Origin of the sequence: Klebsiella sp. K5-204 (genome assembly GCF_030128585.1) — a bacterium.
GTDB lineage: Bacteria > Pseudomonadota > Gammaproteobacteria > Enterobacterales > Enterobacteriaceae > Klebsiella > Klebsiella quasipneumoniae.
Window position 1 is genome coordinate 1 of the sequence record NZ_JAKUZS010000003.1, and the last position, 56,019, is coordinate 56,019.

Consider the following 56,019-nt stretch of genomic DNA (forward strand, 5'->3'; position numbering starts at 1 on the left):
GCCTGAAATACGGCGGCGAGCTGTACGTCGTCGGCAACCGTCATCTCGACTACTTCCGTAAGCTGAAGCGCGCTTTTGGTAACTGCACGACGATTGCGACGAACAATAAGTTTGTCATTTTGAAAGCAACGAAGGTGCGTAAACAGCGCTGATGCATGTCGCTGCTTCTCCCGGCTTGCGGCTGTCGCCTTAGCCGGGCTACCGACTGTCGCCTTAGCCGGGCTACCGACTGTCGCCTTAGCCGGGCTACCGACTGGCAGATGTTTAACGACGCCCGCCGCAGCCTGAAATACGGCGGCGAGCTGTACGTCGTCGGCAACCGTCATCTCGACTACTTCCGTAAGCTGAAGCGCGCTTTTGGTAACTGCACGACGATTGCGACGAACAATAAGTTTGTCATTTTGAAAGCGACGAAGGTGCGTAAGCAGCGCTGATCCGTGTGGCTATTTCCCCGGCTTGCGGCTGTCGCCTTAGCCGGGCTACCGACTGTCGCCTTAGCCGGGCTACCGACTGTCGCTTTAGCCGGGCTACCGTTCGGGATTATCGTGGTAGCCCGGGGAAGGCGCATCGCGCCGCCCCCGGGACACGGCTAAATCGCCAGCGCCAGCTTCGTGCCCTGGGCAATCGCCCGGCGCGCATCCAGCTCCGCCGCCACGTCGCAGCCGCCGATCAAATGCACCGTTTTTCCCGCCGCGCGCAGCGGATCCGCCAGTTCACGGCGCGGCTCCTGACCGGCGCAGATCACGACATGATCCACCGCCAGCAGCTGGCGCTCGCCGCCGATCGTCACGTGTAATCCCTCATCATCGATCTTCTCATAGCTGACCGCCGGGATCATTTTCACGCCGCGCGCCAGCAGCGTGGCGCGGTGGATCCAGCCGGTGGTTTTGCCGAGCCCGTCGCCCGGTTTGCTCGCCTTGCGCTGCAGCATCACAATCTGTCGCGGGCTTTGACTCAGCTGCGGGCCTTCAGGACGCAGCCCGCCCGCCGTCCGCAGGCTGGTATCGATACCCCATTCGCGACAGAACTCGCCGATATCCTGGCTGGTGGCCACCCCCGACTGGCTTAAATACATCGCGGTGTCGAAGCCGATGCCGCCGCAGCCGATAATCGCCACCTTCGCGCCAACCGGCGCTTTATCGCGTAAGACATCCAGGTAGCTGAGCACCTTGGGATGATCGATCCCGACGATCGCCGGCAGGCGCGGGGCAATGCCGGTGGCGAGGATCGTCTCATCGAACGCCAGCAGATCGTCTGCCGTGACGCGGGTGTTCAGACGTAGATCGACGCCGTTAAGATCGAGCATTCTACGGTAGTAGCGTAGGGTTTCATGAAACTCCTCTTTGCCGGGGATCTGTTTGGCGATATTAAACTGGCCGCCGATCTCCGGGAGGGCATCGAACAACGTGACGTGATGACCGCGGGCGGCGGCGTTAACCGCGAAGGCCAGACCGGCAGGCCCGGCGCCGACCACCGCCAGCCGCTTAGGGGCGTTGGCAGGCAGGACCGGCATCAGGGTTTCATGGCAGGCGCGCGGGTTGACCAGACAGGAGGTGACTTTGCCGACGAAGATCCGATCGAGACACGCCTGGTTGCAGCCGATGCAGGTGTTGATCTCATCGGCGCGATCGCTCTGCGCTTTCGACATAAATTCGGCATCGGCAAGGAACGGGCGGGCCATTGAGACCATGTCGGCATCGCCGCGGGCGAGGATCGCCTCCGCGACCTGCGGATCGTTGATGCGGTTGGTGGTGATCAGCGGGATCGACACCGCGCCCTTCAGTTTGCGGGTGACCCAGCTAAAGGCGCCGCGCGGTACCGGAGTGGCGATGGTCGGAATGCGCGCTTCGTGCCAGCCGATGCCGGTGTTGATGATCGTCGCCCCCGCCGCCTCGATGGCTTTGGCCAGCGCGGTGACTTCCGCCAGCGTGCTGCCGTCGTTAACCAGATCGAGCATCGACAGACGGTAGATGATAATGAAATCGTGACCGGCGCGCTGGCGCACGGCCTTGACTACTTCAACGGCGAAACGCATCCGGCGCGCGTAATCGCCGCCCCATTGATCGTTGCGCTGGTTAGTGCGCGCGGCGAGGAATTCGTTAATCAGATAGCCCTCAGAGCCCATCACCTCCACGCCGTCATAGCCTGCTTCCCGCGCCAGCTGGGCGCAGTGGGCAAAATCATCGATCAGCGTGAGGATCTCGTCGTGGCTCAGCTCATGAGGGGTGAACCGGTTAATCGGCGCCTGCAGAGGAGAGGGGGCGACCAGCGCGGGCTGGTAGCTGTAGCGCCCGGTGTGCAGGATCTGCAGGGCGATTTTACCGCCTTCCTGATGTACCGCGTCGGTGATCTGGCGATGATGCGCCAGATGGCTGACATCGTTGAGTACCGCGCCGCCGGCCATGGTCACCCCGGACGGGGCGGGCGCGATGCCGCCGGTGACGATCAGCGCCGCGCCGTGTCGCGCGCGCTCGGCGTAAAAGGCCGCTAACCGTTGCGCGCCGTCGGGCAGTTCTTCCAGACCGGTATGCATGGAGCCCATCAACACGCGGTTTTTGAGGGTGGTGAAGCCCAGCTCAAGCGGGGCGAAAAGCGACGGATAGCGGCTCATAATGGCTTCCAATGTAAAATTATTGTTATGTGGTCGGATGAGTTACTAATTTAGCCGTCGTGAAGAAAAAGGGAAAAGGGGAGTGCGGTGATTGTGATGGGATTCAAAGAACGGCGAAGCGTTGCCTCTCTCCCAAAGGGAGAGGGGCAAGCGGGCACTGAAAATCAGGCTTCGCGCTGAACGGTTCCCTCTCCCGCCGGGAGAGGATTAGGGTGAGGAGGAAGACACAGCGCGCTGGCGGCGTTCGAGGCCCGGCGCCTGCCACATCGACGTTGTCAGCCCGCTATCGACAAGACCAAGCTGATCGGCATAGACCGACTGCCATTTACTCATCATCTCCTGATACAGCTCGCGATGCTGCGGATTAGGGGTGAACTCGCGGTGCCAGCTCACTAACTTTTCTCCGGCGCTGGCCATGTCGCCGTACAGCCCGGCGCCAGCGCCGGCGGCGATGGCGCAGCCGAGGGCGGTGGCTTCGCGGACCACCGGCACCCGCACCGGCAGGCCGGTGACGTCGCTGAGGATCTGGCTCCACAGCGCTCCCTTCGAGCCGCCGCCGGCAAACACCAGGCTATCGAAAGTCACCCCGGAAAACTGCGATATCTGCGCCAGGTTGCAGGCGGAGACAATCGCCGCGTTCTCCTCCAGGGCGCGGAACAGAGTGGCTTTATTGCACTTCTCCGGATCGATGGAGAGGTTAATAAACGACGGCGCGGCGTGGTACCACTGCTTAAAGTGCATGGCGTCGGAAAAAATAGGCATCACGCCGTGGGAACCGGCGGGTACGCGGCTGGCCATCTCCTCCAGCAGCGAATAGGCATCGACGCCGAGGCGCTCGGCAATCAGCTTTTCTTCAGCGCAGAAGGCGTCGCGGAACCAGCGCATGGTCAGGCCGGTAAAAAAGCTGATGGACTCCGCCTGCGCCATGCCGGGAATGACGTGAGGGTTAACGCGAATATTCATCTGCGGGTCGGTGCGCACCTGCGGTAGATTCACCACCTGCTGCCAGAAGGTGCCGCCGAGCACTGCGCTTTGTCCGGCGCGCACCACCCCGAGCCCCAGGCAGCCGAGCTGCACGTCGCCGCCGCCCATCACCACCGGCGTCCCGGCGCGCAGGCCGCTCTGCTGGGCTGCCGCTTCGGTGACGGCGCCCAGCAGCGTGCCGGTCTCTTTCACCGGCGACAGCATATCGGCGCGTAGCCCGGCCATATCCAGCAGCGCCGGACGCCAGTCGCGGCTGAACAGATCGAGCATGCCGGTGGTGCCCGCGTTTGACGGGTCGACCGCCAGCTCGCCGGAAAGCTTCGCCGCCAGCCAGTCGCTGATCATGGTGATGGTCGCCGCCTTGCGGTAGATATCGGGTCGATGGTGCGCCAGCCACAGCAGGCGCGGCATCGCGCTAAGCGCCAGCGTTTGCCCGGAGACCTCGTACACCTCGGATTCAAAACGATAGTCGTGGATCTCTTTAAGCTCCGCGACTTCGCGGCTGGCGCGGGCATCAACGTTGGCGCAGGCCCAGATGGCCTCGCCGTTGCGGTCATAGAGGACGATCCCTTCGCGCATCGAACAGCAGGCGACGGACTGAATATCGGCGGGAGAGAGCCGGGCGGCGTCGAGCGCCTGGCGAATGCACTGGCAGGCCAGCTGCCAGTTGGTGGTAAGGTCGAACTCCATCGAGCCGGGGACGTTATCGACGCTCAGGTGTTTCCATTCGGCCTGGCCCACCGCCAGCTGGCGGCCATTGAGATCGAAAATGACCGCCCGAATGCTGCCGGTCCCGGCATCTAACGCTAACAGGTAACTCATGACATGCGCCTCGCTGTTGTCGCGCGGCGCCGGGCCTTCAGGAGGCCAGTGCGAGCACCGCGCGTGCTGTTGTCTCTTCCGTTACCAGGCCATTAATCCGCTTGCCAATCAGAGCGGCATGAATCGCCTGCGCTTTTTGTTCTCCTCCGGCGACGCCGACGATGGTCGGCAGCTGCGCCAGCTCATCCAGGGTCACGCCGAGCAGTTCCCGATGGATCTCCAGCCCCTCTACCGGCCGGCCGTCGGCCTGCAGGAAATAACCTAAAATGTCGCCGACCGCCCCTTTGCGGGCGTACATCAGCTGTTCGCCCTCGCTGATATAGCCGGAGCGCAGAATGGTCGCGTCGCGCCGCTGATCGATAGCGCCAATGCCAACCACCGCCGCGTCCGCCGCCGTCGCCGCCAGCATCACATCGCGCACGCTGGATTCGCGGCGCAGGATTTCGGCGACCTCCGCCGACGAGACCCGCAGCGGCGCCGGAATAATGCTCACGCTGCAGGCGGCATCCAGCTGACCGATGCCGGTCATATAGGGGCCGACGCCGCCGGAGAGGGTCACCAGCCGCACCTGCTGCGAGCCGATAAAGCCGCTGAGATGCTGCAGGCAGCTCATGGTGGCTTCGCCGAAGCCGACCGCCAGCAGCTGTCCCGGTTGCAGAATCCCCATCAGCGACTGCGCCGCGCCTATCCCCAGCCGGGTATTCATCGGCGGGGTGTTGAGCGCCGGCAGCACGCGAGCAATCTTGAGGCCAAAGCGCTGCTGGAGTTCGCTTTCCAGCGCCAGACACCCTTCATAGCGCGAGTTGATCTGCACGCGGATCACCCCGGACTGGCGACCTTTCTCCAGCAGGCGGGAAATCTTCAGCCGCGGCAGCCCCAAACGCTCGCCGATGTCGTTTTGCGTCAGGCCGTCGTGGTAGTAACACCACGCCACCCGCGCCACCAGCTCTTCCTCGGCTAACGCCAGCCCGGCGTAGCGATGGTCTTCCGTAATGCGTTTTTCGCTCATAAATTGAACTCTTATAAAAATTTAGATCATATGTTCGCTATTGCGCGGCCGGAAAGTGTGAGCCGACTGGCAAAACGGATCTTTCCTCTCTGGCCCCTTTTTTCCGGACGATCTAAAGCGCCAAACTGTGATCTTCGCACGGTTGTAAATATAGTTCACCGTCTACGCTTTTGAACATTATTAAATTTAAAAATCATTTGTTCAAACGAGGCGCGACGATGAAGCCACTGCTTGAAGCTCGCCAGATCCGCAAACAGTTCTCCGGCGTTGCCGTGCTGAAGGGCATCGACTTTACGCTATGCGCGGGCCAGGTGCATGCGCTGATGGGGGGCAACGGCGCGGGTAAATCGACGCTGATGAAGATCATCGCCGGCGTCGAAACCCCGGATAGCGGTGAACTGACGATCGGCGAACGCGCGTTTGCGCGCCTTAACCCGGCGCTGGCCCACCAGCTGGGCATCTATCTGGTGCCGCAGGAGCCGATGCTGTTTCCCAACCTCAGCGTGCGCGAGAACATTCTCTTTCGTCTGCCGAAGCGGGCGGATACCGCCGCGCGGCTGCAGGAAAAACTGCAGCAGCTGAACTGCCAGATCAACCTGGACGCCAGCGCCAGCACGCTTGAGGTAGCCGATCAACAGATGGTCGAGATCCTGCGCGGCCTGATGCGCGAGGCGCGGATCCTGATCCTTGATGAACCCACCGCCTCTTTAACGCCGGGCGAAACGGAAAGGCTGTTTCAGCAGATCCGGGCGTTGCAGGGGCTCGGCGTGGGGATCGTCTTTATCTCGCACAAACTGCCGGAAATCCGCCAGCTTGCCAGCCATGTGTCGGTGATGCGCGATGGGGCGGTAGTGCTCAGCGGCGAAACGGCGGGCTACGGCGACCAACAGCTTATCAGCGCCATGACGCCGGCCAGCCGCGACCATGCGCTGAGCGACACGCAAAAGCTGTGGCTGGCGCTGCCGGGCAACCGGCGCACCCAGGCGCAGGATTTTCCCGTTTTGCGGGTGGAGGATCTCACCGGCGAAGGTTTTATCGATCTCAGTCTGGAGATCCGCGCCGGGGAGATCGTCGGCCTCGCCGGGCTGGTGGGATCCGGGCGCACCGAATTTGCCGAAACCTTATACGGTCTGCGTCCGCCGCGCGCCGGGCGGATCTGGCTGGAGAACCGCGAGATTACTCAGGAGAGCACCCGCGCCAGGCTGGCCAGCGGGCTGGTCTATCTGCCCGAAGACCGCCAGGTCTCCGGGCTGTTTCTCGATGCGCCGGTGCGCTGGAACACGGTGATGTTCAATCAGCCGTCGTGGTGGCAGCAGGGGAAACGGGAGGCGGCGGTGGTCGAACGCTATCACCGGGCGCTGGGGATCAAGCTGGCCGATGGCGATCAGCCGGTGCGTACCCTCTCCGGCGGCAACCAGCAGAAGGTGCTGCTGGCGCGCTGTCTGGAGGCTAACCCGCTGCTGTTGATCGTCGATGAACCGACGCGCGGCGTGGATGTCTCCGCCCGCGCCGATATCTATCAGTTACTGAAAAGCGTTGCCGCGCAAAATGTGGCGGTGCTGATGATCTCCAGCGATCTGGATGAGTTCGTTGGCCTGGCCGACCGGGTGTTGGTGATGCATCAGGGCCGCTACAGCGGCGAGCTGGCGCGGCAGGCGGTGACCGTCGATCGCATGATGACCCTGGCCTTTGGAGGGCAGGCATGAAAACGTTACTCAAGAATCGCGAACTGAGCGCCTTCTTCGCCATCGTGGCGCTGTTTGCCGTGCTGGTGGCGCTCAATCCGGACTATTTCAGCCTGCAGACGCTGGCGATGATTTTCGCCAGCTCGCAAATCCTGTGCCTGCTGGCGCTGGGGGCAACGCTGGTGATGCTGACCCGCAATATCGACGTGTCGGTGGGCTCCACCGTTGGCCTGAGCGCCATCGCCGTTGGGGTGGCGCTGAACAACGGCTACGGGCTGGCGACAGCGATCGCCTTCGCGCTGGCGATTGGCGCGCTGGCCGGGGCTTTTAACGGCCTGCTGGTGGTGGGGCTGCGCATTCCGGCGATCGTCGCCACCCTCGGCACGCTGGGGTTGTATCGCGGGGTGATGTTGCTGTGGACCGGCGGGAAATGGATCGAAGGCTTGCCCGATAGCCTGAAATCGCTCTCGGAGCCGCTGTTTATCGGCGTCTCGCCGCTGGGCTGGCTGGTGCTGGCGCTGCTGCTGGCGGGCGCATGGCTGCTGTCGCGCACCGCCTCTGGGCGTGATTTCTATGCCGTTGGCGATAACCTCGCCGCTGCCCGCCAGCTGGGCGTGGCGGTCAACCGCACGCGGATGCTGGCCTTTACCCTCAACGGTATGCTGGCGGCCTGCGCCGGGATCGTCTTCGCCGCGCAGATTGGCTTTGTGCCCAATCAGACCGGCAGCGGCCTGGAGATGAAAGCCATCGCCGCCTGCGTGCTGGGCGGGATTTCGCTGCTCGGCGGCACCGGCACCCTGCTCGGCGCGTTTCTCGGCGCCTTCTTCCTCACCCAAATCGACACCGTGCTGGTGCTGTTCCGCCTTCCCGCCTGGTGGAATGATTTTATCGCCGGCCTGGTCCTGCTCGGGGTGCTGGTCCTTGATGGCCGCCTGCGCCAGGCGCTGACCCGCCATCAGCGGGCGCTGAAGTACAGCCGTTTCCAGCCCGGCAACAAAGGGGGCAAACAGGTTGCCCGCTTTCCCGAACGCAAAAGCAAAGAGGTGGCGTAAATGAAGCTGAAGCTTAACTGGGAAAGCGCGCTGCTGGCGTTGTTAGTCGTGGAAATCCTGCTGTTCGGCGCGCTGAATCCGCGCATGCTGGATCTCAATATGCTGCTCTTTAGCACCAGCGACTTTATCTGCATCGGCATCGTCGCGCTGCCGCTGACGCTGGTGATCATCAGCGGCGGGATCGATATTTCGCTGGGCTCGACCATCGGCCTGTGCGCCATCGCCCTCGGGGTGATGACCCAGGCGGGCTGGCCGCTGTGGCTGGCGGTGTCGCTGACGTTGCTGCTGGGGCTGCTGTGCGGGTTAATCAACGCCGCGCTGATCCACTACACCGGCATCAGCCCGCTGGTGATCACCCTCGGGACGCTGTATCTGTACGGCGGCGGCGCGCTGCTGCTTTCCGGCATGGCCGGCGCCACCGGTTATGAGGGGATCGGCGGCTTTCCCGACAGCTTCACCGCCTTCGCCAATTTAACCCTGGGCGGGCTGCCGCTGCCGCTGGTGCTGTTCGCGGGTATCACCTTTCTCTTCTGGCTGCTGGCCCATCGCGGGCGCTTTGGGCGGCACCTTTTTCTGCTTGGCCAGAACCCGCGCGCCGCGCGCTACGCCGCGCTTTCCGTTAACGGGATGCCCTACGCGCTGTATGGCCTGGTGGGCGTGGCGTCGGCGGTGGCGGCGCTGGTGATGGTCTCCTATTTCGGCTCGGCGCGCTCGGACTTAGGCCGCGACCTGCTGATGCCGGCGCTGACCGCGGCGGTGCTCGGCGGGGCCAATATTTACGGCGGCTCGGGATCGATACTGGGTACCGCGCTGGCGGCATTGCTGGTGGGGTATCTGCAACAGGGTTTACAGATGGTCGGCATCCCCAACCAGGTGTCGAGCGCGCTGTCAGGGGCGCTGTTGGTGGTGGTGGTGATGGGGCGTTCACTGAGCCTGCACCGTGAATGGGTGCGCGCGACCTGGCGGCGTCTTTTCTCGCGTAAAACAATCGGAGCATAAACATACGATGAAAACCAAACGAATCCTCCAGACGAGCGTCCTGGCGCTGGCGTTAAGCATGGCAACCGCCCAGGCGGCGGACCGCATCGCCTTTATACCTAAGCTGGTCGGGGTGGGCTTCTTTACCAGCGGCGGCAACGGCGCGAAAGAGGCGGGGAAAGCGCTGGGCGTGGATGTCACCTATGACGGCCCCACCGAGCCCAGCGTCTCCGGCCAGGTGCAGCTGATCAACAACTTCGTCAACCAGGGCTACAACGCGATTATCGTCTCCGCCGTCTCGCCGGACGGCCTGTGTCCGGCGCTGAAGCGGGCGATGCAGCGCGGGGTGAAGGTCCTGACCTGGGATTCCGATACCAAACCGGAGTGCCGCAGCATCTATATCAATCAGGGCACGCCGCAGCAGCTCGGCGGCCTGCTGGTGGAGATGGCGGAAAAGCAGGTGACCAGGCCCGCTGCCAAAGTGGCTTTTTTCTACTCCAGCCCGACGGTGACCGACCAGAACCAGTGGGTGAAGGAAGCCAAAGCCAAAATCGAAAAAGAACATCCGCAGTGGCAAATCGTCACCACCCAGTTCGGCTATAACGATGCCACCAAATCGTTGCAAACCGCCGAGGGGATCTTAAAAGCGTATCCCGATCTTGACGCCATTATCGCGCCGGATGCCAATGCCCTGCCGGCGGCGGCGCAGGCGGCGGAGAACCTCAAGCGTCAGGGCGTGGCGATCGTCGGCTTTAGTACCCCCAACGTGATGCGCCCCTACGTGGAGCGCGGCACGGTGAAAGCCTTTGGCCTGTGGGATGTGGTTCAGCAGGGCAAAATTGCGGTTAACGTCGCCGATCGATTACTGAAAAAGGGCGATCTTAACGTCGGCGATAGCGTTGAGGTGAAAGATATCGGCTCGCTGAAGGTCGAACCGAACAGCGTGCAGGGCTACCAGTATGAGGCGAAGGGCAACGGTATCGTGCTGCTGCCGGAGCGCGTGGTGTTCAGCAAAGAGAACATCAATAACTACGACTTCTGACGGAGGATGAGATGGCTGATTTAGACGATATCAAAGAGGGCAAGGACTTCGGCCTCGACCGCCCGCAGCAGAACACGCTGTATACCCTGAAAGGCTGCGGCTCGCTGGACTGGGGCATGCAGTCGCGGCTGGCGCGCATTTTTAATCCGCACAGCAACCGCACGGTCATGCTGGCCTTCGATCATGGTTACTTCCAGGGACCCACCACCGGGCTGGAGCGCATCGATCTGTCGATTGCGCCGCTGTTCGAGGAAACCGACGTGCTGATGTGCACCCGCGGCGTACTGCGCAGTCAGGTGCCGGCCGCGACCAACAAACCGGTGGTGCTGCGCGCCTCCGGCGGCAACTCGATCCTCAGCGAACTTTCCAACGAGTGCGTGGCGGTGGCGATGGAAGATGCGCTGCGCCTGAACGTCTGCGCAGTGGCGGCGCAGGTCTATATCGGCAGCCAATACGAACATCAGTCGATCAACAACATCATCAAACTGGTGGACGCCGGCAACCGCTACGGTATGCCGGTACTGGCGGTGACCGGCGTCGGCAAAGAGATGACCCGCGATGCGCGCTACTTCTCGCTGGCCAGCCGGATTGCCGCCGAAATGGGGGCGCAGTTTGTGAAGACCTATTTCGTTGAAGAAGGCTTTGAAAAAGTGACCGCCAGCTGCCCGGTGCCGATCGTCATCGCTGGGGGGAAAAAGCTGCCGGAGCATGAGGCGCTGGAGATGTGCTGGCGGGCGATCGACCAGGGGGCGTCCGGGGTGGATATGGGGCGCAATATCTTCCAGTCCAGCGCCCCGCGCGCAATGCTGAAGGCGGTGAAAAAGGTGGTGCATGAGAATCTGAACGCGCGCGAAGCGTACCAGTTCTGGCAGGAAGAGAAACAGGGAGAGCGGAAATGAATGTGACGCTGGTGGAGATCAATATCAAACCCGAGCGGGTGGATGAGTTTCTCGAGGTGTTCCGCGCCAACCACGAAGGGGCGCTGCGGGAGCCGGGCAACCTGCGCTTTGATGTTCTGCAGGATCCGGAGGTGAAGACCCGCTTTTTTATCTACGAAGCCTATAAAGACGATGAAGCGGTGCTGGCGCACAAGAAGACCCCGCACTATTTAGCCTGCGTCGAAAAGCTGGAAGAGATGATGTCGCAGCCGCGGCAGAAGCGCAGCTTTATCGGCCTGCTACCGCAGGTGTGAGGGAAATCCAGAGCAGAAGATAACCCCGGTCCTCTTCCATTGGGAGAGGACCGGGGGGAGGGGCAGTTTATTACGCCTCTTCAACCGAGACGCGCAGGGCCGCCAGCGCCTTACGCGCCGCCTTCAGCACCTGCTCGCACTGCTCAAGGGTGAGCGTCAGCGGCGGTTCAACGCGGATCGTCTTGGCGTTATTTAACGTCCCGGCGACCAGCACCCGCTGTCTGAACATCTCGCTGGCAAAGTCGTAGCCAATCTCGTTATCGACAAACTCGATGGCCATCAGCATGCCTTTCCCGCGCACTTCATTCACCAGGTCCGGATACTCCTGCGCCAGCAGGCGGAAACCGTCCAGCAGCATATCGCCTTTCTGCGCCGCCTGCGCCGGCAGGTTTTGCGTCAACAGCACGTTGATGGTCGCCAGCGCCGCCGCACAGGCCAGCGGGTTGCCGCCGAAGGTCGTGGTGTGCAGGAACGGGTTGTCGAACAGCACCGAGAAGACCTCTTCCGTCGCCACCGTCGCGCCGATCGGCATCACGCCGCCGCCGAGCGCTTTCGCCAGACACAGAATGTCGGGCTGAACGTTCTCATGCTCGCAGGCGAACATCTTGCCAGTGCGGCCCATGCCGGTCTGCACTTCGTCGAGGATCAGCAGGGCGCCAAACTCGTCGCACAGCTTACGCACCGCCGGCAAATACCCCGTCGGCGGCAGGATCACGCCCCCTTCGCCCTGAATCGGCTCAAGGATCACCGCCGCGACGTCGTCGCCGGTTTTCTTGCACTCGCTCAGCATGGTGCGCATGGCGTTGATATCGCCGAACGGCACATGGCGGAAGCCCGGCAGCAGCGGCATAAACGGTTTGCGGAAAGTCGACTTGGCGGTGGCCGACAGCGCGCCCAGCGATTTGCCGTGGAAGGCGCCGCTGGTGGCGATGAAGGTGAATTTACCGCGCGGCGACTGATAGGCTTTCGCCAGCTTGATGGCCGCCTCTACCGATTCGGTACCGCTGTTGCAGAAGAAGCTGTACTTCAGTTTGCCGGGCGTTAAGGCCGCCAGGGTTTTCGCCAGCATCGCGCGTAGCGGATCCAGCAGTTCCTGACTGTGAAGCGGTTGTTTCGCGAGTTGATTCTCGACGGCGGATACCACAACTGGATTACGGTGCCCTACATTGAAGATGCCAAACCCGCCAAGGCAGTCGATAAACTCCTGTCCCTGGGTGTCGACAAGCGTATTTAACCCTCCCGCTTGCCACTCTACGGCTCCGTAATCCCCGCCGGCTGTGACCGATTTTCGATACTCTAAAAACCCCGGATTCACATGCTCTTTAAAGTATTCTCTGACCTCCTGGTTAAGTGCTTTCATTTCCTCATGGTCAAGCGTGCGCTTTTCAATGAGATTCAGTGCGTGTGCGCTGCAGGCCAGAGCCGATGCGCTGGAAGGTAACCTGTTCAAAATGTGCTCCTGGGGCGGACGTATCACACGATACTGGATTAAGTATTGCAGGGATTACGCCAGTTCGGCAGAAGCGGTGAAAATCGGGATAAATGCAAAGTAAAAGACGAAATGTGTAAAATTTAATCTCATGGCGCCATTATTGGCACGTTTTATTCCTGAGCTGACGAGATTTTCTGCCTTGCGGCGTTGAGCGGCACGATCCGTCGTGGTGCGGGCTGCCCCAGCGCGGGGCAGCCGATGGTGAGAAAAGAGGCTTAGTCGAGCTGGGAGATCTCCATCGCCGCCCGGTCGATAATGCCGATGATCTGCTTGAGCTGGGCGGCGCTGCTGGCCTGCTGGTTCACTTTCAGGTCGAGGACCGCTTTGAAATTCTCCAGCGCGCGCTTCATCTGCGGATCGCGGCGCAGCTCGCAGCCGACCATCCGCGCCTGCAGACGCTCCTGGATATGGGCCAGATGCTCCTGGTTCTCCGCGTGCAGCTGTTTCCCCTCTTCGCTGATGACGATTTTTTTGCGTCCGTTGTCATCTTCCACGCTGATGAGACCCTGGTCCTGGAGCAGATCCAGCGTCGGGTAGATCACCCCCGGGCTGGGACTGTAGTTCCCCTGGGTGAGGGTTTCGATCTCTTTGATCAGCTCATAGCCGTGGCTGGCGCTGCGGCTGAGGATGTCCAGAATAATCAGCCGCAGTTCGCCGTGGCCAAAGAAACGCTGGCGACGTCCGCCGCCGCGACGGCCATGGTCGCCGTGTTCGCTGGGGTCACCGTGGCGCCCGCGCGGCCCACGCCCGTCTTCATGATGATGTCGCATGGTTACCTCCTGCTATGTTTTGATATATCTAATTTATATCTAAAAAATGAATTCTCGCAATGCTGGTTGTAAATTATTTTTTAATTTGTTGATATTTATCTATTTGTTTTTGATGGTGGTATTTTAATGCGGTTTGTTTTGACTATATCAAAAAAAGACTTGCATTCTTTTTAGATGGCAATCATTATCATTTGCATCGAGTTTAGATATATCTATTTACTGTTCACGAAGGCGATCGATGATGACAAAAACCAAAGCAGACAAGTACCCGCAGCGTGTCCGCAATGAGCTGCGTTTCCGTGAGCTGACGGTGCTGCGCGTGGAGCGCGCAGGCGCGGCTTTCCAGCGCATCGTGCTGGGAGGCGAGGCGCTGGAAGGTTTCGTTTCCCGCGGCTTTGACGACCACACCAAGCTTTTCTTCCCGGAGCCGGGCGCGGCGTTTGCCCCGCCGCAGGTGACCGAGGAGGGGATTGACTGGGGCGAGGGCGTGCGGCCTGCTACCCGAGACTATACGCCGCTGTACGATGCCGAACGCCATGAGCTGGCGTACGACTTCTTTATCCACGACGGCGGAATCGCCAGCCGCTGGGCGCTGGAGGCAAAAGCGGGCGATAAGCTGGTGATCGGCGGTCCGCGCGGCTCGCTGATGGTGCCGGAGGATTACGCCTGGCAACTGTATGTCTGCGATGAGTCCGGTATGCCGGCGCTGCGTCGTCGTCTGCTGGGTTTGCGTCAGCTGGCGGTGACGCCGCAGGTGACGGCCATCGTCACTATCGCCGATGCGTCATATAAAGATTATCTGGCGGACCTCGACGGCTTTAACATCGAGTGGGTGGTGGGCCACCATCCGGCGTTCGTCGCCGAGCGTCTGGCGCAGGTGAAGGTGCCGGCGGAGGATTATTTCATCTGGCTGACCGGCGAAGGCGCGGTGGTGAAATCGCTGCTGGCGCGCTTTGAGGATGAGAGCATCGATCAGCAGCTGGTGCGCTCGCAGGCGTACTGGCACAGCAAGTAAAAAGCCATCGTGGTCAAACCCGGATAGCGGCGCGTAGCGCCTTATCCGGGCTACGGTTGGCGCCGATTTGTAGCCCCGGTAAGCACAGCGCCACCGGGGGAAGTTTATCGTTCCGCCAGCGCTTTAAACACCATCGCCACCGCGTGGGCTCCGGGGTCCATGTTGCCGAGCAGGCTGTCGCTGTTGAGATAGGACGCTCGTCCGGCGCCGGCTTTGCCCGACTGGCAAGTGCGATCCGCGCCGGCCTGCGCCGCGGCAAAAGCGGCCTGCAGGTTCTCCGGTTCGGCGAGCAGCGCCGCCAGCGCTGGCTGCAGCGCGTCGATCATTGTCCGGTCGCCTTCCTCGGCGCCGCCGTAAAATTTCATCTGCTCCAGACCGGCGTTCAGCGCCTCGGCCACGCTGGCGCCTTGCCCCAGCTTCTGCCCGGCAGCGGTGAAGAAGATCGACATCAATACCCCGCTGGAGCCGCCCATCACCACCGTCAGGCGTTCGCCCGTGAGCGCGAACAGCGTGGGCAGATCGTTCAGCGGCAGCTGCTGGCGCTGCAGCAGGTCGGCAATCTCACGCGCCCCGGCGGCGAAGGTGGAGCCGGTATCGCCATCGCCCACTTTAGCATCCAGCGCGTTGAGATGGTCTTCAAGCCCGACGAGGGTGCCGGTCACCTGGGCCACGTAATCGCCCACCTGCGGGTTGGCCGAAGGCGTAAAGTCGACGCGCGGGCTGGCGAGAGTGGACGGCATGATGTTAACCGTCCGCGGCTGCACCGGCCGCGGCCAGCCGGCGGTTTCCACATCCGCTAGCAGCGCTTTCTCAATACTCTCTTCCAACACGATGGCGCTCAGCGAGAAACCCTTCATATCCAGGGCCGTCACCAGCGAGGCCGGGCCAATCAACCAGTCAACGCGCGCCTGAAGCGGCGTGTTGGCCAGTTCGCGGGTCAGGATCGCCATTTCGGCCACCGACACGCCGCCGAGATTATTGAGCATCACCGCCAGACGGCCGGTTTCCGGCAGGGCAGCGGTCAGTTTTTCCACCATCAGGTTGACGATTTCCGCACTGTTTTGCGTGGCGATGGTGGAGGCGCCAGGTTCGCCGTGGATGCCCATTCCCAGCTCGGCGTGGCCGGCCTGATGGCGCGGCGCGCTGTCCGCCTCCTGCGGCAGATGGCAGCTGGCCAGCGCCACCCCGATGCTGGCGGTGTGGTTGGCGGCGTACTGCGCTTCGCGCAGTACGGTGGCGAGATTGTAGCCGCGCTCGGCAAAATAGCCCGCCACCTTATGGACGAACAGCGTACCGGCGATGCCGCGCGGCTGTTTGTTTTCCGGCAGCGAAATGTCGTCGCCGACGATCAGCATTTCCACGTTGTAGCCGAGACGGCGCGCTTTCTCCGCCGCGAGGCCGAAGTTCAGCCGGTCGCCGGTATAGTTTTTTACGATCAGCAGGCAGCCCGCCTCGCCGGTCACCGCCTGAATGGCGGTAAGCACCGCGTCGACGCTCGGCGAGGCGAACAGATCGCCACAAACCGCGGCGGTCAGCATGCCTTTACCAATAAAGCCGACGTGCGCCGGTTCGTGGCCGGCGCCGCCGCCGGCGATCACTGCCACGTTGTTTTTATTCAGGTCGCGACGGACCACCACCCGGATCGCCGGATCGCTCTCCAGCCGGGCGAGGTTGTTCCACGGACTGGCGATGATGGTTCCCTCAATCACATCGTTGACGAGGCTGGCGCGCTGGTTAAAAAAGAATTGAGACATAGTGGTTCCTGAAGAGTAAGCGAAAACTCACCCTCCGGAGGCAGGCCTCCGGAGCGGTAACGGACAAAGTGGATTTAGTGACGGATAAGGCGCTGGCGGCGCATATCGAGCGCGATGGGCTCGCCGGGCTGCACGCTGTTCAGCGCCTCGCCCTGCTGACATAGCCAGGCGATCCCCGCCGCGCGGGCGATAATCGCGCCGTGGGCCTGTTCGCTGCCGTCGCGCAGGCACAGGCCTTTCACGCGGCTGGCATCCAGTTGCAGGACGGCTGACGGGAACATGTTGTCGGCGATAATAATGGTCGGCTCGCCGGGCGTCGGCAGCGTTTCCTGCACATCCTGCAGATGGCGCAGGGTGCGCTGCAGAATATCTTCGATATCGATATAGCGCGCCTGGAGATAGGGGTCATCCAGCTGGCGATACTGCTGGCTGAGCTCCATCAGCACCTGATGCCACGCCCATTCCGCCGAGCACGGCTCGGTGAGCAGACGATCGTTGGCGGCATCAAACAGATCCTCATCGTCGAGCAGGGTGTGGTGCCCGGCGAAAATCGCCGCGATATCGGCGTTAAATTTATTCTCCGCCAGCTCGGTCAGGGCAGTGAGATCCGCCAGCGTCTGGTCGATAGCCCGGCGCAGCCGCTGCTGCTCGCGGGCGACATCGGCGGCGGCCGGGCGGACCGGCTGGATCAGGGCCAGCGGATAGCGCAGCGCGATGCCTTCGACGCGCTCGGGGGCGGCCGGGGCCGCTGCCGGTTGCGCCGCAGGCGATTCGCCGAAGTTATCGGCGGCCAGCGCCTGAAACGCCGCCAGCGCCGCATCGGCCTCTGGCCCGCGGGCCAGCAGGCGCAGCTTATCGTTGCGCCGCACCTGCAGCAGGGCGATTTGGTTGAGGCTGTCCGGTTTGACGCACTTCCCGTTTTTCTCCAGCAGCAGATCGGCGTTAAAGCCCGCCAGCGCGGCGACCAGCTTCGACGCCGGACGCACGTGCAGGCCGTTGTGGTTCTGTATGACGACCGCAAGCGACTTGCTGTCGCCATCGTCGGCAAGCGTCGGCGCCGGGGCGGCGTCAGGGGTTGGCGAAGGTAAACCCAGCTGGATCCGTTTGGCCTCCAGGGCGTTCATGGCGTCGGCGATCACTTTGTCGATCCCGGCGCCGGAGGCGGCGCTGACGGTGGCCGCCAGCGTCCCCTCCACCAGCGGCGCGGCGCACAGCCGCACCTTCGCGGCAATCGCCGGATCGAGCAGGTCGAGGGCGGTCTCGGCGCTGAGCAACGCGCTGCCGATATCCATCATCACCAGCACGTGGTCGGTATCGGCGACGGATTCGATCGCTTCCATGACCTTGATCGGATCGGTGCCGATCGGGCTGTCGGGATCGTCGATCCCGGCGGCGATCGCCAGCTTGCAGCCGTCGTTGATTAACATCTGCCGGGCCAGTTCTCCGACACCTTCGCCCAGCCGGGCGCTATGAGAAACAATAACCAGGTTTACCATCGCGATTTCCTTACTCTTTGGCCGCGGCGGCCAGCATCTGCATCATAAACATCACTGACGTGGCGCCCGGATCCTGATGGCCGATGCTGCGTTCGCCAAGGTAGCTGGCGCGGCCTTTGCGCGCCTGCATGGTGATGGTGCTGTGGGCGCCGGCCTCCGCTGCTTTGCAGGCGGCATCCAGCGCGGCGGCGATCGACAGATGCTGCTCGCTGGACTGGCGCAGGGAGTCCACCACCGGCAGCCAGACGTCGCACATGGTTTTATCCCCTGGCTCCGCTTTACCGCGGTTGACGACGCCGTCCGCGCCTTCGCGGATCATCAGGTACAGTTCGTCGAGGGTCAGGCTCTGGTGGGCCTGAGTGACCTGCGCGGCGCGAATGAAGAAGGTGCCGAACAGCGGGCCGCTGGCGCCGCCGACGTTGGAGAGCAGCGTCATGCCGGTGTTTTTGAGGATAAAGCCAATATCTTTATCGGCAATCGACGGCAGCTTTTCCACCACCTTGCTGAACCCGCGGTGCATATTCAGGCCGTGGTCGGCATCGCCGATCTCTTTATCGAGGCCGGTGAGAAAATCGCTCTCTTTGGTGAAGATATCGCCGCAGCGGTACAGCCAGTCGACGATTTGCGTTCTGTTCAGTGACATGTCGTGCTCCTTAGTTTCCCCAGTTCAGCGCCGGGGTATGAACCGGGGCGTCCCATAGCGCCAGCGTCTCATCATCCGCTTTCAGCAGGGTGATGGAGAAGCCCGCCATATCCAGCGAGGTGCAGTAGCTGCCGACGAGGTTACGTTCGATGATGATGCCGGACGCTTCACAGCGCTGGGCGAGCCGGTGATAGACGCCGTACAGTTCGGACAGCGGCGTGGCGCCGAGGTTATTGACCATGGCGATGACCCGGTCGCCGTTTTGTAACGCGGTTTTGCTCTGCTTCACTTCCTGCCACGCGCCCTTAACGGTATCCCACTGGCGCAGCGTGCGGCTGTAGGCGCCATTCTCCAGCAGGGTATCGAACATCTCATCGACGGTTTGGTCCAGTGAGCTGAAGCGACGGCGGTCGATGCCCGGCTCGCCGTGAATGCCGACGCCGAACTCCATTTCATCGTCCTGCAGGGTAAAGGAGGGTTGTCCGGCGGCCGGTACGGTGCAGGCGCCGAGGGCGATGCCAATGGAGTGGCCGAGATTATTCAGGCGGCGCCCCAGTTCAGCGCAGTCCTCCAGCGAATCGCCGCGCTCGGCGGCGGCGCCGACCAGTTTTTCGATCAGAACGGTATTGGCGACGCCGCGGCGGCCTGCGGTATAGAGACTGTCTTTCACCGCCACGTCGTCGTCGACCACCACGGTGGTGACTTTAATGCCGCTCTCATGCAGCAGCTCGGTGGCGGTTTCGAAGTTCAGGATGTCGCCGGTGTAGTTTTTGATAATCAGCAGGACGCCTTCGCCGCCGTCAATCTGCATCGCGCATTCGAACATTTTATCCGGTGTCGGCGAGGTGAAGATTTCCCCCGGGCAGGCGCCAGAGAGCATCCCCTGGCCGATATAGCCGCAGTGCATCGGCTCATGGCCGCTGCCGCCGCCGGAGAGGAGGGCGACCTTGCCGGCCACCGGCGCGTCGGCGCGGGTGACGTACAGCGGGTCCTGGTGCAGGGTCAGCTGCGGGTGGGCTTTAGCCAGCCCCTGTAATTGTTCATTCAGTACATCTTCAACACGGTTAATCAGCTTTTTCATTATTCAGTGCTCCGTTGGAGAAGGTTCGATGCGGCCTCTCTGCTGGCGGAGGCGGTCATCGCGTAGGGGTATCGTCTGACGGTGCAGCGTGCCTGGCGATATGATGATTCTGGCTGAGCGGACGAAAAAAAGAATGCCCCGGCGATCGGGTTTCATTACGAAACATCACCTGCTGATTTTGTTTCTTTATGGAACGTTTTTGCTGAGGAAACGGTGAAAATGCGAGCTGGCGCGCTTTTTTTCCTCTGCCTTAAGCGCCGGTCATCGCGGCTGGCGCAGCGGGCTGAAAAAAATTTTTTGCTAAATTTCCCCCGGCTGTGGGGAAAAAGCCTGCCGCTAAAGGGGGATAGTAAGGGAATTATGCGGCAGAGGAGCGGATCGGGATCGCAATCCTGACGAAGACTAGGGTTTTTTGTTCCAATATGGAACGTAAAAATTTAACCTGTGTTTCAAATCAGAACAAAAAGGCGAAAGATTTTTTTGTTCCGTGCCGGCCCTACAGTGATCGCACTGCTCCGGTACATTCCGTTGAGGCCGCGCTTTACCGGCCGGCGCGGATAACGCCAGGGCTCATCATGTCTACATGCGCACTTATTTGAGGGTGAAAGGAATGCTAAAAGTTATTCAATCTCCAGCCAAATATCTTCAGGGTCCTGATGCTGCTGTCCTGTTCGGTCAATATGCCAAAAACCTGGCGGAGAGCTTCTTCGTCATCGCTGACGACTTCGTGATGAAGCTGGCGGGGGAGAAAGTGGTGAATGGCCTGCAGAGTCACGATATTCGCTGCCATGCGGAACGGTTTAACGGCGAATGCAGCCATGCGGAAATTAACCGCCTGATGGCGATTTTGCAAAAACAGGGCTGCCGCGGCGTGGTTGGCATCGGCGGCGGTAAAACCCTCGATACCGCGAAGGCGATCGGTTACTACCAGAAGCTGCCGGTGGTGGTGATCCCGACCATCGCTTCGACCGATGCGCCGACCAGCGCGCTGTCGGTGATCTACACCGAAGCGGGCGAGTTTGAAGAGTATCTGATCTATCCGAAAAACCCGGATATGGTGGTGATGGACACGGCGATTATCGCCAAAGCGCCGGTACGCCTGCTGGTCTCCGGCATGGGCGATGCGCTCTCCACCTGGTTTGAGGCCAAAGCCTGCTACGATGCGCGCGCCACCAGCATGGCCGGGGGGCAGTCCACCGAGGCGGCGCTGAGCCTGGCCCGCCTGTGCTATGATACGCTGCTGGCGGAGGGCGAAAAGGCCCGTCTGGCGGCGCAGGCCGGGGTGGTGACCGAAGCGCTGGAGCGCATCATCGAAGCGAACACCTACCTCAGCGGCATTGGCTTTGAAAGCAGCGGCCTGGCCGCCGCCCACGCGATCCACAACGGTTTCACCATTCTGGAAGAGTGCCATCACCTGTATCACGGCGAGAAAGTGGCCTTCGGCACCCTGGCGCAGCTGGTGCTGCAGAACAGCCCGATGGACGAGATTGAAACCGTGCTGGGCTTCTGCCAGCGCGTCGGCCTGCCGGTGACCCTCGCGCAGATGGGCGTCAAAGAGGGGATCGACGCGAAAATCGCCGCGGTGGCGAAAGCCACCTGCGCGGAAGGGGAAACCATCCACAATATGCCGTTTGCGGTGACCCCGGAGAGCGTGCACGCCGCTATCCTCACCGCCGATCTGTTAGGCCAGCAGTGGCTGGCGCGTTAATTCGCGGTGGCTAAACCGCTGGCGCCGGTCGGCGGTCTTTCTTTCTCCCCTCTGGCAGCGGCTGCCGGAGGGGTTCTCTATGGTAAAACGCGGAAAACAGTATGACTGTTCAGACTCAGGATACCGGGAAGGCGGTCTCTTCCGTCATCGCCCAGTCATGGCATCGCTGCAGCAAGTTTATGCAGCGCGAAACCTGGCAAAAACCGCACCAGGCCCAGGGCCTGACCTTTGACTCGATCTGTCGGCGTAAAACCGCGCTGCTGACCATCGGTCAGGCGGCGCTGGAGGACGCCTGGGAGTTTATGGACGGTCGCCCCTGCGCGCTGTTTATCCTTGATGAGACCGCCTGTATTCTGAGCCGCTGCGGCGAACCGCAAACGCTGGCGCAGCTGGCTGACCTGGGGTTTCGCGACGGCAGCTACTGCGCGGAGAGCATTATCGGCACCTGCGCGCTGTCGCTGGCCGCGATGCAGGGGCAGCCGATCAACACCGCCGGCGATCGGCATTTTAAGCAGGCCCTGCAGCCATGGAGCTTTTGTTCGACGCCGGTGTTCGATAACCACGGGCGGCTGTTCGGCTCTATCTCGCTTTGCTGTCTGGTGGAGCACCAGTCCAGCGCCGACCTCTCCCTGACGCTGGCCATCGCCCGCGAGGTGGGCAATTCCCTGCTCACAGACAGCCTGCTGGCGGAATCCAACCGCCACCTCAATCAAATGTACGGCCTGCTGGAGAGCATGGACGACGGGGTGATGGCGTGGAACGAACAGGGGGTACTGCAATTTCTCAATGTTCAGGCGGCGAGACTGCTGCATCTTGATGCCCAGGCCAGCCAGGGAAAAAATATCGCCGATCTGGTGACCCTGCCGGCGCTGCTGCGCCGCGCCATCAAACACGCCCGCGGCCTGAATCACGTTGAAGTCACCTTTGAAAGCCAGCACCAGTTTATCGACGCAGTGATCACCTTAAAACCGATTGTCGAGTCGCAAGGCAACAGCTTTATTCTGCTGCTGCACCCGGTGGAGCAGATGCGGCAGCTGATGACCAGCCAGCTGGGCAAAGTCAGCCACACCTTTGAGCAGATGTCAGCCGACGATCCGGAAACCCGGCGGCTGATCCACTTTGGCCGCCAGGCGGCGCGCGGCGGCTTTCCGGTACTGCTGTGCGGTGAAGAGGGGGTGGGGAAAGAGCTGCTGAGCCAGGCCATCCACAATGAAAGCGAGCGGGCGGGCGGCCCCTACATCGCCGTCAACTGCCAGCTGTATGCCGACAGCGTGCTGGGCCAGGACTTTATGGGGAGCGCCCCCACCGATGATGAAAATGGCCGCCTGAGCCGCCTTGAGCTGGCCAACGGCGGCACTCTGTTTCTGGAAAAAATTGAGTATCTGGCGCCGGAGCTGCAGTCCGCCCTGCTGCAGGTGATTAAGCAGGGAGTGCTTACCCGCCTCGACGCCCGCCGCCTGATCCCGGTGGATGTGAAGGTGATCGCCACCACCACCGTCGATCTGGCCAACCTGGTGGAACAGAACCGCTTTAGCCGCCAGCTGTACTATGCGCTGCACTCTTTCGAGATCGTCATTCCGCCGCTGCGCGCCCGGCGCAACAGTATCCCGTCGCTGGTGCATAACCGGCTGAAAAGCCTGGAAAAGCGTTTCTCTTCCCGGCTGAAAGTGGACGATGACGCGCTGGCCCAGCTGGTGGCCTACTCGTGGCCGGGAAATGATTTTGAGCTTAACAGCGTGATAGAGAACATCGCCATCAGCAGCGATAACGGCCACATTCGCCTGAGCAACCTGCCGGAATATCTCTTTTCCGATCGGCCGGGGGCCGATAGCGGCTCATCGCTGCTGCCGGCCAGCCTGACCTTTAGCGCCATCGAAAAAGAGGCCATCATCCACGCCGCCCGGGTGACCAGCGGGCGGGTGCAGGAGATGTCGCAGCTGCTGAATATCGGCCGCACCACCCTGTGGCGCAAAATGAAGCAGTACGATATCGACGCCAGCCAGTTCAAGCGCAAGCATCAGGCCTAGTCTCCTCGATACGCGCCATGGAGAACAGGGCGTCCGACAGACGATTGCTGTAGCGTTTGAGCGCGTCGCGCAGAGGGTGCGAGCGGTCCATGGCCGTCAGCAGACGTTCCAGCCGACGGGCCAGGGTGCGCGCCACGTGCAGCTGGGCGGAGGCGAGATTCTTCCCCGGGATCACAAACTGTTTCAGGGGGCCGCTTTCGGCCATATTGCGGTCGATAAGTCGCTCCAGGGCGGTGATCTCCTCCTCGCCGATCGTCTGGCTCAGGCGGACCAGGCCCCGCGCATCGCTGGCCAGTTCGGCCCCCAGCGCGAACAGCGTCTCCTGAATCTGATGCAGACTTGCCCGCAGCCCGGCGTCGCGGGTGGTGGCGTAGCAGACGCCCAGCTGGGATATCAGTTCATCGACGGTGCCGTAGGCCTCGACGCGAATATGGTCTTTCTCGATGCGGCTGCCGCCGTACAGGGCGGTGGTGCCTTTATCTCCGGTGCGGGTATAGATACGGTACATTCAGCTTCTCTCACTTAACGGCAGGACTTTCACCAGCTGCCCGGCGTTGGCGCCGAGCGTACGCAGATGATCGCGGCTATCGGTGACGTGCCCGGTCGCCAGCGGCGCGTCCGCCGGCAGCTGGGCATGGGTTAGCGCGATCTCGCCGGCTGCGCTGAGCCCAATGCCCACCCGCAGCGTCGAGCTTCTGGCCGCCAGGGCGCTCAGCGTATCGGCGTCACCGCCTTCGTCGCAGGATACGGTCTGGCAGGGGACCCCCTGCTCCTCCAGCCCCCAGCACAGCTCATTGATGGCGCAGGCATGGTGCCCGCGCGGATCGTAAAACAGGCGTACGCCCGGCGGTGAAAGCGACATGACGGTCCCCTCGTTAACACTCAGAATGCCTGGCGGAAAATCGCGGCAATCTCCTGCTCGTTGCCCTTACGCGGGTTCGAGAACGCGTTGCCGTCTTTCAGGGCCATCTCCGCCATGTACGGGAAGTCGGTCTCTTTCACCCCCAGATCGCGCAGATGCTGCGGAATTCCGATATCCATCGACAGACGCGCGATGGCGGCGATAGCTTTTTCCGCCGCGTCGAGGGTCGACAGTCCGGCGATATTTTCGCCCATCAGTTCGGCGATATCGGCGAATTTTTCCGGGTTGGCGATCAGGTTATAGCGAGCCACGTGCGGCAGCAGGACGGCGTTGGCCACGCCGTGCGGCATGTCGTACAGCCCGCCCAGCTGATGCGCCATGGCGTGCACATAACCGAGGTTGGCGTTATTGAAGGCCATCCCGGCCAGCAGAGAGGCGTAGGCCATGTTTTCCCGCGCCTGAAGATTGCTGCCGAGGGCGACGGCCTGGCGCAGGTTGCGGGCGATGAGGCGGATCGCCTGCATGGCGGCGGCGTCAGTCACCGGGTTGGCGTCTTTAGAGATATAGGCCTCTACGGCGTGGGTCAGGGCATCCATCCCGGTCGCCGCGGTCAGGGCGGCCGGTTTGCCGATCATCAGCAGCGGATCGTTGATGGAGACCGACGGCAGGTTGCGCCAGCTGACGATCACAAACTTCACTTTGGTTTGGGTGTTGGTCAGGACGCAGTGGCGGGTGACCTCGCTGGCGGTGCCGGCGGTGGTGTTGACCGCGACGATGGGCGGCAGCGGGTTGGTCAGGGTCTCAATCCCGGCATACTGATAAAGATCGCCCTCATGGGTGGCGGCGATACCGATGCCTTTGCCGCAGTCGTGCGGGCTGCCGCCGCCCACGGTGACGATAAGATCGCACTGCTCGCGGCGAAACACGGCGAGACCGTCGCGCACGTTGGTGTCTTTCGGGTTCGGCTCGACGCCGTCAAAGATCGCCACCTCGATACCGGCCTCCCGCAGATAATGCAGAGTTTTATCCACCGCGCCATCTTTTATCGCCCGCAGGCCTTTGTCGGTAACCAGCAGGGCTTTTTTACCCCCCAGCAGCTTGCAGCGTTCACCAACCACGGAAATAGCGTTGGGGCCAAAAAAGTTAACGTTTGGCACCAGATAATCAAACATACGATAGCTCATAATATACCTTCTCGCTTCAGGTTATAATGCGGAAAAACAATCCAGGGCGCACTGGGCTAATAATTGATCCTGCTCGACCGTACCGCCGCTAACGCCGACGGCACCAATTACCTGCTGATTTAAAATAACCGGCAGGCCGCCGCCAAAAATAATGATTCGCTGTTGATTGGTCAGCTGCAGACCATACAGAGATTGTCCGGGCTGGACCGCTGGCGTAATTTCATGGGTGCCTTGTTTCAGGCTGCAGGCGCTCCAGGCTTTATTCAGCGAAATATCGCAGCTGGAGACAAAGGCTTCGTCCATCCGCTGGACAAGCAGCGTGTTGCCGCCGCGGTCAACCACGGAAAATACCACCGCTACGTTGATCTCATTAGCTTTTTTCTCCACTGCTGCCGCCATTTTCTGGGCGGCGGCCAGGGTGATAGTCTGAATGTGTTGGCTCTTGTTCATGATTATCTCCCGCGCCAGGGTAATGCTGACGCGAATAGTCAGTAAGGGGCGAAAGTAAAAAAACTATCGCCACGCGGTTGGCTTAATTTATTTTTCTCAGCGTTATTTTGTCGCCCGCCATGATTTAGTCAACAGGTCTAAAAAGGCTTCGGAAAAACGCGGTGGCGGGCTTTTTTTATTAATTGATTTATATCAATGCTGGCGATCACATTTTTTATTTTAGCCGTTGCGGCGGGGTTTCATAGTGAAACTATTTGCCGATTTAACGTGCCAGATTGAAACAAAATTAATTTTATTTTTTTCACCAGTGGCTCCTTTAAAGTTCCGCTATTGCCGGTAATGGCCGGGCGGGCAGCGACGCTGGCCCGGCGTGTTCGCTACCGTCTGCGGATTTCACCTTTTGAGCCCATGAACAATGAAAAGATCAAAACGATTTGCAGTACTGGCCCAGCGCCCCGTCAATCAGGACGGGCTGATTGGCGAGTGGCCTGAAGAGGGACTGATCGCCATGGAAAGCCCCTTTGACCCGGTCTCGTCGGTCAAAGTGGAAAACGGTCGGATCGTCGAGCTGGACGGCAAGCGCCGGGACCAGTTTGATATGATCGACCGGTTTATCGCCGACTACGCGATCAACATTGAGCGCACGGAGCAGGCGATGCGTCTGAAGGCGCTGGAGATAGCCCGCATGCTGGTGGATATCCACGTCAGCCGGGAGGAGATCATCGCCATCACCACCGCCATCACGCCGGCCAAAGCGGTTGAAGTCATGGCGCAGATGAACGTGGTGGAGATGATGATGGCGCTGCAAAAGATGCGCGCCCGCCGAACGCCCTCCAACCAGTGCCATGTCACCAACCTGAAGGATAATCCGGTGCAGATTGCCGCCGACGCCGCCGAGGCCGGGATCCGCGGCTTCTCCGAGCAGGAGACCACGGTCGGTATTGCGCGCTATGCCCCGTTCAACGCCCTGGCGCTGCTGGTCGGCTCGCAGTGCGGCCGCCCCGGCGTGTTGACGCAATGCTCGGTGGAAGAGGCCACCGAGCTGGAGCTGGGCATGCGTGGCTTAACCAGTTACGCCGAGACGGTGTCAGTCTACGGCACCGAGGCGGTATTTACCGACGGCGATGACACCCCATGGTCAAAGGCGTTCCTCGCCTCGGCCTACGCCTCCCGGGGGCTGAAAATGCGCTACACCTCCGGCACCGGCTCCGAAGCGCTGATGGGCTATTCGGAGAGCAAGTCGATGCTCTACCTCGAATCGCGTTGCATCTTCATTACCAAAGGCGCCGGGGTGCAGGGTCTACAGAACGGGGCGGTGAGCTGCATCGGCATGACCGGCGCCGTGCCCTCGGGCATTCGGGCGGTGCTGGCGGAAAATCTGATCGCCTCCATGCTCGACCTCGAAGTGGCCTCGGCCAACGACCAGACCTTCTCCCACTCGGATATCCGCCGCACCGCGCGCACCCTGATGCAGATGCTGCCGGGCACCGACTTTATTTTCTCCGGCTACAGCGCGGTGCCGAACTACGACAACATGTTCGCCGGCTCGAACTTCGATGCGGAAGATTTTGATGATTACAACATCCTGCAGCGCGACCTGATGGTTGACGGTGGACTGCGTCCAGTGACCGAGGCGGAAACCATCGCCATTCGCCAGAAAGCGGCGCGGGCGATCCAGGCGGTCTTTCGCGAGCTGGGGCTGCCGCCGATCGCCGACGAGGAGGTGGAAGCCGCCACCTACGCGCACGGCAGCAACGAGATGCCGCCGCGTAACGTGGTGGAGGACCTGAGCGCGGTGGAAGAGATGATGAAGCGCAATATTACCGGCCTCGATATTGTCGGCGCGCTGAGCCGCAGCGGCTTTGAGGATATCGCCAGCAATATTCTCAATATGCTGCGCCAGCGGGTCACCGGGGATTACCTGCAGACCTCGGCCATTCTCGATCGACAGTTCGAGGTGGTGAGCGCGGTCAACGACATCAATGACTATCAGGGGCCGGGCACCGGCTATCGCATCTCCGCCGAACGCTGGGCGGAGATCAAAAATATTCCGGGCGTGGTCCAGCCCGACACCATTGAATAAGGCGGTATTCCTGTGCAACAGACAACCCAAATTCAGCCCTCTTTTACCCTGAAAACCCGCGAGGGCGGGGCGGCTTCTGCCGATGAACGCGCCGATGAAGTGGTGATCGGCGTCGGCCCCGCCTTCGATAAACACCAGCATCACACCCTGATCGATATGCCCCATGGCGCGATCCTTAAAGAGCTGATTGCCGGGGTGGAGGAAGAGGGACTTCACGCCCGAGTGGTGCGCATTTTGCGCACGTCCGACGTCTCCTTTATGGCCTGGGATGCGGCGAACCTGAGCGGCTCGGGGATCGGCATCGGTATCCAGTCGAAGGGGACCACGGTCATCCATCAGCGCGATCTGCTGCCGCTCAGCAACCTGGAGCTGTTCTCCCAGGCGCCGCTGCTGACGCTGGAGACCTACCGGCAGATTGGCAAAAACGCCGCGCGCTATGCGCGCAACGAGTCACCTTCGCCGGTGCCGGTGGTGAACGACCAGATGGTGCGGCCGAAATTTATGGCCAAAGCCGCCCTGTTTCATATCAAAGAGACCAAACATGTGGTGCAGGACGCCGAGCCCGTCACCCTGCACGTCGACTTAGTAAGGGAGTGACCATGAGCGAGAAAACCATGCGCGTGCAGGATTATCCGTTAGCCACCCGCTGCCCGGAGCATATCCTGACGCCCACCGGCAAACCATTGACCGACATCACCCTCGAGAAAGTGCTCTCTGGCGAGGTGGGCCCGCAGGATGTGCGGATCTCCCGGCAAACCCTTGAGTACCAGGCGCAGATTGCCGAGCAGATGCAGCGCCATGCGGTGGCGCGCAATTTTCGCCGCGCGGCGGAGCTTATCGCCATCCCTGACGAGCGCATTCTGGCTATCTATAACGCGCTGCGCCCGTTCCGCTCCTCGCAGGCGGAGCTGCTGGCGATCGCCGACGAGCTGGAGCACACCTGGCATGCGACGGTGAATGCCGCCTTTGTCCGGGAGGCGGCGGAAGTGTATCAGCAGCGGCATAAGCTGCGTAAAGGAAGCTAAGCGGAGGTCAGCATGCCGTTAATAGCCGGGATTGATATCGGCAACGCCACCACCGAGGTGGCGCTGGCGTCCGACGACCCGCAGGCGAGGACGTTTGTTGCCAGCGGGATCGTCGCGACGACGGGCATGAAAGGGACGCGGGACAATATCGCCGGGACCCTCGCCGCGCTGGAGCAGGCTCTGGCGAAAACGCCATGGTCAATGCGCGATGTGTCTCGCATCTATCTTAACGAAGCCGCGCCGGTCATTGGCGATGTGGCGATGGAGACCATCACCGAGACCATTATCACCGAGTCAACCATGATCGGTCATAACCCGCAGACCCCGGGCGGGGTGGGCGTCGGCGTGGGGACGACCATCGCCCTCGGCCGGCTGGCGACGCTGCCGGCGGCGCAGTATGCCGAGGGGTGGATCGCGCTGATTGACGACGCTGTCGATTTCCTTGACGCCGTGTGGTGGCTCAATGAGGCGATCGACCGCGGGATCAACGTGGTGGCGGCGATCCTCAAAAAGGACGACGGCGTGCTGGTGAACAACCGCCTGCGCAAAACCCTGCCGGTGGTGGATGAAGTGACGCTCCTGGAGCACGTGCCCGAGGGGGTGATGGCGGCGGTGGAGGTAGCCGCGCCGGGGCAGGTGGTGCGGATCCTGTCGAATCCCTACGGCATCGCCACCTTCTTTGGGCTGAGCCCGGAGGAGACCCAGGCCATCGTCCCCATCGCCCGCGCGCTGATTGGCAACCGCTCAGCGGTGGTGCTCAAGACCCCCCAGGGCGACGTGCAGTCGCGGGTGATCCCGGCGGGCAAGATCTACATCAGCGGCGAAAAGCGCCGTGGAGAAGCCGATGTCGCCGAGGGCGCGGAGGCGATCATGCAGGCGATAAGCGCCTGCGCTCCGGTACGCGACATCCGCGGCGAACCGGGCACCCACGCCGGCGGCATGCTCGAGCGGGTGCGCAAGGTGATGGCGTCCCTGACCGGCCATGAGATGAGCGCGATTTACATCCAGGATCTGCTGGCGGTGGATACATTTGTTCCGCGCAAGGTGCAGGGCGGGATGGCTGGGGAGTGCGCCATGGAGAATGCCGTCGGGATAGCGGCGATGGTGAAATCGGATCGTCTGCAGATGCAGGTTATCGCCCGTGAGCTGAGCGCCCGACTCCAGACTGAGGTGGTTGTGGGCGGCGTTGAAGCCAACATGGCCATCGCCGGGGCGTTAACCACGCCGGGCTGTGCGGCGCCGCTGGCGATCCTCGACCTCGGCGCCGGTTCGACGGATGCGGCGATCGTCAGCGCGGAGGGGCAGATCGCCGCGGTGCATCTCGCCGGGGCGGGAAATATGGTCAGCCTGCTGATTAAAACCGAGCTGGGTCTCGAGGATCTTTCGCAGGCGGAAGCGATAAAAAAATACCCGCTGGCCAAAGTGGAAAGCCTGTTCAGTATCCGCCACGAGAATGGCGCAGTGGAGTTCTTCCGGGAAGCCCTCAGCCCGGCGGTGTTCGCCAAAGTGGTGTACATCAAGGAGGGCGAACTGGTGCCGATCGATAACGCCAGCCCGCTGGAAAAAATTCGTCTTGTGCGCCGCCAGGCGAAGGAGAAAGTGTTTGTTACCAACTGCCTGCGCGCGCTGCGCCAGGTCTCCCCCGGCGGTTCCATTCGCGATATCGCCTTTGTGGTGCTGGTGGGCGGATCATCGCTGGATTTTGAGATCCCGCAGCTTATCACCGACGCCCTGTCGCACTACGGCGTGGTCGCCGGGCAGGGCAACATTCGGGGAACAGAAGGGCCGCGCAATGCGGTCGCCACCGGGCTGGTGCTGGCCGGTCATGCCGATTAAGCCGGCGCTCGCGCCAGCCTCTCTCTATAACGTGCTATTTCAGGATGCCAATGATGAACCAGACTTCTAGCTTAACCGGGCAGTGCGTGGCCGAGTTTCTTGGCACCGGACTGCTCATTTTCTTCGGCGCGGGCTGTGTCGCTGCGCTGCGGGTCGCCGGAGCCAGCTTTGGCCAGTGGGAAATCAGTATTATCTGGGGCCTCGGCGTCGCCATGGCCATCTATCTGACGGCCGGCGTCTCCGGCGCGCACCTTAATCCGGCCGTCACCATTGCCCTGTGGCTGTTCGCCTGTTTTGAACGCCGTAAAGTACTGCCGTTTATTGTCGCCCAGACGGCCGGGGCATTCTGCGCCGCCGCCCTGGTGTACGGGCTCTATCGTCAGCTGTTTCTCGATCTTGAACAGAGCCAGCATATCGTTCGCGGTACCGTCGCCAGCCTTAACCTGGCCGGGGTCTTTTCCACCTACCCGCATCCGCATATCACCTTTTGGCAGGCGTTTGCCGTAGAGACCACCATCACGGCGATCCTGATGGCGATGATCATGGCTCTGACCGACGACGGCAATGGCATCCCGCGCGGGCCGCTGGCGCCGTTGCTGATTGGCTTGCTGATCGCCGTGATCGGCGCGTCGATGGGGCCGCTAACCGGCTTTGCGCTGAATCCGGCGCGTGATTTTGGCCCTAAACTGTTTACCAGTCTGGCCGGCTGGGGCGCGATCGCCTTTACCGGCGGGCAGCCGATACCCTACTTTTGGGTGCCGCTGCTGGCGCCGGTGGTGGGGGCGATTATGGGGGCGTTTTTATACCGCAAGCTTATCGGCCACCATCTGCCGTGCGAATGCGCTAGCGATGAGTGAGACGGGGCGCGCCGCATCACGGCGGGCAACGAGGTTAACTTCCCCCGGCGAGTCGCCGGGGAACAGGGTTATTTCTTGATGACCGCATTGAGTTCGCCGAGTTTGGCGGCGGGGTTCTTGTGGCACTGCTGCAACATTTTCGGCACCGAAACGGTCTCGACTTCATGCCAGTCGACGTAGTCGCCGCCGCTGAAGTCGGTGTTGCGGTTCACCACCCAGAAGGCCACCGGGGTCATGCTTTTTGGGTTCATATCCATAAACTCCTGACAGGTCATATTCTGCGGTGTGGTTTCCAGAACCGCGAACGCCGGGCTGGTCATCAGACAGAATGTGGTGGCCGCTACGGTCAGTACGAGTGCTTTAGGCAAATTCATTTTCTTCTCCAGTGACAAAATAGGGCTTAAGCCTGGGCGTGCTTCATTTTATTGCGCAGGACCAGCAAGCCGATGGCGCTAAATATCATTTCAACGCCGATAAAGGCGGTAATAAATATCCAGCTTTGCTGCGGATTCATGGCCAGCCACAGGCAGGCGATAAGTAAATCCAACAGGCCGATAAAAATATTCCAGCCGGCGCCGCTTTGTTTTCGGGTTTGACATCCGTTGACGATGCGGGAAATACCGCCGAGAACAAATAAAAAGCCGAATAAGAGGGCCAGGCTGCTCATGCCGTTAAGAGGATTAACGACAAAGCTCAGGCCGAGCACGATCCAGGCGATGGCGAAGATCAGCGCCACCAGGCGTGATTTCCAGTGCTGCTGGCGGAAGACGATCAGGCTGTACAGTGAGTAGAAGCCGCAGATCATCAACAACATGCCGGTCACCGTGGCGAGATACCAGCCGGCGACCAGCGGCCAGGCCAGGCAACAGGCCCCGCAGATAAACAGCAGCGCGGCCATCAAGCCGGCATGCCGTTTATATCGAATGAAGACGCGTGGGTTAAACGCATTTAAGGTGTAATGGCTAAACATAAACATAATTGCTCCGCAGATCCCGGTTGCCGGCCTGACGCTGAATAAAATGCGTCATGCTTTATTCAGCGGGCCAAAAGAAAGGTCTGAGGAAAATAGTAGGCCGCGCTATCGGCAGGCGTAAATAAGAGCGCTGAGGTGACTTTATACGCCTTGTCTGACAGCTGTCAGACAAGGCCCGCAATATTCCTTCCGGGCTCTGATTCTCAATGCCCATGATATTTTTTAAGCTGGCTGCGTTTGGTGATGCTTACCGATTTTAATCAGGAGTTAACGATGAAAAAAGTCATTCTGGCGAGCCTGCTGGCAACCATGATGGGTACCTCTCCGGTGTGGGCAGCAGATAGCGCGACGGCAGCGCCAGCCGCGGCAGCCACAGCGCAGGTGCAGAAAGAAGCCGCCGATGTGCTGCAGGTGGCAGTGCAGGGCGCGAACGCGATGCGCGACGTCCAGTTCGCCCGTCTGGCGCTGTTCCATGGCCAGCCGGATAGCGCGAAAAAACTGACTGACGACGCCGCCGCGCTGCTGGCCGCCGATGACGCCAGCTGGGCGAAGTTTGTGAAAACCGATGCTAAAGCCAAAATGATCGCCGATCGCTATGTGGTCATTAACGCCTCTATCGCTCTGTCTGAAGACTATGTAGCCACGCCGGAAAAAGAGAGTGCCATTAAATCCGCTAACGAAAAACTGGCGAAAGGCGATCAGAAAGGGGCTATCGATACCCTCCGTCTGGCCGGTATTGGCGTAATTGAGAACCAGTATCTGATGCCGCTCAACCAGACCCGTAAGGCGGTGGCGCAGGCGCAAGACCTGCTGAAAGCTGGAAAATATTACGAAGCGAATCTGGTGCTGAAAGGCGCTGAAGAGGGCATCGTGGTGGACAGCGAGATGCTGGTGGCAGGCAACTGATACCTGTTCCACCCTGAGAGAGCGCAGAGGAAGAAACTGACAAGGATGTCCCCTTAACGGTCGGGCAGGCGGACTGCCCGACCGGAACGGCTAGCGGCCGATCAGGGCGTCGATTTCGCCATCGATCTCGCGCATGACGCCGGTGATGCGCTGTACCACCTCCAGACAGCTTGCTGGCGTTAGCGAGTCAGGCCGCTTCGCCTCAAAAGGGGCGCACAGCGCTTGCAGCGCAGTAATCCCCAGAATTTGCGCTGAACCGTGCAGACGGTGCAGCGCTCGCAGAAAGATCTGCGGCTCATGCCGGGCGATTGCCTGTCCGGCAGCCTGTAAATCCGCGGCCGACGCATCGCGGAACGTCTCCAGCATCTCAGTCATCAGCGCCTGGTCTCCCCCGGTATTTTCGGTCAGCACGCTGAGCCGCAGGTGTCGGGCGACGTTTGGCGATGCGTGGCCCACCGCTAAACGGCTCAGCTCGTGGCTCAGCGTCTGAACCGACACTGGCTTAAACAGACACATATTCATGCCGCTGGCCAGACAGGCCTCCCGCGACTGCGGCAGCGCGCTGGCGGTCACCCCCCAAATCATCAGGTCCGGGTAGCGCCGACGTAGCGACGCCGCCAGCGCCAGGCCATCTTTCTTCGGCATATTGAGGTCCGTGATCAGCAGATCGTAATGTTTGCCAGCGAGCTTATTCTCCGCCTCTTCACCGTCGCAGGCTTCATCGACGCTATAGCCGATAGTGCTGAGCTGGCGCTTGAGCAGCAGCCGGTTGGTGGGATGGTCGTCGGCTATCAATATCGACAGCCCGGGCAAGACCTGCTGCCTGGCCGGCAACGCCTTCGGCGCGCGAACGGCGCAGCGACTCACCTTGACTGGCAGGATGATGGTGAAGGTGGTCCCCACGCCAGGATGGCTAACCATCTCCAGTCGGCCCTGCATGAGTGCGACCAGCTCCTGGCAAATGACCAGACCCAGGCCGGAACCGGTCTGTTTGCGCCCCTGGCGCGCCTGGGCATAACGGTGAAAGAGAGTGGTCTGCTCTTCTTCGCCGATCCCGCAGCCGCTGTCGCTAATGATGAGGGTCAGCTCCCCCTGCGTCTCATCCGCTTGCGTCAGCCGGCAGTCGACCTGAATCGCGCCCTCGGTGGTAAACTTCAGCGCATTGCCGATGAGATTATTGAGGATTTGCCGCAGCGCCTGCGGGTCGATCCACAGCATGGTCCCCTCCTGTAGCGCGTTATGGTCGTGGAGCGCGATCCCCTTTTGCTGCGCCAGCGCGCCGAAGGTGTGACACTGCTGCGACACGACCTGTGCGACATCGCTCCACTGCGGGGTGATCTGGTATTTTCCCGACTCAATCTTGTCGATATCGAGAATATTACCGATCAGCCCCAGCAGGGTTTGCGCCGTCGACCCCGCCAGCTCGATCGCCTCTTTACGCTGACCGACGTTCAGCTCCGGTTTCGCCAGCAGTTCCAGAAAGCCGACGATGGCGCTCACCGGCGTGCGCAGCTCGTGGCTCATGCTGGCCAGAAAGCGACTCTTGGCTTTTGTCGCCTGAATTGCTTTGTCTTTTTCCCGCTCCAGGGCGCAGGAGAGGGCCTCCTTCTGCGCCAGCTCCTCCTCCAGCCGCTGCTGAGAGTCTTTACGTTTGCGCACTTCCCGGCACAGGGAGAGTCCCCACCCGAGGCTGATGGCGATCAGCACCAGCGCGAAGGCGATCAGCTGGTAAAACTGGCGGCTGTACTGGCTCCAGTTCTCTATTTGCTGGCTGGAAATTTTCGACCACTTCTCGGTCATCTGCAGAATATCCCGCGGCGGAATGACCTGCAGCGCTTTGCTGAGGATGGCGGCCAGCACCGGCTCATCGCGCGGGATCGCCAGCCGAATGGCGGCGACCGGGAGTCCGTCGATGCGGGCGTAGTGCAGACCCTGTGGATAATAGTGGTCGATCATATAGCGGGCGGAAAGCTCCGACGCTACCGCGGCATCCACCTCGCCTTCCTCCACCATCTTCATCGCGACGCCAACGTTATCCGTCTCCACCCAGTCAACCTGTGGAAAGCGCGCTTTCAGGTCGTGGGCGGCGATTGGCCCCACTGGCAGGGCGATCCGCGCCGGGCGGGCCAGCAGATGTGGGTCGGGGGCGCTGCCGCGGGCGACCAGCACAAAAGCGACGTTAATCAGCGGGTCGCTGAGGGTGACGTAGGCCTGCGGCTGTGGCGTCAGGGTCGCGGCGGGCATGATCGCCCAGTCCTCTTTTTCCATCCGCTTTGCCAGATCCTGACGGTTGCGTACCAGGATGGGGTCAAACTGCAGCCCGGTCTGTAGCGAGAAAATATTCAGCATATCGGCCATAATGCCGCGCAGCTCGTCCTCGTCATCCACCAGAGTAAAAGGCGGAAAGTAGGGGTTGACCAGCAGGCGGACGCGACGATGCTTCTGTAGCCAGCGCTGCTCTTCGGCGCTAAAGGACAGCGGCGTATTGAGAAATGACAGATCGCCGCGGTTGAGCCAGTTTTGCATGATCCGCATCGCGGTATCGCTGTCGATAGCGTGGATAAAACGGTCAAGGAGCTGGTGCAGCGCCGGTCGATCCTCGCGGGTGACAAAGCGGTTGTGCTGCTCCTGCTGACGAAAATAGTGTGCGATGACCAGCGATTGCGAGAAATATTTCGAGATGCAGTGGCCGGTGGTGATGTTATTGCCGATGAAATACTGATTCTCGCCGCTGACCACCGAGGCGAGAGCCTGATAGTCGCTATCGTAAAGGGTGATTTTGGCGTTGGGAAACGCCTGCTGAATGATATCGAAAAAGGCGCAATCGCGGGTGCAGGCCAGCGTGACGCGGCGGTCGGTGGTCAGCGGCGGCAGGGGGGATTTTAGCGAGGTGACCAGCGTCGGCCAGGTTTTGATCAGCGGTGCGGTGTGCGTCAGTCCCGGGGCGAGCGCATCCCGGTGCGCCACCTGAGTGAGCAGGGTATCCACCTGGCGGTCGGCCAGGGCGGCCAGCGCCTGCTGCTCGGTGTCATATTGGCGGATAACCACCTTCAACCCGAGGCTGTGCGCCATTAGCGCCAGATAGTCGGCGTTAATTCCCTGATAGCTCTCCTCGTCGCTGTCGTAGACGATAGGCGTCATCTCAGGCAGCCAGGTGCCGACGGTCAGCGTCGGCCGGGCGGCCAGCCAGACCTTTTCCGTATCGTTAAGCGGAATGTCGATTGCCGCAATGTGGGCATGGCTTTTCAGCTCCAGTTGCTTCATGGCAAACGCGGCGGGGGAGTGGCTTAGCGCCAGTCCGACAATCAGGGATAAAATAAGACGAACGACCATGGCATCACCCTATTTTATTGCGTTGCGCAAAGTCATAAAGCTCAAGCAGGGAGCTGCAGCCTAATTTATCCATCAGACGGACCTTATAGGTGCTGACCGTCTTATTGCTGATATTCATTTTGCTGCCGATGGTGGTGTAGTCGACGCCGCTGAGGATATAGCGGAAGACTTTCATCTCCTGCGTTGACAGCGTATCCAGCCGGTCCTGATCGGTGATGCCGTGGGTGCAGAAGCGCTCCAGTGAAAAGGGGAAATAGCTGTAGCCATTATTGGCCGCCTCGATCGCGGCGAGGATATTATTCATTCCCTCTTTTTTACTCACAAAACCATTGGCCCCGCAGTCGGCGCTGCGTTTGCCGTAGAACCGTTCATTTTTGGCGGAAATGACGATAATTTTTCCCTGGTAGCGGCGTTTGCGCAGCTGCTCAAGAACGTCGATGCCGCTGAGCTCCGGAATATCAACGTCAACGATCAGCAGGTCAGGCTGCATCGTTTCGGCGGCCTGCACCGCATGAGCGCCGCTGTCGAGCTCTGCCGCGACGGTAATACCGTTGGTATCGAGTAGGTTGCGAATGGCGATACGTGCCAATGGATGATCGTCAATGATTATCGCATTCATGGGGGCGTAAATCCTGATATGAAAAAGAAGGGCGATGTCTGGTGCAGGTGCGGCGGGGGTTATTTTTATCGATGCCGTAATAAGGCGCAATTGTAACACAAATCGTTTTCGCCCGGGGAAGATATTCTGGGCGAACCCTTCGCTGAATATATTTGCATATCTGGATGACAGCTGTAGGAACAGGCGTTCGCTTACTTCAGCGCTGTCTGGTATTAAAAAAAATGCAAACGATTAATCTGCTCTTTTTAAGGTGAGTTGTCGGGAATATCGTCCGGTGACAACTGGCAGGTAAAATAATAACAATGGCAAAAGTGAAGCTCGCCCTTTGGCAAAAATGGGTTTGGAAACGTCTAATGGCAGGAATAATACTCGTGGCAATGAGTAGCGCCGCGGTGGGTAAGGACGCCTCGCCCGCTGAGGCGCGGACGCGCGATATGATGCGCTGTCAGGATTATCTGCAGCTGGATCCGCGCACCTGGACGCCGATGGTGATCTGGCTGATGAACGATCCTTTTTCCCTGCAGCCGCCGGAGTGGACCGACTTCCATGAAGCCGAGCTGGTGCTGACGCCGATCCTCACCGAAATCTGCCGTCAGGAGCCAGATGCCTGGCTGACTTCGCTGCGTGAACGGCTCAATTCCTACCAGCAGGTGCGGTCGCTCAATTAAGCGACCGCGATAAAGCGGCAGAAAAAGTGACTAAATGTGCAGTTAGCAGCCCATTCCTGCGCCGGGGATCGGCAGCGGTCCGCTTTTTGCGACAGGGCGTCGCAGGCCTTGCTCGCTGGCGTCGGGTTGGCGCCGGCGCAGATGGCATCCAGAGGCGCTGTCATCTGCGCGCTTTCACATTTATTTCCCGGCGGCAGAAAAATTCAGCGTTAATCCAACGCCGACCTCGTTAATTTTGATAAAACGCGCCAGGCTAACCTTCGCCGCAAGATCGGTACAATGGCATGGATAGACGGAGCCCGGGGACAATGCTTTAAGGTAATCCCCTGTCTGTGTGAGGCGATCTTCATCAGCATTTTGCAAATGGAACCCGCCAATGACCGAAACAATGTGATGTTCTCCGGTAACCTGTTTCGCATATTCAATAATGTTAGCTATTCCCGCGTGAGAACAGCCTGTGACTACCACCAGTCCATCTTCTGTCTTTATTGCCAGCGCAGAATCATCCATAACGTAATCATCAGTCATTTCGCCTTTCTCATCCACCGTTTGGCCTACCGGTGTCAGCATCTCGAATTTATTGTCCCTTGGTATTTGACCAAGGAAGATGATGTTTTCAGTGAGTGGATAAGGTTTTTGGCTGCAAATTTTGTTGAAGAAGAGATCATTTTTATCGAATCTGTAGTTTATCCCTATAGATTTTTCATCAAAATACTTTGGGCTTAATGCATCTGGATGGCAGATTAAGTTTATCTTTTTCTCGGGAGTGAAGTTGAGTCGATCATAATATTGGATTAAATGATTGAGTCCCCAGGTATGATCGTTATGGCCATGGGATAACACGATACTATCGATACTGGTCAAATCTATTTTCAACGTTTGCGCATTTTGCAGGAAAACATCTGAATATCCCGTATCGAAAAGAATTTTTTGACCATCATACTCAATCAGATAAGACACACCAGGTTCACCGATAAGGTACCTGTCAATGAATGTATTATTATCAACCAGAACCGTTAATTGCATCAATAAATCCTCGATGTGGCGCCAACAATATAAAAAACGACATCTTTCTATTCTGGACTGGTGTATGCCACACTCATTGCGGATAAGCAATTCACCAACATTTGTCATGCATGCCAGGGCTGACCAGATGCCGCCGGGAAAAAGGATGAGCTTAACTAAAAAATTTGCATAGTGCCGTTTCTCGCTTGCGTTAGCCATTTATGCAATCGCGGCCATGCTCATCGCAAGGGAGACGGTAGTTATGCAATCGCTGTTTTTTATCCCTGACAACACAACCGGTCTATGGGGATACCGATATCGCGCCACGCCCTGATGGTCGACCAATCGAACGCTACCGTAAAGTCGGGCCGTTCGACATGAACGATCCTGAGGGCTGCAGGGATAGGAATGCGCAGTTGCCCACATCGCTGACCTGACTTGAGAAACGTCGTATCCAGTAGCGTTGCTAATATTGATATATCTTATTTCTATTTGTTATTAATGAATCATTGACAGTGTTTAGCTGAACTGATTCAGCTAATGGTTCACAGGATAATGTTTTGTAAAAATTATGTGATTAAAATTTAAAGGTTTGTAGTCAGCGCTAAAGATAGAAAGATCGTCTGGATTTTATCCGCTACCTTGAAGGGATTAATAAATCTGCGTTATAAATTAACCGCACTATTTAGAATGAAATGGAAATATCTGAATGAACAATTCAGAGAAATAGTGAAATAAATCTTATTATACTGGTAGCTTCAGGACAGGGTATGTTTATGAAGAATGGAATTATTCTATCAATCGCCGACCGTATCAAAGATGCGCTTCCCATACCAACAGACGAATTCAGGAAAAGGCTTGAAGAGGACTGTTATGTAATATGGAAATTGCCACACTTTGATGCACAAGAAATCACTCAAACCCCCGTTGTTCCCTCTTATGCTGATTATGTCGAGTCAAAAAATGCAGCGTTACATGGCGCTTATCTTTCTGCACATTTTCAGGCCGGCCTATGGCCCGTCGTCTATCAGGGCGAAAATAACGGACATCTTATAAGGCATGTCTGCCCGATGCTTCAGGCAGAAGAGAAAATAAGTTCTCAGGGGGCTAAGTATGACTTTTACCCGCATGTCGATAATCCCGATCTGTACATTACCGGCGAGACGCCGTCTAACCGACTTGGCGGCTGTCCTGACACTCTGAGTTTGTTGTGTCTCAGGAAAGAGGAAGGCGTTCACACCAGTCTGTTAAAACTGGATCAGATTCTGAAGAGGCTTTCTGATAAGGATATCGCTATTCTTACCAGCCCCGCCTTCAGGATTAAACGGCCAGCCAGCTTTACAGAGGGATCCAGTATTGAGAAGGTGCCGATTATTGTGAGCGACAACGGTGTCTGGTATTCACGATTTGACTGGCACAATACACAAGGTATGACTCTCGAAGCCGAAGCCGCGCTGGAAAAAATGCGATTTATCACCCTGGAACATGACCTGTGGTTCAATGTTCCGCTGGAACCAGGCTATGCAGTGACTTTTTTAAACCAAAGAACAATGCATACCAGAAATGCTTTTGAACCTCGTTTTGATGGCACGGACAGGTGGTTATTGCGGGTTTTTGCTATGAAACACAGACCAACTGATACGCAGCTTGTCGATTCTTCACTTTGTCTCCACCACCTGCGCACACTATAACGGAACAAAAAATGTCAGATTTAGTTAATCACTCAATGTTCATTGAGGGAAGCGTTATTGCTCATTACCTTGTTCTCGGGGTGATCCTGCTGGTTATTGCATCATTTATCGCGGGCTATATTGATGCGATTGCGGGCGGTGCTGGACTCGTGTTAATTCCAGCCTTTATCCTGACAGGGTTACCACCTCAGCTTGCGCTGGGACAGGAAAAACTGGTCAGTACTATAGGCACCATCGCTGCCATTAAGAACTTTGTTAAAAATAAGTCTGTTATCTGGCGCGTTATCCCTGCGGGATTAATTTCTGCCCTGGCGGGAGCCTATGTGGGCGCGAAGGTGATATTACTTTTGCCTGTGGAGACCTTATCGATCGTCATTGTGGTGCTATTACCCGTTGGTTTACTCGCAGCAACGATTAAGGGAAAAATTAAAGAGTCCGCAGACGACTCTGCCAGGACTAACTTTCTGGCAATCTTTGTAGTGTGTTTTATCGTGGGTTTTTATGATGGTTTTTTTGGCCCTGGGACCGGTAGCCTTTTCATCATTGCCTTAACGGTTATTAATAAGTTTGGACTGCTGCAGGCATCCGCGACCAGCAAGATCTTTAATTTTGCATCCAATATAGGGGCGTTTGTTGCCTTTGCGATTGCCGGTAAGATGGCTTATTTAATCGGTATTCCGATGATTATTGCCAGCCTGGCTGGTAATCATATTGGCAGTCTGCATGCCATTAAAACCAATGGTGAAATTATCCGCAAAGTTCTGTTTGTCACCGTGGGTGCGATGATGGTGACGCTTTCAGTAAAATATTTTACAGGAGTATGAAATGGCAATGGGCAATGAAAATATCGTCGTGCGGCTGGCGCAAGACTCAGATATTCCAGAGGTGAAACAACTGCTGGAGCGCTATCACGCAAAAAATCTTGCGGGTGAGCAGCGGGCGAATGGATTTGTCACCACCGATATGACGGAGCAGCAGTTAAATGAACTGCGTTCAGCCGAAAGTGGTGTGGTGATTGCGGTTGATAGTACATGCGGCAAGGTCATTGGCCTGTTGCTTGGTGGATCGTGGGAATTTCTCAGCCCCTGGCCCATGTTTAAATACATGGCAAGTATTCTCAATGAATATCACTACCAGGGAAAGAATCTGGATGCGGTTAGCTCATACCAGTATGGCCCCATCTGTGTCGCAGAAGAGTATCGTGGCCAGGGCGTAGGCGAGATGCTGCTTGAGTATCAACGCAAGGTGTTTGCACCGCGTTATCCCGTCATCGTTACCTTTGTCAATGTGCTGAACCCGCGCTCGTATGCATTTCATACCCGCAACCAGTTTGAGGACGTCGGTTTCTTTCACTTCAATGGCAATAAGTACCACATGATGGCGTTACCGACCTCCTGAGAGGTGGGCTGATACATTGCGGCAGACCCGGCGGGCGTCTTCGGCGCCTGCCGGCATAAGCGAAGGTCCGGGTTTGGCCGGTGGCTAACCGAATTCTGCTCTTTTCAGGGGCGTCTGGAAAAGGAAAAGGGCCTACGTTTTCACGTAAGCCCTTGATATCTGGTGGCCCCTGTTGGGTTTGAACCAACGACCAAGCGATTATGAGTCGCCTGCTCTAACCACTGAGCTAAGGGGCCGTGGCGAGGGATTATAAAGTAACTGACGGTTGCAATCCAGCGTAAAGCGCGCAGCTGCTGTTTTTATAAACAATGCATTTTCAATCCTTTATAATCATGTTTTAGCCATACAGCCGGAGAAAACATGATTAGCGATATCCTTGCGCCGGGCCTGCGCGTTGTCTTTTGCGGTATCAACCCGGGGAAGTCCTCCGCCCATACCGGCTTTCATTTTGCCCATCCTGGCAATCGCTTCTGGAAAGTCATCCATCAGGCCGGGTTTACCGACCGACAGCTCAGGCCGGAAGAGGAGCTGCAGCTGCTGGATACGCGCTGCGGCATCACCATGCTGGTTGAGCGTCCGACGGTGCAGGCCAGCGAGGTCGCCCTGCAGGAGCTGCGCAGCGGCGGCCGTGAGCTGGTGAGGAAGATTGAGGAGTATCAGCCGCAGGCGCTGGCGGTGCTCGGCAAGCAGGCCTTCGAGCTGGCCTTTAACCAGCGCGGCGCGAAGTGGGGGAAACAGGCCATGACCATCGGCACGACCCAGGTGTGGGTGCTGCCCAATCCCAGCGGCTTAAATCGGGCGACGCTCGATAAGCTGGTGGCGGCCTATCGTGAACTGGATGATGCCCTGGCGACCCGCGGCCAGTAGCGGAGAGGGGCGACTTTCCCCGAGCGACCAGCGAAACGCCATAAAAAAAGCTCCCCGCAGGGAGCTTTTTAACAGGCTGTAGACGATGCCCCGCGACGATTAATCGTCGAGGAAGCTACGCAGCACTTCAGAACGGCTCGGGTGGCGCAGTTTACGCAGCGCCTTCGCTTCGATCTGACGGATACGTTCGCGAGTAACGTCGAACTGTTTACCCACTTCTTCCAGCGTGTGGTCGGTGTTCATGTCGATACCGAAACGCATACGCAGGACTTTCGCTTCACGAGCGGTAAGGCCGGCCAGCACGTCGTGCGTTGCCGCGCGCAGGCTCTCGGTGGTCGCGGAATCCAGCGGCAGCTCGAGGGTGGTATCCTCGATGAAATCCCCCAGATGCGAATCTTCATCGTCGCCGATCGGCGTTTCCATGGAGATAGGCTCTTTGGCGATCTTCAGCACTTTACGGATCTTGTCTTCCGGCATCAGCATGCGCTCAGCCAGCTCTTCCGGGGTCGGTTCACGGCCCATCTCCTGCAGCATCTGGCGGGAGATACGGTTGAGCTTGTTGATGGTCTCAATCATATGCACCGGAATACGGATGGTGCGCGCCTGATCCGCGATAGAGCGGGTAATGGCCTGACGGATCCACCAGGTGGCGTAGGTCGAGAACTTATAGCCGCGACGGTATTCGAACTTATCAACCGCTTTCATCAGACCGATGTTGCCTTCCTGAATCAGGTCGAGGAACTGCAGACCGCGGTTGGTGTATTTCTTGGCGATCGAGATAACCAGACGCAGGTTCGCTTCCACCATCTCTTTCTTCGCCCGGCGGGCTTTCGCTTCACCGATGGACATGCGACGGTTGATATCCTTCACCTGCTCGATGGTCAGGCCGGTCTCTTCTTCGATCTGCTGCAGCTTCTGCAGGCCGCGCTGCACGTCTTCTTTCACTTCCAGCAGCTTCTCGGACCACGGCTTGTTCATCGCCACCGCGGCGTTGAACCAGGTTTCGCTGGTTTCGTTGCCGGTGAACAGGGTGATGAAGTTTTTCTTCGGCATTTTGCACTGCTCAACGCACAGCTTCATGATGATACGTTCCTGAGTACGAACGCGATCCATCATGCTGCGCATGCTGTTGACCAGGTAATCGAACTGCTTCGGCACCAGGCGGAACTGCTTGAAGACTTCAGACAGCTTCAGGATCTCTTCCTGGGCGGCGGCATGGCTACGACCTTTGGCTTTGATGGTGTCGCGCGTCAGCTCGTACTGGGTACGCAGCTCGGCGAACTTCTCACGGGCCAGCTCAGGGTCGATGCTGTTGTCGTCATCGCTGTTGTCGTCGGCGTCTTCATCTTCGTCTTCGTCTTCGTCGTCATCCATCTCTTCCTGAGACAGCTCGGAGCCAACGTGGGTGGCGGTCGGCGCCATATCTTCTTCGGCGTTCGGATCGACGAAACCGGTGATCAGATCGGACAGACGGGCTTCTTCCGCTTCAACGCGGTCGTACTGCTCAAGCAGGTAGGTGATCGCTTCCGGGTATTCGGCAACGGAGCACTGCACCTGGTTGATGCCGTCTTCGATGCGTTTGGCGATGTCGATTTCGCCTTCACGGGTCAGCAGCTCTACGGTACCCATTTCACGCATGTACATGCGCACCGGGTCGGTCGTGCGCCCGATTTCGGATTCCACGCTGGAGAGCACCTGCGCGGCGGCTTCGGCAGCATCTTCATCCGCGGTGTTTTCGGCAAGCATCAGATCATCGGCATCCGGTGCTTCTTCCATCACCTGAATGCCCATGTCGTTGATCATTTGGATGATGTCTTCGATCTGATCGGAATCGACGATATCTTCCGGCAGATGGTCATTGACCTCGGCATAGGTCAGATAGCCTTGCTCCTTACCACGTTGGACAAGAAGCTTCAGCTGTGACTGCGGGTTTTGCTCCATAAGACGGTATCCACACTTAATTCGTTTGATTGGTGTCGGCAGGCGGGCTGTCGACATTTAAAGCGAGGGCGTACTTATATTATTGCCGCTGCGCCTCTGCGCGGCTGTCGGGGGCTTCCCGATCGATACTCGGCACTTAAGCCGTTAAATACGGTGTCCTTCACGTTGCTCTGCGTTCTGCTGCTGCATCAATGCAACGTGAATGACTGAGTCTGTCATTTATTTCTTCGCCAGCTCCTGGCTGATGGTCCAGAGCTCCCGGCGTTCCTCACTGCTTAAACCGTGTGTGCGATCGCGAGCTATCAACTCTTCCTGTCGCAGTTCCAGCAGTGAATCAAACATATGGTTGAGCGAGTCGGTGAAGGTTTGTTCAGCGATATCTTTATCTGCTATATCGTCCCACATCGACAGTTTTTCAAGGGTTGCGGCCTCTTTTGTGCCGCGATATTGCTCTAAAAGTTGCCCGGTTGTCAGACCAGGCTGCGCCAGACAGCTTTTCACCAGCTCGCCGAACAGGCTCAGCCCCGGCATTTTGCGCGAGTCCAGCCCTTCCAGCGGTGGGACTAACGGCGCCAGATCCGGGTTTTGCACCAGCAGTCCTATCAGTATACGCATGGTCGTGCGTTTTAGCTGTGGTGCGGGGCGCGGCGCGCCATTTTCCGCCTGTTTTGGCATTAAACGTTCAAGCTGGGCGTCATCTAAAATGCCCAGCTTGTTGCCCAGCTCCTGACGCAAATAGATGCGCAGGGTTTCGCCCGGCACCTGGGTTATCAGCGGCAGCGCCAGCGTGCTCAGCTGCGCGCGCCCGTCCGGCGTGCTGAGGTCGACCTGCGGCAGCAGACTGTTAAACAAGAACGTGGAGAGCGGCTGAGCCTGCTCCATCCGCGCCTCGAACGCCGCTTTGCCCTCTTTACGCACCAGCGTATCCGGGTCTTCGCCGTCAGGCAGAAACATAAAGCGCAGCTGGCGACCATCGGTCATGTACGGCAGCGCCGTCTCCAGCGCGCGCCAGGCGGCATCACGGCCGGCCCGGTCGCCGTCGTAGCAGCAGATGACGTTATTGGTCACCCGGAACAGCAGCTGGATATGGTCGGCCGTGGTCGAGGTACCCAGCGAGGCGACAGCATAGTTGATGTCGTACTGCGCCAGCGCCACGACGTCCATATAGCCTTCGACAACCAGCAACCGCGGTGGTTCGGGGTTGTCCTGCTGCGCTTCATACAGGCCATACAGCTGACGGCCTTTATGGAATATGTCGGTTTCCGGGGAGTTGAGATACTTCGGCAGGGCATCGCCCAGCACCCGTCCGCCAAACCCAATCACCCGGCCTCGCTTATCGCGGATGGGAAACATTACCCGTTCGCGGAAGCGGTCGTAACTGCGTCCCTGATCGTTGGTAACCAGCATGCCGGCATCAATAAGCGACTGGCGGTTTTCCTGATTGCCGCCAAAACGTTTTAAAACGTTATCCCAACCTGGGGGAGCATAGCCGATGGCAAAGCGCGTAATCACCTCGCTGCTTAACCCCCGTTTTGCCAGGTACTGGCGCGCAGGGTCGGCGGCGGGCTGCATCAGAGACTGTTGATAAAACGTATTCAGACCATCCAGTAACTGGTAGAGGTTCTGCCGTTGATGGCGCTCTATCTGGCTGGGTCCGTTGCCTGCTTCATAAGGCACTTCGAGGTTGTGCATGGCGGCCAGCTCTTCGACCGTTTCCACGAACTCGAGCTTGTCGTAGTTCATCAGGAAATCGATAGCATTGCCGTGCGCCCCGCAGCCGAAGCAGTGGTAAAACTGTTTTTCACCGTTGACGGTGAAAGAGGGGGTTTTTTCGTTATGGAACGGACAGCACGCGTGAAAATTTTTGCCCTGCTTTTTCAGCTTTACCCGCGCATCGATCAGATCGACGATGTCGGTTCTGGCAAGCAGATCGCTAATAAATACACGTGGAATTCGTCCAGCCATAAGCCCCGTTATTTCTGATGACTATAAACGAAAATAAGCCGCGCATTCCTTTCGGAAGCACGGCCTTACAACTACAACTCGGTCTGAATTGAGAGCGTCGCTCTCAACAGATTAGTACAGACGAGTACGGCGTGCGTTTTCGCGAGCCAGTTTCTTCGCGTGACGTTTCACTGCAGAAGCTTTAGCGCGCTTACGTTCGGTAGTCGGTTTTTCATAGAACTCACGACGACGAACTTCCGCCAGAACACCTGCTTTTTCGCAGGAACGCTTGAAGCGACGCAGAGCTACGTCGAACGGCTCGTTTTCACGTACTTTAATTACCGGCATGTGCCTCTCACCTTTGATTAATTCGGTTTGCCGCTGGCCGCAATGCCAGCTTATTTCAAAATGGTGCGGAATTTTACTGCAACTACTGCTGCTTTGTAAAGCACCGGCGCCTTTTTTGAAAGGGACTTTTATAAGGGTGAGGAGTATACACGAAGAGAGCACCAGGGGTGAGCAAAGTTTTACATCGCCGGTCATTGGACCTACACTGCGCGGTATTGAAGCGAGGTAAAACAACTCATGCGTGTACTGGGCATTGAAACATCCTGCGATGAAACCGGCATCGCGATTTATGACGACCAGCAAGGTCTGTTAGCCAACCAACTGTATAGTCAGGTGAAACTGCATGCGGACTACGGCGGCGTGGTGCCGGAGCTGGCATCGCGCGACCACGTGCGCAAAACGGTGCCGCTTATCCAGGCGGCGCTGAAAGAGGCCGGTCTGACGGCGAAAGATATCGATGCCGTCGCCTATACGGCGGGTCCTGGCCTGGTGGGGGCGCTGCTGGTCGGCGCCACCGTGGGCCGGTCGCTGGCCTTCGCCTGGAACGTGCCGGCGATTCCGGTACACCATATGGAAGGGCACCTGCTGGCGCCGATGCTGGAAGATAACCCGCCAGCGTTCCCGTTCGTCGCGCTGCTGGTCTCCGGCGGTCATACTCAGCTGATCAGCGTCACCGGCATCGGCCAGTACGAGCTGCTGGGCGAGTCGATTGACGATGCGGCGGGCGAAGCCTTTGATAAAACCGCGAAACTGCTGGGGCTGGATTATCCCGGCGGGCCGATGCTGTCGAAAATGGCGTCCCAGGGTACTGAAGGCCGCTTCGTCTTCCCGCGTCCGATGACCGACCGTCCGGGGCTGGACTTCAGCTTCTCCGGTCTGAAAACCTTCGCCGCCAATACCATTCGCAGCAACGGCGACGATGAGCAAACCCGCGCCGACATCGCCCGCGCGTTTGAGGATGCGGTCGTCGATACGCTAATGATTAAATGTCGCCGCGCGCTGGAGCAAACCGGCTTTAAGCGTCTGGTGATGGCGGGAGGCGTGAGCGCCAACCGCACCCTGCGGGCGAAGCTGGCGGAGATGATGCAAAAACGCGGCGGCGAGGTGTTCTACGCCCGCCCTGAGTTCTGTACCGATAACGGCGCGATGATCGCCTACGCCGGCATGGTGCGTCTGCAAACCGGCGCCAAAGCCGAGCTCGGCGTGACGGTCCGCCCGCGCTGGCCGCTGGCCGAGCTGCCTGCCGCCTAAAGCGTCCTGACACAGGCCGACGTCACGTCGGCCTGCCTTCCTGACTACTCCATACTTTTACACAGCGAGCAGATGGCGCCCTTATGCTTATGCGAGTGCATCACGTCCGGGCGCTCGTACTCTTCCTCACAGCTAACGCATTGATATACGGTGGTCGAGGCGTTCCCCGCCGCGTCATAGCGCGGTTCGGCGATCCCGTCATCTCTCTGCTTAATGTAGTAGCGCCCGCGGGTGAGGATCCCCATCAGCGGGGTCATGACAAAGGCGACGACCAGCGCAATCAGCGGCGAGAAGGGCGCCAGCGTCGCCCCCAGCAGGCCGAAGAAGGCGCAGATCGACAGCCCGGCGGCCAGGCCAAAGGAGACTACGCCCACCGGGTTCACGTTGTAGATCATGCCGCGACGATACTCCGGCTGCGCCGGCGCCAGCTTGAGCAAGCCTTTATTAAAGGTGATGTCGGTCGCCACCACCACGACCCAGGCGATGGCGAAGTTGGAGTAAAAGCCGAGGATCCACGACAGGGCGCTGAACATATCGCCTTCCATCAGCGCCAGGGCAATCGCCAGGTTGACCACCACAAAAATAATCCGCCCCGGATAGCGTTTGGTGGTGCGGGTCCAGGCGCTGGTCCACGCCAGCGAGCCGGAATAGGCATTGGTGACGTTAATTTTGATCTGCGAGATCACCACCAGCACCACCGCCAGCGTCAGAGCCAGCCAGCCGGGCACCAGGTTATCGAAGACGCTGACGAACTGCTGCACCGGTTCGGTATTGTGTACCGCCGGGAAACGGGTCAACAGATAGAAGCCGAGGAAAGCGCCGATAATCTGTTTGATCGCGCCTAGCACCACCCAGCCCGGGCCGGCGGAAAAGACCGCCAGCCACCAGGCTTTACGGTTCTCAGCGGTTTTAGGCGGCATAAAGCGCAGGTAATCAATTTGCTCGCCAATCTGCATGATCAGCGACAGGCATACCCCGGCGCCGAGCATGATGGCGGTGATATCCACCGTCGACGCGCTGTTTTTACCGGCGAAATGCAGGAAGCCGTCCACCAGCTGCGGATCTTTGACAATCAGCCACACCACCGGCACCACCATCAGCACCAGCCACAGCGGAGTGGTCCACACCTGCAGGCGGGTCAGGGCTTTCATGCCATAGACCACCAGCGGGAGCACCATCAGGGTGGCGATCAGATACCCCATCCACAGTGGGATCCCGAGGCCCACCAGCAGCCCCTGGGCCATGATCGAGCCTTCGAGGGCGAAGAAGATAAAGGTGAAGCCAGCAAAAATAATGCTGGTGATCACCGAGCCGAAATAGCCGAAGCCGGCGCTGCGGGTGATCAGGTCAAGGTCAATGTTGTAGCGCGCGGCGGTGATCGCCAACGGAATGCCGGTGAGGAAGATCACCAGCGCCGCCACCAGGATCGAATAGATGGCGTTGCTGGTGCCCCAGGCCATACCGATGCTGGCGCCGATGGAAAAGTCCGCCAGATAGGCGATGCCGCCCAGCGCCGTGACCGCGACGACGCCCGGTCCCCAGCGGCGGAAGCTCAGCGGGGCGTAACGTAAGGTGTAATCTTCTAAGGTTTCCCGGGAGCCGGAAGTCCGCGCGGTCGCGGGTAATTCAGGGTTGAGATCCAGTGATGACATAGTCATTCCTTAATGGTTAGGCATGACTTGAATTAGCAAACCTTATGCCATATTGCAGGGCAGGCGTGGCGGGGAGGGTGGTGCAGGGTGATAGAAGAGAGGGCAGGGGCTGCACCATCCGGACGCGCTTGCGCCCGGCTGGTGCAAAAGGCCTATTTGCCGAGCATGCCTTTGTCTTCGAGGAAGGCAATAATGGTGCTCAGGCCGTCGCCACGCTTCAGGTTGGTGAAGGTCCATGGGCGATCGCCGCGCATACGCTGGGTATCGCTCGCCATCACCTCCAGTGAAGCGCCCACATAGGGGGCAAGGTCGGTTTTATTGATCACCAGAAAATCGGATTTGGTGATCCCCGGCCCGCCTTTGCGCGGGATCTTCTCCCCTTCGGCCACGTCGATAACATAGATGGTCAGATCCGCCAGCTCCGGGCTGAAGGTGGCGCTCAGGTTATCGCCGCCGCTTTCCACGAAGATAAGGTCGAGGTTACCGAATTTTTCACTCAGCGCTTCCACCGCGGCGAGGTTCATCGAGGCATCTTCACGGATCGCCGTGTGCGGGCAGCCGCCGGTTTCCACCCCGACAATGCGTTCAGGCGCCAGCGCGCCCGCTTCAGTGAGGATGCGCTGATCTTCTTTGGTGTAGATGTCGTTGGTGACCACCGCCAGCTGCCAGGTATCGCGCATCGCTTTGCACAGCGCTTCCAGCAGGGCGGTTTTACCGGAGCCGACCGGGCCGCCAACGCCGACGCGCAGCGGGTGTTTATAAGAATTCATGGCTTCTCCTAGGAACGGAATAATCGGGAGTATTGGGTTTCATGCCGGGCAGAGGCGATGGCGGCGAGCGGCGTGGCCGAACCGATATCGCCGTCCGGCGCGGCCAGCGCGCGGGGCATCGCCGCCGCGTAGTGGTCGCAAAGACGTAAAATCAGCTGTTGAGCGGCCTGCTGGCCGAAGGGCACCAGCTTAACGCCGGCCATCACGGCGCTCTCAATCCAGCTGTAGCCCAGGCTTAGGGCCATCTCGGGCAGCGCGATGCGCCAGCGCACGCCGAGCCAGGCCATCCCGGCGAGCTGGCTTTGCTGGCACAGCGTGCGCCACGGCGGTGGACAGTCCGGCTGCCAGTCGCCAAGCAGGCGGGCAAACGCCGCGCCGCGGTTGCGCTCTTCCTCCCGCAGTTCACGGGTCTCCCGGCAGGCCAGCAGATAAGCCGTCCAGCGCCGGGCCGCGGCGATATCGCCTTGTTCGCAGGCGCGGTACAGGCGGGCGAACAGCGGCAGGTCGACGGTAAAAAAGCCTTCCGTCATCTGCCGTCGCTGCCAGTGCTCGAAGGCCGCGACGTCCGGCACCCATCCGGCTTCCACAGCCCACTCCAGCCCCTGGGACCAGCTGTAACCCCCTACCGGCAGGTTGCTGCTGGCCAGCTGCATCAGCCGCAGACGTTGTTCCGCTGTCGACATGCTAGTGGCTGTGAGCGTGGTGGTCATGATGAGCATGATGATGACCGTGGCTTTCGCTGGCGTAAGCGCCGGCTTCCGGCTCGAACGGCAGCTGGCCAAAGGTCACCGTCAGGCCGAACTGGCGTAGCATATCGTCCAGCACGTGATCGTGATGGTAGCGCAGCTCGCCCGGCATGATCTGCAGCGGTACGTGACGATTGCCGAGGTGGTAGCAGGCCTTCGCCAGCATAAACGGATCGTCGCAGCGCACCACCGACACTCCTTCATCAGCGGCAATCACCTGCACAAATTCGGTGCCGTCTTCGTTGCTGAGCACATCGCCGCCGCGCAGCAGCAGCCCGCGGGGCAGCAGCAGGCCGGCTTCCCGGCCATCGTTGAGGGTGACTTTTACCCGGCTTTTGACGCGAACATCAATCGGCAGCGTAACGCTGGCGGTCGCGGCGGCGGGGGTCTCCAGACGTTGAGTTAAATAAAGCATCCGCTCTCCTTAAAACAGAAAATAACGTTGCGCCATCGGCAGAACCTCTGCCGGCTCGCTGGTGATGAGTTCGCCATCCACCCGCACCTCATAAGTCTGCGCGTCGACGGTGATGTTAGGCTGCAGGCTGTTGTGCACCATGTCGGCTTTCTGCACCGTACGGCAGCCTTTCACCACGGCGATCGCGCTGCGCAGGTTCAGCCGCTCGGCAACGCCGTTGTCCGCCGCCGCCTGCGACAGGAAGGTGAGGCGGCAGTGATGGCGGGCGCTGCCCAGCGCGCCAAACATCGGACGGTAGTGCACCGGCTGCGGGGTTGGAATAGAGGCATTGATATCGCCCATCGGCGCGATGGCGATCATGCCGCCTTTGATCACGGTGGCCGGTTTCACGCCGAAGAAGGCAGGCGACCAGACCACAAGGTCCGCCAGCTTACCCACCTCAATGGAGCCGACTTCGTGTGCGATGCCGTGGGTCAGCGCCGGGTTGATGGTGTATTTGGCGATGTAGCGCTTCACGCGGAAGTTGTCGTTATCCCCTGTCTCCTCCGCCAGCGCTCCGCGCTGCACCTTCATGCGGTGCGCCACCTGCCAGGTGCGGAGAACCACTTCCCCGACGCGGCCCATGGCCTGCGAATCCGAGGAGGTGAGCGAGAAGGCGCCAAGGTCGTGCAGCACGTCTTCCGCAGCGATGGTTTCCCGGCGAATGCGCGACTCGGCAAAGGCCACGTCCTCGGCGATGTCCGGGTCCAGATGGTGGCAGACCATCAGCATATCGAGATGTTCATCGATGGTGTTAAGGGTGTAGGGCAGCGTTGGGTTGGTGGAGGACGGCAAAATGTTCGGGTGGGCGCAGGCGGTGATGATATCCGGCGCATGGCCGCCGCCGGCCCCTTCGGTATGGAAGGTGTGAATGGTGCGCCCGCCGATGGCGGCGAGGGTATCTTCCACAAAACCGGACTCATTGAGCGTGTCGCTGTGCAGCGCGACCTGAATATCCATCTCATCGGCGACGGTTAACGCGCAGTCGATCGCCGCCGGGGTGGCGCCCCAGTCCTCATGGATCTTCAGGCCAATAACGCCCGCCGCCACCTGCTCGCGCAGAGCGTCCGGCTGAGAAACGTTGCCCTTGCCCAGCAGGCCGATATTGACCGGCAGGCTGTCGGCCGCCTGCAGCATGCGTGAGATATACCATGGCCCCGGGGTGCAGGTGGTGGCATGGGTACCCGCCGCCGGGCCGGTGCCGCCGCCGACCATGGTGGTCACGCCGGAGACCAGCGCCTCTTCCGCCTGCTGCGGACAGATCCAGTGAATATGGGTATCGATCCCGCCGGCGGTGACGATTTTTCCTTCGGCGGCAATCACTTCCGTCGCGGCGCCGATGGGGATGGTGACGTTGGGCTGGATGTCGGGGTTGCCGGCTTTGCCGATGGCGAAGATCCGACCGTCCTTCACGCCGATATCGGCCTTAACGATCCCCCAGTGATCGACGATCAGCGCATTGGTGAGCACCAGGTCGACACAGTCGGCGGCCAGCATCTGTCCCTGACCCATCCCGTCGCGGATCACTTTGCCGCCGCCGAATTTGACCTCTTCCCCGTAGGTGGTCAAATCGTCCTCCACCTCTATCCACAGCTCGGTATCGGCCAGGCGCACCTTGTCGCCGATGGTGGGGCCGAACATGTCGGCATAGGCCTGGCGTGAAATATTACTCATCGTTTGCCTCCAGAGGGCCCATGACCTCGCCGCGGAAGCCGAAAACGGCGCGGTGACCGGCGAAGGCCACCAGCTCAACCTCGCGTTTCTGGCCAGGTTCAAAGCGTACCGCCGTGCCGGCCGGGATATTCAGGCGATAGCCGGTGGCCTGCTGACGGTTGAACTTCAGCGCCGGGTTGACCTCGGCGAAATGGTAGTGCGAACCGACCTGAATCGGCCGATCGCCGTGGTTTTCAACGACCACGCGACAGGTCGCCCGGCCGGTGTTGAGGGCTATCTGGCCGGGCTTAACGTGATATTCACCGGGGATCATGGCGCTACCTCAGATAATCGGGTTGTGAACGGTGACCAGCTTCGAGCCGTCCGGGAAGGTGGCTTCGACCTGGATATCCGGGATCATTTCCGGGACGCCCTCCATCACCTGCTCGCGGGTCAGGACGTGACGGCCTTCCTCCATCAGCGAGGCCACGCTTTTGCCGTCGCGGGCGCCTTCCATAATAAAGGCGCTGATCAGGGCCACGGACTCCGGATAGTTAAGCTTCAGGCCGCGGGCCAGGCGGCGTTCCGCCACCAGCGCGGCGGTAAACAGCAACAGCTTGTCTTTTTCTCGGGGGGTCAGTTCCATAACGTTCTCTTAAGTCAGCCAGATTCGGGGAAGTACGGGGGATTTGCCGGTGAGATGAGGGCGCAGAAACTGCCAGACGTCGCGCATCACCTGCTGGCAAATCAGATTATCGTCACTGAGGAAGCGCACCGTCAGCAGGCGGTCGGTCAGGCTGGCGCCGGCGTAGAGGCCGAGCGGCGCCAGCGCGTCGCGCACCCCGTCGAGCAGGGCATCGGTTGCCGGATAGCACAGCAGCGTGCCGACCCAGGGGCGTCCGGCGACGCTGGACAGCTCTCCCTCCTGCAGGTGCAGGCGCTCGACCAGCAGCGGCTCATCGTCCACCCATACCTCCAGCCGGTTGCTGAGGGTGCCGTGGCTGAAGGTTTCGCCAATCACCGGGCGGCCAAGGCAGAGCAGATCCCAGGCCAGCAGCGTGCTGGAGGCACAAAGGTGAAAGGTGGTGGACAGCCGGGCGTTCGCCCCGGGAAAAAAGATGGCATCCTGCGGGAGCCACTCCAGGGTCGCCTGCGGGGCGAGGGTCAACTGCTGGCGCAAAAGCGCTTGCGCGCCGCTGCTGCGGTAAAACTTGCTGGCGCCAGGCATGGTTATCAGGGTATGGCAGCCGGGATCAAGGTGGGCGCTAATCGTCAGCTCATCACCGCCGACGATGCCGCCGGGGGGGTGAAGCAGATAGAGATGACAGGTCTCTTCTTCCGGGTAAAACGGGCGCTGGACGGTCAGCGGGCCGACGTGTTGGGCGCTGGCGAGAACGGTCTTGCCGCCGGCCTGCTGAAAGCGCAGATCCAGCGTGGCCTGCCAGCCTTTTTTGAGTGGTGGTAACACGGTGCCGTGCAATGTTGCGCCCCTGCAAAATCAAGATAAAACAGCAGCAATGAGTATTGATCGGCGGGAGATTATCCCGGTCATACGAAACGCTTATGTCATCTGTTACCCGGAGCGTCGCATCGGGCGCGAGGGGAAAGCGGCATAACCGCTCCGGATTATTCACCCGGATAATCATTGCCGTCAATATCCTGAACCGTTGCCTGGCCGCGGCGGAAAAGGCGTCAGCGCGGTTCACGCCGCGCCGCCGGTCGCTGGCGGGAATTTTGCTGTGGGTCGCCGCTAATGCATTGTTACAAAAGGGGGATGTGGCGATGATCACCAATCATGATGACGTAAGGCGAAAGAGCGGGTGAGACCGCTAAATAGAATCGGGGATCCCTCCGGCTGGGGTGGCCGGGAGGGGAGATTACTTCTCTTCTGGCGTTTTTTTCTTCTTCACTCGCGTCCAGATTTTGCTCTCCTGGCGGCGCCACAGACGCTGAATGTTGTCGTGATGGCGCAGCAGGATCAGGCAGGAGAGCATCGACACCGGGAAGGTGTACTGCGGTTTGAACCACCAGACGTAGAACGGAGCGATCAGCGCGCTGACGATAGCGCCAAGGGAAGAGTAACCGCTGAGCAGGATGGTCAGCAGCCAGGTCCCGGCCATCACGCCGGTCAGGTCGAGGCCG

The 56,019-nt window shown here is 59.6% G+C and carries 55 protein-coding genes, 1 tRNA gene and 2 pseudogenes (1 of these 58 only partly in view); 24 read left to right on the forward strand and 34 right to left on the reverse strand.

Translation table 11 applies throughout. The annotated features are described in order from the left end of the window. Together MKR05_RS08650 and MKR05_RS08655 are read left to right on the forward strand one after the other, a co-directional pair. Nucleotides 1-152 (forward strand): methyltransferase (locus MKR05_RS08650; RefSeq protein ID WP_165353588.1); only part of this gene is annotated, 152 nt, incomplete at its 5' end. Nucleotides 153-254: 102 nt separating this feature from the next. After that, nucleotides 255-434, forward strand: a pseudogene (locus tag MKR05_RS08655) (methyltransferase); the annotation flags it as partial. A gap of 155 nt (nt 435-589) precedes the next feature. Here the strand turns inward: MKR05_RS08655 and MKR05_RS08660 are convergent. The 3 genes from MKR05_RS08660 to lsrR form a co-directional block, all read right to left on the reverse strand. Beyond that, nucleotides 590-2,611, reverse strand: coding sequence for an NADPH-dependent 2,4-dienoyl-CoA reductase (locus MKR05_RS08660; RefSeq protein ID WP_238875651.1), 2,022 nt, complete (start codon nt 2,609-2,611; stop codon nt 590-592). 207 nt (nt 2,612-2,818) lie between these two features. After that, on the reverse strand, nt 2,819-4,417 hold the full coding sequence (lsrK, locus tag MKR05_RS08665) for an autoinducer-2 kinase (RefSeq protein ID WP_180402074.1): 1,599 nt from the start codon (nt 4,415-4,417) through the stop codon (nt 2,819-2,821). A 37-nt stretch (nt 4,418-4,454) separates the two neighbouring features. Then, nucleotides 4,455-5,426 carry a transcriptional regulator LsrR gene (gene lsrR / locus MKR05_RS08670; RefSeq protein ID WP_004206105.1) on the reverse strand — a complete coding sequence of 324 codons (972 nt, stop codon included), beginning with the start codon at nt 5,424-5,426 and terminating at the stop codon, nt 4,455-4,457. 218 nt (nt 5,427-5,644) lie between these two features. On the opposite strand from lsrR, the gene lsrA reads away from it, so the two are divergent. Genes lsrA through lsrG form a run of 6 tightly spaced genes read left to right on the forward strand, consistent with a single transcriptional unit; the run spans nt 5,645 to nt 11,375 of the window. Then, entirely contained in the window at nt 5,645-7,132 is a 1,488-nt protein-coding gene (gene lsrA / locus MKR05_RS08675; protein ID WP_238875650.1) for an autoinducer 2 ABC transporter ATP-binding protein LsrA, read from the forward strand. Next, nucleotides 7,129-8,163, forward strand: coding sequence for an autoinducer 2 ABC transporter permease LsrC (gene lsrC / locus MKR05_RS08680; protein WP_110237901.1), 1,035 nt, complete (start codon nt 7,129-7,131; stop codon nt 8,161-8,163). The genes lsrA and lsrC overlap by 4 nt, the downstream gene beginning before the upstream one ends. Next, the gene (lsrD, locus tag MKR05_RS08685) at nt 8,164-9,162 is read left to right on the forward strand and encodes an autoinducer 2 ABC transporter permease LsrD (RefSeq protein WP_238875649.1); all 999 of its coding nucleotides are present in this window, start codon (nt 8,164-8,166) and stop codon (nt 9,160-9,162) included. 7 nt (nt 9,163-9,169) lie between these two features. Next, nucleotides 9,170-10,183, forward strand: coding sequence for an autoinducer 2 ABC transporter substrate-binding protein LsrB (gene lsrB, locus MKR05_RS08690; protein ID WP_072420633.1), 1,014 nt, complete (start codon nt 9,170-9,172; stop codon nt 10,181-10,183). 11 nt (nt 10,184-10,194) lie between these two features. Then, nucleotides 10,195-11,082: a 3-hydroxy-5-phosphonooxypentane-2,4-dione thiolase gene (lsrF, locus tag MKR05_RS08695; RefSeq protein WP_023291072.1), complete on the forward strand. Its 888-nt coding sequence runs from the start codon at nt 10,195-10,197 to the stop codon at nt 11,080-11,082. Then, complete coding sequence (gene lsrG, locus MKR05_RS08700) at nt 11,079-11,375, forward strand: (4S)-4-hydroxy-5-phosphonooxypentane-2,3-dione isomerase (protein ID WP_004181386.1); 297 nt, start codon at nt 11,079-11,081, stop codon at nt 11,373-11,375. The genes lsrF and lsrG overlap by 4 nt, the downstream gene beginning before the upstream one ends. Nucleotides 11,376-11,445: 70 nt before the next feature. Here lsrG and ygjG read toward each other — a convergent pair whose 3' ends face one another. Beyond that, the gene (ygjG, locus tag MKR05_RS08705; protein ID WP_023291071.1) at nt 11,446-12,825 is read right to left on the reverse strand and encodes a putrescine aminotransferase; all 1,380 of its coding nucleotides are present in this window, start codon (nt 12,823-12,825) and stop codon (nt 11,446-11,448) included. 257 nt (nt 12,826-13,082) lie between these two features. Continuing rightward, on the reverse strand, nt 13,083-13,637 hold the full coding sequence (locus tag MKR05_RS08710) for a PadR family transcriptional regulator (RefSeq protein ID WP_023291070.1): 555 nt from the start codon (nt 13,635-13,637) through the stop codon (nt 13,083-13,085). A gap of 238 nt (nt 13,638-13,875) precedes the next feature. On the opposite strand from MKR05_RS08710, the gene MKR05_RS08715 reads away from it, so the two are divergent. Further along, entirely contained in the window at nt 13,876-14,652 is a 777-nt protein-coding gene (locus MKR05_RS08715; protein ID WP_238875647.1) for a siderophore-interacting protein, read from the forward strand. Nucleotides 14,653-14,756: 104 nt separating this feature from the next. Here the strand turns inward: MKR05_RS08715 and MKR05_RS08720 are convergent, their stop codons facing one another. The 5 genes from MKR05_RS08720 to MKR05_RS26970 all read right to left on the reverse strand — a co-directional run bounded on the left by MKR05_RS08720 (nt 14,757) and on the right by MKR05_RS26970 (nt 19,985). Then, nucleotides 14,757-16,406 (reverse strand): glycerone kinase, encoded by a 1,650-nt coding sequence (locus MKR05_RS08720; protein ID WP_238875646.1) that lies wholly within the window; start codon nt 16,404-16,406, stop codon nt 14,757-14,759. Between the two features lie 74 nt (nt 16,407-16,480). Beyond that, a complete protein-coding gene (gene dhaM / locus MKR05_RS08725) occupies nt 16,481-17,902 on the reverse strand; it encodes a dihydroxyacetone kinase phosphoryl donor subunit DhaM (RefSeq protein WP_101862525.1) in 1,422 nt (473 codons plus the stop codon). Nucleotides 17,903-17,912: 10 nt separating this feature from the next. Then, nucleotides 17,913-18,545 (reverse strand): dihydroxyacetone kinase subunit DhaL, encoded by a 633-nt coding sequence (gene dhaL / locus MKR05_RS08730; RefSeq protein WP_017899726.1) that lies wholly within the window; start codon nt 18,543-18,545, stop codon nt 17,913-17,915. A gap of 10 nt (nt 18,546-18,555) precedes the next feature. Further along, nucleotides 18,556-19,626, reverse strand: coding sequence for a dihydroxyacetone kinase subunit DhaK (dhaK, locus tag MKR05_RS08735; RefSeq protein ID WP_110237906.1), 1,071 nt, complete (start codon nt 19,624-19,626; stop codon nt 18,556-18,558). Nucleotides 19,627-19,781: 155 nt separating this feature from the next. Further along, a complete protein-coding gene (locus MKR05_RS26970; RefSeq protein WP_032429218.1) occupies nt 19,782-19,985 on the reverse strand; it encodes a hypothetical protein in 204 nt (67 codons plus the stop codon). Between the two features lie 251 nt (nt 19,986-20,236). On the opposite strand from MKR05_RS26970, the gene MKR05_RS08740 reads away from it, so the two are divergent. Beyond that, nucleotides 20,237-21,334, forward strand: a complete 1,098-nt coding sequence (locus MKR05_RS08740; RefSeq protein ID WP_008806556.1) for a glycerol dehydrogenase — start codon at nt 20,237-20,239, stop codon at nt 21,332-21,334. 101 nt (nt 21,335-21,435) lie between these two features. After that, nucleotides 21,436-23,361: a dihydroxyacetone kinase operon transcriptional regulator DhaR gene (dhaR, locus tag MKR05_RS08745; RefSeq protein WP_044524806.1), complete on the forward strand. Its 1,926-nt coding sequence runs from the start codon at nt 21,436-21,438 to the stop codon at nt 23,359-23,361. Here the strand turns inward: dhaR and MKR05_RS08750 are convergent. The 4 genes from MKR05_RS08750 to MKR05_RS08765 are packed head-to-tail and all read right to left on the reverse strand — an operon-like array spanning nt 23,339 to nt 25,857. After that, on the reverse strand, nt 23,339-23,869 hold the full coding sequence (locus tag MKR05_RS08750; RefSeq protein ID WP_044524805.1) for a cob(I)yrinic acid a,c-diamide adenosyltransferase: 531 nt from the start codon (nt 23,867-23,869) through the stop codon (nt 23,339-23,341). The two genes, dhaR and MKR05_RS08750, sit on opposite strands and share 23 nt — an antisense overlap. Next, the gene (locus MKR05_RS08755; RefSeq protein WP_023291062.1) at nt 23,870-24,223 is read right to left on the reverse strand and encodes a glycerol dehydratase reactivase beta/small subunit family protein; all 354 of its coding nucleotides are present in this window, start codon (nt 24,221-24,223) and stop codon (nt 23,870-23,872) included. Between the two features lie 20 nt (nt 24,224-24,243). Continuing rightward, the gene (gene dhaT, locus MKR05_RS08760) at nt 24,244-25,407 is read right to left on the reverse strand and encodes a 1,3-propanediol dehydrogenase (RefSeq protein ID WP_241509066.1); all 1,164 of its coding nucleotides are present in this window, start codon (nt 25,405-25,407) and stop codon (nt 24,244-24,246) included. Nucleotides 25,408-25,428: 21 nt separating this feature from the next. Beyond that, nucleotides 25,429-25,857 carry a heme-binding protein gene (locus MKR05_RS08765; RefSeq protein WP_023291060.1) on the reverse strand — a complete coding sequence of 143 codons (429 nt, stop codon included), beginning with the start codon at nt 25,855-25,857 and terminating at the stop codon, nt 25,429-25,431. A gap of 415 nt (nt 25,858-26,272) precedes the next feature. On the opposite strand from MKR05_RS08765, the gene MKR05_RS08770 reads away from it, so the two are divergent. From MKR05_RS08770 to MKR05_RS08790, 5 genes are read left to right on the forward strand one after another with little or no spacing between them, the layout of a single operon-like run. Beyond that, entirely contained in the window at nt 26,273-27,940 is a 1,668-nt protein-coding gene (locus MKR05_RS08770; protein WP_065812754.1) for a propanediol/glycerol family dehydratase large subunit, read from the forward strand. A 12-nt stretch (nt 27,941-27,952) separates the two neighbouring features. Beyond that, nucleotides 27,953-28,537 (forward strand): propanediol/glycerol family dehydratase medium subunit, encoded by a 585-nt coding sequence (locus MKR05_RS08775; RefSeq protein ID WP_023291058.1) that lies wholly within the window; start codon nt 27,953-27,955, stop codon nt 28,535-28,537. Between the two features lie 2 nt (nt 28,538-28,539). Next, complete coding sequence (locus tag MKR05_RS08780) at nt 28,540-28,965, forward strand: glycerol dehydratase small subunit DhaB3 (protein WP_023291057.1); 426 nt, start codon at nt 28,540-28,542, stop codon at nt 28,963-28,965. A 12-nt stretch (nt 28,966-28,977) separates the two neighbouring features. Next, nucleotides 28,978-30,801 (forward strand): diol dehydratase reactivase subunit alpha, encoded by a 1,824-nt coding sequence (locus MKR05_RS08785; RefSeq protein WP_060590413.1) that lies wholly within the window; start codon nt 28,978-28,980, stop codon nt 30,799-30,801. A 53-nt stretch (nt 30,802-30,854) separates the two neighbouring features. Next, nucleotides 30,855-31,658: an MIP/aquaporin family protein gene (locus MKR05_RS08790; protein WP_072413576.1), complete on the forward strand. Its 804-nt coding sequence runs from the start codon at nt 30,855-30,857 to the stop codon at nt 31,656-31,658. Nucleotides 31,659-31,726: 68 nt separating this feature from the next. Here the strand turns inward: MKR05_RS08790 and hdeB are convergent, their stop codons facing one another. Together hdeB and MKR05_RS08800 are read right to left on the reverse strand one after the other, a co-directional pair. Then, on the reverse strand, nt 31,727-32,032 hold the full coding sequence (gene hdeB, locus MKR05_RS08795) for an acid-activated periplasmic chaperone HdeB (protein WP_023291054.1): 306 nt from the start codon (nt 32,030-32,032) through the stop codon (nt 31,727-31,729). A 26-nt stretch (nt 32,033-32,058) separates the two neighbouring features. Beyond that, nucleotides 32,059-32,634 carry an HdeD family acid-resistance protein gene (locus MKR05_RS08800; RefSeq protein ID WP_023291053.1) on the reverse strand — a complete coding sequence of 192 codons (576 nt, stop codon included), beginning with the start codon at nt 32,632-32,634 and terminating at the stop codon, nt 32,059-32,061. Between the two features lie 240 nt (nt 32,635-32,874). Between MKR05_RS08800 and MKR05_RS08805 the strand changes: the two genes are divergently transcribed. Next, the gene (locus MKR05_RS08805) at nt 32,875-33,537 is read left to right on the forward strand and encodes a YfdX family protein (RefSeq protein ID WP_072096602.1); all 663 of its coding nucleotides are present in this window, start codon (nt 32,875-32,877) and stop codon (nt 33,535-33,537) included. 90 nt (nt 33,538-33,627) lie between these two features. Here MKR05_RS08805 and MKR05_RS08810 read toward each other — a convergent pair whose 3' ends face one another. Together MKR05_RS08810 and evgA are read right to left on the reverse strand one after the other, a co-directional pair. Continuing rightward, on the reverse strand, nt 33,628-36,870 hold the full coding sequence (locus MKR05_RS08810) for an ATP-binding protein (protein ID WP_101990514.1): 3,243 nt from the start codon (nt 36,868-36,870) through the stop codon (nt 33,628-33,630). 4 nt (nt 36,871-36,874) lie between these two features. After that, complete coding sequence (evgA, locus tag MKR05_RS08815) at nt 36,875-37,489, reverse strand: acid-sensing system DNA-binding response regulator EvgA (protein WP_023291050.1); 615 nt, start codon at nt 37,487-37,489, stop codon at nt 36,875-36,877. Nucleotides 37,490-37,791: 302 nt separating this feature from the next. Here evgA and MKR05_RS08820 point away from each other — a divergent pair, with 302 nt between their 5' ends. Further along, nucleotides 37,792-38,157, forward strand: a complete 366-nt coding sequence (locus MKR05_RS08820; protein ID WP_072096603.1) for an HdeA/HdeB family chaperone — start codon at nt 37,792-37,794, stop codon at nt 38,155-38,157. Here MKR05_RS08820 and MKR05_RS27035 read toward each other — a convergent pair. Beyond that, nucleotides 38,154-38,321, reverse strand: a complete 168-nt coding sequence (locus tag MKR05_RS27035) for a hypothetical protein (RefSeq protein ID WP_156835173.1) — start codon at nt 38,319-38,321, stop codon at nt 38,154-38,156. The genes MKR05_RS08820 and MKR05_RS27035 overlap by 4 nt on opposite strands. Before the next feature lie 16 nt (nt 38,322-38,337). Next, a complete protein-coding gene (locus MKR05_RS08830) occupies nt 38,338-39,183 on the reverse strand; it encodes an MBL fold metallo-hydrolase (RefSeq protein ID WP_064155337.1) in 846 nt (281 codons plus the stop codon). 749 nt (nt 39,184-39,932) lie between these two features. Between MKR05_RS08830 and MKR05_RS08835 the strand changes: the two genes are divergently transcribed. From MKR05_RS08835 to MKR05_RS08845, 3 genes are read left to right on the forward strand one after another with little or no spacing between them, the layout of a single operon-like run. Continuing rightward, on the forward strand, nt 39,933-40,853 hold the full coding sequence (locus tag MKR05_RS08835; RefSeq protein ID WP_238875643.1) for a TauD/TfdA family dioxygenase: 921 nt from the start codon (nt 39,933-39,935) through the stop codon (nt 40,851-40,853). Nucleotides 40,854-40,864: 11 nt separating this feature from the next. Beyond that, nucleotides 40,865-41,677, forward strand: a complete 813-nt coding sequence (locus MKR05_RS08840; protein ID WP_223825684.1) for a TSUP family transporter — start codon at nt 40,865-40,867, stop codon at nt 41,675-41,677. A 1-nt stretch (nt 41,678) separates the two neighbouring features. Continuing rightward, nucleotides 41,679-42,251: a GNAT family N-acetyltransferase gene (locus MKR05_RS08845; protein WP_049015112.1), complete on the forward strand. Its 573-nt coding sequence runs from the start codon at nt 41,679-41,681 to the stop codon at nt 42,249-42,251. Between the two features lie 160 nt (nt 42,252-42,411). Here the strand turns inward: MKR05_RS08845 and MKR05_RS08850 are convergent. Continuing rightward, nucleotides 42,412-42,487, reverse strand: a tRNA-Ile gene (locus MKR05_RS08850). A gap of 124 nt (nt 42,488-42,611) precedes the next feature. Here MKR05_RS08850 and mug point away from each other — a divergent pair. Beyond that, complete coding sequence (gene mug / locus MKR05_RS08855) at nt 42,612-43,118, forward strand: G/U mismatch-specific DNA glycosylase (RefSeq protein ID WP_002917636.1); 507 nt, start codon at nt 42,612-42,614, stop codon at nt 43,116-43,118. A 99-nt stretch (nt 43,119-43,217) separates the two neighbouring features. Here mug and rpoD read toward each other — a convergent pair whose 3' ends face one another. The 3 genes from rpoD to rpsU all read right to left on the reverse strand — a co-directional run bounded on the left by rpoD (nt 43,218) and on the right by rpsU (nt 47,351). Further along, nucleotides 43,218-45,059, reverse strand: a complete 1,842-nt coding sequence (gene rpoD / locus MKR05_RS08860) for an RNA polymerase sigma factor RpoD (RefSeq protein ID WP_004174339.1) — start codon at nt 45,057-45,059, stop codon at nt 43,218-43,220. Between the two features lie 219 nt (nt 45,060-45,278). Next, on the reverse strand, nt 45,279-47,024 hold the full coding sequence (dnaG, locus tag MKR05_RS08865) for a DNA primase (RefSeq protein ID WP_017899733.1): 1,746 nt from the start codon (nt 47,022-47,024) through the stop codon (nt 45,279-45,281). A 111-nt stretch (nt 47,025-47,135) separates the two neighbouring features. Then, nucleotides 47,136-47,351: a 30S ribosomal protein S21 gene (gene rpsU, locus MKR05_RS08870; protein WP_001144069.1), complete on the reverse strand. Its 216-nt coding sequence runs from the start codon at nt 47,349-47,351 to the stop codon at nt 47,136-47,138. 237 nt (nt 47,352-47,588) lie between these two features. Between rpsU and tsaD the strand changes: the two genes are divergently transcribed. Next, on the forward strand, nt 47,589-48,602 hold the full coding sequence (gene tsaD, locus MKR05_RS08875) for a tRNA (adenosine(37)-N6)-threonylcarbamoyltransferase complex transferase subunit TsaD (protein ID WP_002916879.1): 1,014 nt from the start codon (nt 47,589-47,591) through the stop codon (nt 48,600-48,602). 44 nt (nt 48,603-48,646) lie between these two features. Here the strand turns inward: tsaD and MKR05_RS08880 are convergent, their stop codons facing one another. From MKR05_RS08880 to MKR05_RS08915, 8 genes are all read right to left on the reverse strand, one after another. Then, a complete protein-coding gene (locus MKR05_RS08880; protein WP_064155333.1) occupies nt 48,647-50,254 on the reverse strand; it encodes a cytosine permease in 1,608 nt (535 codons plus the stop codon). A gap of 152 nt (nt 50,255-50,406) precedes the next feature. Continuing rightward, nucleotides 50,407-51,024 (reverse strand): urease accessory protein UreG, encoded by a 618-nt coding sequence (gene ureG, locus MKR05_RS08885; RefSeq protein WP_023291043.1) that lies wholly within the window; start codon nt 51,022-51,024, stop codon nt 50,407-50,409. Nucleotides 51,025-51,032: 8 nt separating this feature from the next. After that, the gene (locus MKR05_RS08890) at nt 51,033-51,707 is read right to left on the reverse strand and encodes an urease accessory protein UreF (RefSeq protein WP_049015106.1); all 675 of its coding nucleotides are present in this window, start codon (nt 51,705-51,707) and stop codon (nt 51,033-51,035) included. A 1-nt stretch (nt 51,708) separates the two neighbouring features. Further along, nucleotides 51,709-52,185, reverse strand: a complete 477-nt coding sequence (ureE, locus tag MKR05_RS08895) for an urease accessory protein UreE (protein WP_017899736.1) — start codon at nt 52,183-52,185, stop codon at nt 51,709-51,711. Nucleotides 52,186-52,194: 9 nt separating this feature from the next. Then, nucleotides 52,195-53,898, reverse strand: a complete 1,704-nt coding sequence (gene ureC, locus MKR05_RS08900; RefSeq protein WP_023291041.1) for an urease subunit alpha — start codon at nt 53,896-53,898, stop codon at nt 52,195-52,197. Next, nucleotides 53,891-54,211 carry an urease subunit beta gene (locus tag MKR05_RS08905; protein WP_023291040.1) on the reverse strand — a complete coding sequence of 107 codons (321 nt, stop codon included), beginning with the start codon at nt 54,209-54,211 and terminating at the stop codon, nt 53,891-53,893. The genes ureC and MKR05_RS08905 overlap by 8 nt, the downstream gene beginning before the upstream one ends. Before the next feature lie 9 nt (nt 54,212-54,220). Continuing rightward, on the reverse strand, nt 54,221-54,523 hold the full coding sequence (locus tag MKR05_RS08910) for an urease subunit gamma (RefSeq protein ID WP_002916871.1): 303 nt from the start codon (nt 54,521-54,523) through the stop codon (nt 54,221-54,223). Nucleotides 54,524-54,532: 9 nt separating this feature from the next. After that, on the reverse strand, nt 54,533-55,357 hold the full coding sequence (locus MKR05_RS08915; RefSeq protein WP_064157986.1) for an urease accessory protein UreD: 825 nt from the start codon (nt 55,355-55,357) through the stop codon (nt 54,533-54,535). On the opposite strand from MKR05_RS08915, the gene MKR05_RS08920 reads away from it, so the two are divergent. Then, entirely contained in the window at nt 55,347-55,493 is a 147-nt protein-coding gene (locus MKR05_RS08920; RefSeq protein ID WP_032428993.1) for a hypothetical protein, read from the forward strand. The genes MKR05_RS08915 and MKR05_RS08920 overlap by 11 nt on opposite strands. Nucleotides 55,494-55,503: 10 nt before the next feature. Here MKR05_RS08920 and MKR05_RS26975 read toward each other — a convergent pair. Continuing rightward, nucleotides 55,504-55,632: pseudogene (locus MKR05_RS26975) on the reverse strand (hypothetical protein). Nucleotides 55,633-55,754: 122 nt separating this feature from the next. Then, a protein-coding gene (plsY, locus tag MKR05_RS08930; RefSeq protein ID WP_004205257.1) for a glycerol-3-phosphate 1-O-acyltransferase PlsY crosses the window boundary here: on the reverse strand, nt 55,755-56,019 show its end. It continues 353 nt past the right edge of the window; only the last 265 of its 618 coding nucleotides appear in the window; the start codon falls outside the window, past its right edge; it ends in the stop codon at nt 55,755-55,757.

Bases quoted from the DNA above. Each gene is read 5' to 3' on its own strand.
- MKR05_RS08660 (WP_238875651.1), bottom strand. From the start codon at position 2,611: ATGAGCCGCTATCCGTCGCTTTTCGCCCCGCTTGAGCTGGGCTTCACC.
- lsrK (WP_180402074.1), bottom strand. From the start codon at position 4,417: ATGAGTTACCTGTTAGCGTTAGATGCCGGGACCGGCAGCATTCGGGCG.
- lsrR (WP_004206105.1), bottom strand. From the start codon at position 5,426: ATGAGCGAAAAACGCATTACGGAAGACCATCGCTACGCCGGGCTGGCG.
- lsrA (WP_238875650.1), top strand. From the start codon at position 5,645: ATGAAGCCACTGCTTGAAGCTCGCCAGATCCGCAAACAGTTCTCCGGC.
- lsrC (WP_110237901.1), top strand. From the start codon at position 7,129: ATGAAAACGTTACTCAAGAATCGCGAACTGAGCGCCTTCTTCGCCATC.
- lsrD (WP_238875649.1), top strand. From the start codon at position 8,164: ATGAAGCTGAAGCTTAACTGGGAAAGCGCGCTGCTGGCGTTGTTAGTC.
- lsrB (WP_072420633.1), top strand. From the start codon at position 9,170: ATGAAAACCAAACGAATCCTCCAGACGAGCGTCCTGGCGCTGGCGTTA.
- lsrF (WP_023291072.1), top strand. From the start codon at position 10,195: ATGGCTGATTTAGACGATATCAAAGAGGGCAAGGACTTCGGCCTCGAC.
- lsrG (WP_004181386.1), top strand. From the start codon at position 11,079: ATGAATGTGACGCTGGTGGAGATCAATATCAAACCCGAGCGGGTGGAT.
- MKR05_RS08710 (WP_023291070.1), bottom strand. From the start codon at position 13,637: ATGCGACATCATCATGAAGACGGGCGTGGGCCGCGCGGGCGCCACGGT.
- MKR05_RS08715 (WP_238875647.1), top strand. From the start codon at position 13,876: ATGATGACAAAAACCAAAGCAGACAAGTACCCGCAGCGTGTCCGCAAT.
- MKR05_RS08720 (WP_238875646.1), bottom strand. From the start codon at position 16,406: ATGTCTCAATTCTTTTTTAACCAGCGCGCCAGCCTCGTCAACGATGTG.
- dhaM (WP_101862525.1), bottom strand. From the start codon at position 17,902: ATGGTAAACCTGGTTATTGTTTCTCATAGCGCCCGGCTGGGCGAAGGT.
- dhaL (WP_017899726.1), bottom strand. From the start codon at position 18,545: ATGTCACTGAACAGAACGCAAATCGTCGACTGGCTGTACCGCTGCGGC.
- dhaK (WP_110237906.1), bottom strand. From the start codon at position 19,626: ATGAAAAAGCTGATTAACCGTGTTGAAGATGTACTGAATGAACAATTA.
- MKR05_RS08740 (WP_008806556.1), top strand. From the start codon at position 20,237: ATGCTAAAAGTTATTCAATCTCCAGCCAAATATCTTCAGGGTCCTGAT.
- dhaR (WP_044524806.1), top strand. From the start codon at position 21,436: ATGACTGTTCAGACTCAGGATACCGGGAAGGCGGTCTCTTCCGTCATC.
- MKR05_RS08750 (WP_044524805.1), bottom strand. From the start codon at position 23,869: ATGTACCGTATCTATACCCGCACCGGAGATAAAGGCACCACCGCCCTG.
- MKR05_RS08755 (WP_023291062.1), bottom strand. From the start codon at position 24,223: ATGTCGCTTTCACCGCCGGGCGTACGCCTGTTTTACGATCCGCGCGGG.
- dhaT (WP_241509066.1), bottom strand. From the start codon at position 25,407: ATGAGCTATCGTATGTTTGATTATCTGGTGCCAAACGTTAACTTTTTT.
- MKR05_RS08765 (WP_023291060.1), bottom strand. From the start codon at position 25,857: ATGAACAAGAGCCAACACATTCAGACTATCACCCTGGCCGCCGCCCAG.
- MKR05_RS08770 (WP_065812754.1), top strand. From the start codon at position 26,273: ATGAAAAGATCAAAACGATTTGCAGTACTGGCCCAGCGCCCCGTCAAT.
- MKR05_RS08780 (WP_023291057.1), top strand. From the start codon at position 28,540: ATGAGCGAGAAAACCATGCGCGTGCAGGATTATCCGTTAGCCACCCGC.
- MKR05_RS08785 (WP_060590413.1), top strand. From the start codon at position 28,978: ATGCCGTTAATAGCCGGGATTGATATCGGCAACGCCACCACCGAGGTG.
- MKR05_RS08790 (WP_072413576.1), top strand. From the start codon at position 30,855: ATGAACCAGACTTCTAGCTTAACCGGGCAGTGCGTGGCCGAGTTTCTT.
- hdeB (WP_023291054.1), bottom strand. From the start codon at position 32,032: ATGAATTTGCCTAAAGCACTCGTACTGACCGTAGCGGCCACCACATTC.
- MKR05_RS08800 (WP_023291053.1), bottom strand. From the start codon at position 32,634: ATGTTTATGTTTAGCCATTACACCTTAAATGCGTTTAACCCACGCGTC.
- MKR05_RS08805 (WP_072096602.1), top strand. From the start codon at position 32,875: ATGCTTACCGATTTTAATCAGGAGTTAACGATGAAAAAAGTCATTCTG.
- MKR05_RS08810 (WP_101990514.1), bottom strand. From the start codon at position 36,870: ATGGTCGTTCGTCTTATTTTATCCCTGATTGTCGGACTGGCGCTAAGC.
- evgA (WP_023291050.1), bottom strand. From the start codon at position 37,489: ATGAATGCGATAATCATTGACGATCATCCATTGGCACGTATCGCCATT.
- MKR05_RS08820 (WP_072096603.1), top strand. From the start codon at position 37,792: ATGGCAAAAGTGAAGCTCGCCCTTTGGCAAAAATGGGTTTGGAAACGT.
- MKR05_RS27035 (WP_156835173.1), bottom strand. From the start codon at position 38,321: ATGACAGCGCCTCTGGATGCCATCTGCGCCGGCGCCAACCCGACGCCA.
- MKR05_RS08830 (WP_064155337.1), bottom strand. From the start codon at position 39,183: ATGCAATTAACGGTTCTGGTTGATAATAATACATTCATTGACAGGTAC.
- MKR05_RS08835 (WP_238875643.1), top strand. From the start codon at position 39,933: ATGTTTATGAAGAATGGAATTATTCTATCAATCGCCGACCGTATCAAA.
- MKR05_RS08840 (WP_223825684.1), top strand. From the start codon at position 40,865: ATGTCAGATTTAGTTAATCACTCAATGTTCATTGAGGGAAGCGTTATT.
- MKR05_RS08845 (WP_049015112.1), top strand. From the start codon at position 41,679: ATGGCAATGGGCAATGAAAATATCGTCGTGCGGCTGGCGCAAGACTCA.
- mug (WP_002917636.1), top strand. From the start codon at position 42,612: ATGATTAGCGATATCCTTGCGCCGGGCCTGCGCGTTGTCTTTTGCGGT.
- rpoD (WP_004174339.1), bottom strand. From the start codon at position 45,059: ATGGAGCAAAACCCGCAGTCACAGCTGAAGCTTCTTGTCCAACGTGGT.
- dnaG (WP_017899733.1), bottom strand. From the start codon at position 47,024: ATGGCTGGACGAATTCCACGTGTATTTATTAGCGATCTGCTTGCCAGA.
- rpsU (WP_001144069.1), bottom strand. From the start codon at position 47,351: ATGCCGGTAATTAAAGTACGTGAAAACGAGCCGTTCGACGTAGCTCTG.
- tsaD (WP_002916879.1), top strand. From the start codon at position 47,589: ATGCGTGTACTGGGCATTGAAACATCCTGCGATGAAACCGGCATCGCG.
- MKR05_RS08880 (WP_064155333.1), bottom strand. From the start codon at position 50,254: ATGTCATCACTGGATCTCAACCCTGAATTACCCGCGACCGCGCGGACT.
- ureG (WP_023291043.1), bottom strand. From the start codon at position 51,024: ATGAATTCTTATAAACACCCGCTGCGCGTCGGCGTTGGCGGCCCGGTC.
- MKR05_RS08890 (WP_049015106.1), bottom strand. From the start codon at position 51,707: ATGTCGACAGCGGAACAACGTCTGCGGCTGATGCAGCTGGCCAGCAGC.
- ureE (WP_017899736.1), bottom strand. From the start codon at position 52,185: ATGCTTTATTTAACTCAACGTCTGGAGACCCCCGCCGCCGCGACCGCC.
- ureC (WP_023291041.1), bottom strand. From the start codon at position 53,898: ATGAGTAATATTTCACGCCAGGCCTATGCCGACATGTTCGGCCCCACC.
- MKR05_RS08905 (WP_023291040.1), bottom strand. From the start codon at position 54,211: ATGATCCCCGGTGAATATCACGTTAAGCCCGGCCAGATAGCCCTCAAC.
- MKR05_RS08910 (WP_002916871.1), bottom strand. From the start codon at position 54,523: ATGGAACTGACCCCCCGAGAAAAAGACAAGCTGTTGCTGTTTACCGCC.